The sequence below is a fragment of the Bradyrhizobium sp. CCBAU 21365 genome (genome assembly GCF_015291305.1).
Taxonomy (GTDB): Bacteria; Pseudomonadota; Alphaproteobacteria; order Rhizobiales; family Xanthobacteraceae; genus Bradyrhizobium; species Bradyrhizobium elkanii.
Genome location: NZ_CP030036.1, coordinates 6,740,652 through 6,798,322, shown reverse-complemented (window position 1 = coordinate 6,798,322; position 57,671 = coordinate 6,740,652). Strand labels below are relative to the sequence as shown.

Annotated in this window: 49 protein-coding genes, 1 other RNA gene and 1 pseudogene (2 of these 51 cut by a window edge); 35 read left to right on the top strand and 16 right to left on the bottom strand. The window is 65.5% G+C overall.

What is annotated here, in order from left to right:
• The 4 genes from XI02_RS32065 to XI02_RS32050 form a co-directional block, all read left to right on the top strand.
• On the top strand, positions 1–817 hold the 3' portion of the coding sequence (locus tag XI02_RS32065; protein WP_172647420.1) for an HlyD family secretion protein. Its footprint begins 470 nt before the window's first position; only the last 817 of its 1,287 coding nucleotides appear in the window; its start codon lies off the left edge, out of view; the stop codon is at positions 815–817.
• Between the two features lie 214 nt (positions 818–1,031).
• Complete coding sequence (locus XI02_RS32060; RefSeq protein WP_172647421.1) at positions 1,032–2,621, top strand: DHA2 family efflux MFS transporter permease subunit; 1,590 nt, start codon at positions 1,032–1,034, stop codon at positions 2,619–2,621.
• 239 nt (positions 2,622–2,860) lie between these two features.
• The gene (locus XI02_RS32055) at positions 2,861–3,394 is read left to right on the top strand and encodes a transposase (protein ID WP_172649115.1); all 534 of its coding nucleotides are present in this window, start codon (positions 2,861–2,863) and stop codon (positions 3,392–3,394) included.
• 689 nt (positions 3,395–4,083) lie between these two features.
• Positions 4,084–5,883 carry an ABC transporter ATP-binding protein gene (locus XI02_RS32050; RefSeq protein ID WP_026193142.1) on the top strand — a complete coding sequence of 600 codons (1,800 nt, stop codon included), beginning with the start codon at positions 4,084–4,086 and terminating at the stop codon, positions 5,881–5,883.
• A 51-nt stretch (positions 5,884–5,934) separates the two neighbouring features.
• On the opposite strand, the gene XI02_RS32045 is transcribed toward XI02_RS32050, so the two are convergent.
• Positions 5,935–6,678, bottom strand: a complete 744-nt coding sequence (locus XI02_RS32045) for a sulfite exporter TauE/SafE family protein (RefSeq protein WP_018273026.1) — start codon at positions 6,676–6,678, stop codon at positions 5,935–5,937.
• 105 nt (positions 6,679–6,783) lie between these two features.
• Between XI02_RS32045 and XI02_RS32040 the strand changes: the two genes are divergently transcribed.
• Complete coding sequence (locus tag XI02_RS32040; RefSeq protein WP_069278008.1) at positions 6,784–7,500, top strand: alpha/beta fold hydrolase; 717 nt, start codon at positions 6,784–6,786, stop codon at positions 7,498–7,500.
• Between the two features lie 132 nt (positions 7,501–7,632).
• Here XI02_RS32040 and XI02_RS32035 read toward each other — a convergent pair whose 3' ends face one another.
• The 3 genes from XI02_RS32035 to XI02_RS32025 form a co-directional block, all read right to left on the bottom strand.
• A complete protein-coding gene (locus XI02_RS32035) occupies positions 7,633–10,140 on the bottom strand; it encodes an arylsulfatase (RefSeq protein WP_210339749.1) in 2,508 nt (835 codons plus the stop codon).
• Between the two features lie 257 nt (positions 10,141–10,397).
• Positions 10,398–10,799: a hypothetical protein gene (locus XI02_RS32030; RefSeq protein ID WP_311988649.1), complete on the bottom strand. Its 402-nt coding sequence runs from the start codon at positions 10,797–10,799 to the stop codon at positions 10,398–10,400.
• Positions 10,800–11,095: 296 nt separating this feature from the next.
• Complete coding sequence (locus XI02_RS32025) at positions 11,096–11,275, bottom strand: hypothetical protein (protein ID WP_016840044.1); 180 nt, start codon at positions 11,273–11,275, stop codon at positions 11,096–11,098.
• 228 nt (positions 11,276–11,503) lie between these two features.
• Here XI02_RS32025 and XI02_RS32020 point away from each other — a divergent pair, with 228 nt between their 5' ends.
• Positions 11,504–12,523, top strand: a complete 1,020-nt coding sequence (locus XI02_RS32020) for a patatin-like phospholipase family protein (protein ID WP_026193140.1) — start codon at positions 11,504–11,506, stop codon at positions 12,521–12,523.
• A 4-nt stretch (positions 12,524–12,527) separates the two neighbouring features.
• The gene (locus tag XI02_RS32015; protein ID WP_172647422.1) at positions 12,528–13,979 is read left to right on the top strand and encodes a GntP family permease; all 1,452 of its coding nucleotides are present in this window, start codon (positions 12,528–12,530) and stop codon (positions 13,977–13,979) included.
• A 173-nt stretch (positions 13,980–14,152) separates the two neighbouring features.
• On the opposite strand, the gene rnpB is transcribed toward XI02_RS32015, so the two are convergent.
• Positions 14,153–14,567: RNase P RNA component class A (rnpB, locus tag XI02_RS32010), an RNA gene on the bottom strand.
• Positions 14,568–14,713: 146 nt separating this feature from the next.
• On the opposite strand from rnpB, the gene XI02_RS32005 reads away from it, so the two are divergent.
• Together XI02_RS32005 and XI02_RS32000 are read left to right on the top strand one after the other, a co-directional pair.
• Positions 14,714–15,613, top strand: a complete 900-nt coding sequence (locus tag XI02_RS32005; RefSeq protein WP_172647423.1) for a LysR family transcriptional regulator — start codon at positions 14,714–14,716, stop codon at positions 15,611–15,613.
• A 104-nt stretch (positions 15,614–15,717) separates the two neighbouring features.
• Complete coding sequence (locus tag XI02_RS32000; protein ID WP_069278005.1) at positions 15,718–16,152, top strand: PAS domain S-box protein; 435 nt, start codon at positions 15,718–15,720, stop codon at positions 16,150–16,152.
• 20 nt (positions 16,153–16,172) lie between these two features.
• On the opposite strand, the gene XI02_RS31995 is transcribed toward XI02_RS32000, so the two are convergent.
• The gene (locus tag XI02_RS31995; protein WP_069278004.1) at positions 16,173–16,373 is read right to left on the bottom strand and encodes a hypothetical protein; all 201 of its coding nucleotides are present in this window, start codon (positions 16,371–16,373) and stop codon (positions 16,173–16,175) included.
• A 7-nt stretch (positions 16,374–16,380) separates the two neighbouring features.
• Positions 16,381–16,536, bottom strand: coding sequence for a hypothetical protein (locus tag XI02_RS31990; protein WP_172645837.1), 156 nt, complete (start codon positions 16,534–16,536; stop codon positions 16,381–16,383).
• Between the two features lie 234 nt (positions 16,537–16,770).
• On the opposite strand from XI02_RS31990, the gene XI02_RS31985 reads away from it, so the two are divergent.
• Together XI02_RS31985 and XI02_RS31980 are read left to right on the top strand one after the other, a co-directional pair.
• Positions 16,771–17,130, top strand: coding sequence for a YciI family protein (locus XI02_RS31985; RefSeq protein ID WP_016840051.1), 360 nt, complete (start codon positions 16,771–16,773; stop codon positions 17,128–17,130).
• 69 nt (positions 17,131–17,199) lie between these two features.
• Positions 17,200–18,435: an RNA polymerase sigma factor gene (locus tag XI02_RS31980; RefSeq protein WP_028342193.1), complete on the top strand. Its 1,236-nt coding sequence runs from the start codon at positions 17,200–17,202 to the stop codon at positions 18,433–18,435.
• Positions 18,436–18,515: 80 nt separating this feature from the next.
• Here XI02_RS31980 and XI02_RS31975 read toward each other — a convergent pair whose 3' ends face one another.
• Together XI02_RS31975 and XI02_RS31970 are read right to left on the bottom strand one after the other, a co-directional pair.
• Positions 18,516–18,743, bottom strand: coding sequence for a hypothetical protein (locus tag XI02_RS31975; protein WP_016840052.1), 228 nt, complete (start codon positions 18,741–18,743; stop codon positions 18,516–18,518).
• A gap of 120 nt (positions 18,744–18,863) precedes the next feature.
• Positions 18,864–19,730, bottom strand: coding sequence for an N-acetylmuramoyl-L-alanine amidase (locus tag XI02_RS31970; protein ID WP_026193138.1), 867 nt, complete (start codon positions 19,728–19,730; stop codon positions 18,864–18,866).
• Between the two features lie 580 nt (positions 19,731–20,310).
• Between XI02_RS31970 and rsmH the strand changes: the two genes are divergently transcribed.
• The 10 genes from rsmH (at position 20,311) to murC (ending at position 33,200) form a co-directional block, all read left to right on the top strand.
• Positions 20,311–21,306 (top strand): 16S rRNA (cytosine(1402)-N(4))-methyltransferase RsmH, encoded by a 996-nt coding sequence (gene rsmH / locus XI02_RS31965; protein WP_172647424.1) that lies wholly within the window; start codon positions 20,311–20,313, stop codon positions 21,304–21,306.
• 2 nt (positions 21,307–21,308) lie between these two features.
• Positions 21,309–21,758: a hypothetical protein gene (locus XI02_RS31960; protein ID WP_038379031.1), complete on the top strand. Its 450-nt coding sequence runs from the start codon at positions 21,309–21,311 to the stop codon at positions 21,756–21,758.
• Between the two features lie 11 nt (positions 21,759–21,769).
• Positions 21,770–23,527 (top strand): penicillin-binding protein 2, encoded by a 1,758-nt coding sequence (locus XI02_RS31955; protein WP_016846575.1) that lies wholly within the window; start codon positions 21,770–21,772, stop codon positions 23,525–23,527.
• A gap of 102 nt (positions 23,528–23,629) precedes the next feature.
• A complete protein-coding gene (locus tag XI02_RS31950) occupies positions 23,630–25,087 on the top strand; it encodes a UDP-N-acetylmuramoyl-L-alanyl-D-glutamate--2,6-diaminopimelate ligase (protein ID WP_172647425.1) in 1,458 nt (485 codons plus the stop codon).
• Positions 25,084–26,517: a UDP-N-acetylmuramoylalanyl-D-glutamyl-2,6-diaminopimelate--D-alanyl-D-alanine ligase gene (locus tag XI02_RS31945; RefSeq protein ID WP_172647426.1), complete on the top strand. Its 1,434-nt coding sequence runs from the start codon at positions 25,084–25,086 to the stop codon at positions 26,515–26,517. Before XI02_RS31950 ends, XI02_RS31945 begins: the two co-directional genes overlap by 4 nt.
• A gap of 10 nt (positions 26,518–26,527) precedes the next feature.
• The gene (gene mraY / locus XI02_RS31940; protein WP_172647427.1) at positions 26,528–27,634 is read left to right on the top strand and encodes a phospho-N-acetylmuramoyl-pentapeptide-transferase; all 1,107 of its coding nucleotides are present in this window, start codon (positions 26,528–26,530) and stop codon (positions 27,632–27,634) included.
• 8 nt (positions 27,635–27,642) lie between these two features.
• On the top strand, positions 27,643–29,043 hold the full coding sequence (gene murD / locus XI02_RS31935; RefSeq protein ID WP_172647428.1) for a UDP-N-acetylmuramoyl-L-alanine--D-glutamate ligase: 1,401 nt from the start codon (positions 27,643–27,645) through the stop codon (positions 29,041–29,043).
• A 346-nt stretch (positions 29,044–29,389) separates the two neighbouring features.
• Positions 29,390–30,541, top strand: coding sequence for a putative lipid II flippase FtsW (gene ftsW / locus XI02_RS31930; protein WP_016846580.1), 1,152 nt, complete (start codon positions 29,390–29,392; stop codon positions 30,539–30,541).
• 35 nt (positions 30,542–30,576) lie between these two features.
• Positions 30,577–31,677 (top strand): undecaprenyldiphospho-muramoylpentapeptide beta-N-acetylglucosaminyltransferase, encoded by a 1,101-nt coding sequence (gene murG, locus XI02_RS31925; RefSeq protein WP_194483247.1) that lies wholly within the window; start codon positions 30,577–30,579, stop codon positions 31,675–31,677.
• A 119-nt stretch (positions 31,678–31,796) separates the two neighbouring features.
• Positions 31,797–33,200: a UDP-N-acetylmuramate--L-alanine ligase gene (murC, locus tag XI02_RS31920; RefSeq protein ID WP_172647429.1), complete on the top strand. Its 1,404-nt coding sequence runs from the start codon at positions 31,797–31,799 to the stop codon at positions 33,198–33,200.
• A gap of 56 nt (positions 33,201–33,256) precedes the next feature.
• Here murC and XI02_RS31915 read toward each other — a convergent pair whose 3' ends face one another.
• Positions 33,257–33,592, bottom strand: coding sequence for a GIY-YIG nuclease family protein (locus XI02_RS31915; protein ID WP_018273016.1), 336 nt, complete (start codon positions 33,590–33,592; stop codon positions 33,257–33,259).
• A gap of 20 nt (positions 33,593–33,612) precedes the next feature.
• Here XI02_RS31915 and murB point away from each other — a divergent pair, with 20 nt between their 5' ends.
• From murB to ligA, 10 genes and pseudogenes are all read left to right on the top strand, one after another.
• Positions 33,613–34,530, top strand: coding sequence for a UDP-N-acetylmuramate dehydrogenase (gene murB / locus XI02_RS31910; protein ID WP_172647430.1), 918 nt, complete (start codon positions 33,613–33,615; stop codon positions 34,528–34,530).
• Entirely contained in the window at positions 34,530–35,516 is a 987-nt protein-coding gene (locus tag XI02_RS31905; protein WP_172647431.1) for a D-alanine--D-alanine ligase, read from the top strand. The genes murB and XI02_RS31905 overlap by 1 nt, the downstream gene beginning before the upstream one ends.
• Positions 35,517–35,614: 98 nt before the next feature.
• Positions 35,615–35,909, top strand: a pseudogene (locus tag XI02_RS45560) (D-alanine--D-alanine ligase); the annotation flags it as partial.
• Positions 35,849–36,859 carry a cell division protein FtsQ/DivIB gene (locus XI02_RS31900; RefSeq protein WP_157346167.1) on the top strand — a complete coding sequence of 337 codons (1,011 nt, stop codon included), beginning with the start codon at positions 35,849–35,851 and terminating at the stop codon, positions 36,857–36,859. The pseudogene XI02_RS45560 and the gene XI02_RS31900, both read left to right, overlap by 61 nt.
• Positions 36,856–38,172: a cell division protein FtsA gene (ftsA, locus tag XI02_RS31895; RefSeq protein WP_172647432.1), complete on the top strand. Its 1,317-nt coding sequence runs from the start codon at positions 36,856–36,858 to the stop codon at positions 38,170–38,172. The genes XI02_RS31900 and ftsA overlap by 4 nt, the downstream gene beginning before the upstream one ends.
• 89 nt (positions 38,173–38,261) lie before the next feature.
• On the top strand, positions 38,262–40,052 hold the full coding sequence (ftsZ, locus tag XI02_RS31890; RefSeq protein WP_172647433.1) for a cell division protein FtsZ: 1,791 nt from the start codon (positions 38,262–38,264) through the stop codon (positions 40,050–40,052).
• 350 nt (positions 40,053–40,402) lie between these two features.
• Entirely contained in the window at positions 40,403–41,365 is a 963-nt protein-coding gene (lpxC, locus tag XI02_RS31885) for a UDP-3-O-acyl-N-acetylglucosamine deacetylase (RefSeq protein ID WP_069277992.1), read from the top strand.
• 258 nt (positions 41,366–41,623) lie between these two features.
• Entirely contained in the window at positions 41,624–42,532 is a 909-nt protein-coding gene (locus XI02_RS31880) for an outer membrane protein assembly factor BamD (RefSeq protein WP_026193135.1), read from the top strand.
• A gap of 13 nt (positions 42,533–42,545) precedes the next feature.
• Positions 42,546–44,216: a DNA repair protein RecN gene (gene recN, locus XI02_RS31875; protein WP_069277990.1), complete on the top strand. Its 1,671-nt coding sequence runs from the start codon at positions 42,546–42,548 to the stop codon at positions 44,214–44,216.
• 7 nt (positions 44,217–44,223) lie between these two features.
• Positions 44,224–46,371 carry an NAD-dependent DNA ligase LigA gene (ligA, locus tag XI02_RS31870; protein WP_172647434.1) on the top strand — a complete coding sequence of 716 codons (2,148 nt, stop codon included), beginning with the start codon at positions 44,224–44,226 and terminating at the stop codon, positions 46,369–46,371.
• Between the two features lie 147 nt (positions 46,372–46,518).
• Here ligA and XI02_RS31865 read toward each other — a convergent pair whose 3' ends face one another.
• The gene (locus XI02_RS31865; protein WP_172647435.1) at positions 46,519–47,796 is read right to left on the bottom strand and encodes a multidrug effflux MFS transporter; all 1,278 of its coding nucleotides are present in this window, start codon (positions 47,794–47,796) and stop codon (positions 46,519–46,521) included.
• A 290-nt stretch (positions 47,797–48,086) separates the two neighbouring features.
• Positions 48,087–49,916 carry an aminopeptidase P family protein gene (locus tag XI02_RS31860; RefSeq protein ID WP_172649116.1) on the bottom strand — a complete coding sequence of 610 codons (1,830 nt, stop codon included), beginning with the start codon at positions 49,914–49,916 and terminating at the stop codon, positions 48,087–48,089.
• 192 nt (positions 49,917–50,108) lie between these two features.
• Here XI02_RS31860 and XI02_RS31855 point away from each other — a divergent pair, with 192 nt between their 5' ends.
• Positions 50,109–50,294 (top strand): hypothetical protein, encoded by a 186-nt coding sequence (locus XI02_RS31855; RefSeq protein WP_069277987.1) that lies wholly within the window; start codon positions 50,109–50,111, stop codon positions 50,292–50,294.
• Positions 50,295–50,312: 18 nt separating this feature from the next.
• On the opposite strand, the gene XI02_RS31850 is transcribed toward XI02_RS31855, so the two are convergent.
• On the bottom strand, positions 50,313–50,849 hold the full coding sequence (locus tag XI02_RS31850) for a hypothetical protein (RefSeq protein ID WP_244981066.1): 537 nt from the start codon (positions 50,847–50,849) through the stop codon (positions 50,313–50,315).
• Entirely contained in the window at positions 50,816–51,700 is an 885-nt protein-coding gene (locus XI02_RS31845; RefSeq protein WP_172647436.1) for a 50S ribosomal protein L11 methyltransferase, read from the bottom strand. Before XI02_RS31845 ends, XI02_RS31850 begins: the two co-directional genes overlap by 34 nt.
• Positions 51,701–51,870: 170 nt before the next feature.
• Here XI02_RS31845 and XI02_RS31840 point away from each other — a divergent pair, with 170 nt between their 5' ends.
• Positions 51,871–52,035 carry a Flp family type IVb pilin gene (locus XI02_RS31840; protein WP_016841571.1) on the top strand — a complete coding sequence of 55 codons (165 nt, stop codon included), beginning with the start codon at positions 51,871–51,873 and terminating at the stop codon, positions 52,033–52,035.
• Positions 52,036–52,310: 275 nt separating this feature from the next.
• Here XI02_RS31840 and XI02_RS31835 read toward each other — a convergent pair whose 3' ends face one another.
• On the bottom strand, positions 52,311–53,912 hold the full coding sequence (locus XI02_RS31835) for an NAD(P)/FAD-dependent oxidoreductase (RefSeq protein ID WP_172647437.1): 1,602 nt from the start codon (positions 53,910–53,912) through the stop codon (positions 52,311–52,313).
• A 235-nt stretch (positions 53,913–54,147) separates the two neighbouring features.
• Between XI02_RS31835 and XI02_RS31830 the strand changes: the two genes are divergently transcribed.
• Positions 54,148–56,412: a spermidine synthase gene (locus tag XI02_RS31830; protein WP_194483246.1), complete on the top strand. Its 2,265-nt coding sequence runs from the start codon at positions 54,148–54,150 to the stop codon at positions 56,410–56,412.
• Between the two features lie 46 nt (positions 56,413–56,458).
• Here the strand turns inward: XI02_RS31830 and XI02_RS31825 are convergent, their stop codons facing one another.
• A complete protein-coding gene (locus XI02_RS31825; RefSeq protein ID WP_016841568.1) occupies positions 56,459–57,046 on the bottom strand; it encodes a TetR/AcrR family transcriptional regulator in 588 nt (195 codons plus the stop codon).
• 133 nt (positions 57,047–57,179) lie between these two features.
• Here XI02_RS31825 and XI02_RS31820 point away from each other — a divergent pair, with 133 nt between their 5' ends.
• A protein-coding gene (locus XI02_RS31820; protein ID WP_172647439.1) for a DUF308 domain-containing protein crosses the window boundary here: on the top strand, positions 57,180–57,671 show its 5' portion. Its footprint extends 66 nt past the window's final position; only the first 492 of its 558 coding nucleotides appear in the window; its start codon is at positions 57,180–57,182; its stop codon lies off the right edge, out of view.

Below are 57,671 nucleotides of genomic sequence, written 5' to 3'. Positions count from 1 at the left end.
GATCGCCACCCAGCAGGCGACGATCGAGCGCATCGGCCGCCAGGTTGCGGCGGCGGTGAGTTCGGTCGAGCAGGCCCAGGCCCAGCTCGTGTCGGCGCAGGCCGGCCTGAAGCGCGCCGATCTCGATTTCGACCGCCAGCAGGCGCTCAGCACCAAGGGTTTTGCCTCGCGTGCGACGTTTGAAGTCTCGGAGGCCGGCCGCGATCAGGGCGCGGCCAGCGTGCGATCCGCGCAGGCGGCCTATGATGCCGCCAAGGACAATGTCGAGGTGACCAAGGCGCAGCAGGCCGAGGCCCGTGCCCAGCTCGCCGAACTGCAGACCCAGCTCGCCAAGGCCGAGCGCGATCTCGAATTCACCAACGTCCGTGCGCCGGTCGACGGCACCTTCTCCAACCGCCTGGTCAACACCGGCGACTATATCAATGTCGGCCAGCGGCTCGGCAACGTGGTGCCGCTCGACGGCGTTTACATCGACGCCAACTATAAAGAAACCCAGCTCAAGCGCATCCGCACCGGACAGCGGGTGACGATCAAGGTCGACGCCTACGGCTTCCGCAAGTTCACCGGGCTCGTCGACAGCATTTCGCCGGCGGCGGGCTCGGTGTTCACGCTGCTGCCACCCGACAACGCCACCGGCAACTTCACCAAGATCGTGCAGCGCCTGCCGGTCCGCATCCGCGTGCCGGCCAGCGTCGCCAGGCAGGGCCTCTTGCGCGCCGGCATGTCGGTCTACACCACCGTCGACACCCGCGAGGGCGCGGCGGACGCCGATGCCGAAACCGATCTCGACGCGCCGATGATGATCCATCCGCAGTGATGTCCTGAGAGCAGGCGGCATATGACGTCTGATCGGAGAATTGCCGCATCAACTGTCCACCTCTCCCCTTGTGGGAGAGGTCGGATTGCATCGCCAGATGCAATCCGGGTGAGGGGTTCCGGCCTCTCGTGGGACCTGCGACCCCTCACCCGCGCCTTCGGCGCGACCTCTCCCCAACGGGGAGAGGTGTTAGGAAGCAGCGAGCTCATAGCCCATGGCTGATACGACCACTGCTTCGCCCTCGATGATGACCGGCGCCCCGGAGTCCGAGCGCATCCAGCCGAAGCGGCTGGTTGCCTTCATCATCATGGTGTTCGGCATGTTCATGTCGATCCTGGACATCCAGATCGTCTCGGCCTCGCTGTCCGAGATCCAGGCCGGCCTGTCGGCCTCTTCGACCGAAGTGTCGTGGGTGCAGACCGCCTATCTGATCGCCGAAGTGATCGCGATTCCCTTGTCCGGATTCCTGTCGCGCGCGCTCGGCACGCGGCTGTTGTTTGCGATCTCGGCGTTCGGCTTCACCGCCTCGAGCCTGCTCTGCGGCTTCGCCTCCTCGATCGAGCAGATGATCCTGTGGCGCGCGCTGCAGGGCTTTCTCGGCGCCGGCATGATCCCGACGGTGTTCGCCTCGGCCTACACGATCTTCCCGCGCACCAAATTCCACATCGTGGCGCCGATCATCGGCCTCGTCGCGACGCTGGCGCCGACGGTTGGCCCAACCGTCGGCGGCTACATCACCGACCTGATGTCGTGGCACTGGCTGTTTTTCATCAACATCGTGCCCGGCGTCATCATCACGGCAGGCGTGCTGGCGCTGGTCGATTTCGACCAGCCGAACTTCGCGCTGCTCGAGCGCTTCGACTGGTGGGGCCTGATCTTCATGGGCGGCTTCCTCGGCTCGCTCGAATATGTGCTGGAGGAAGGGCCGCAATATGAGTGGCTGCAGGACACCTCGGTCGCGGTCTGCGCCGCGGTCGGCTTCGTCTCGGCGGTCGCGTTCTTCTGGCGCGTCTTGACCGCGGAGGAGCCGATCGTCGATCTCTACGCCTTCTCCAACCGCAACTTCGCGGTCGGCTGCGTGCTGCAGTTCTGCATCGGCATCGGGCTCTATGGCTTGACTTATGTCTATCCGCGCTATCTCGCCGAGATCCGCGGCTACAGCGCGCTGATGATCGGCGAGACCATGTTCGTCTCCGGCGTCACGATGTTCTTCATGGCGCCGGTGGTCGGGCGGCTGATGCAGAAGGTCGATTTGCGCTACATCATCGCCTTCGGCCTCGTCACCTTCGCGCTCGGCTCCTGGCAGATGACCTGGATCACCCGCGACTATGATTTCTACGAGCTGCTGCTGCCGCAGATCCTGCGCGGCATCGGCATGATGTGCGCGATGGTGCCGACCAACAACATCGCGCTCGCCACATTGCCGCAGGATCGGGTCAAGAACGCCTCCGGCCTGTTCAATTTGATGCGCAATCTCGGAGGGGCGGTCGGGCTCGCCGTCATCAACGAGGTGCTCAACGACCGCACCGACCTGCACATCTCGCGGCTGCATGACCGCGTGACCTGGGGCAACACCACCGCGGTCGAGACCCTCAACATGTTCGCCCAGCGCATGCAGGGCATGGGCGATTCCGCCGTCATGGCGATGAAGCAGCTCTCGCAGATCGTGCACCGCCAGGCCGCGGTGATGGGCTATGGCGACGCCTTCTTCATGCTGTCGCTGTTCTATGTCGCGCTCAGCCTTCTGGTGCTGTTCGTCAACAAGCCGCCGTCGATGACCGCGAGCGGCGGCGACGCGCATTAGGTGGTGTCATCTGTTTTCGTAGCCCGCATGAGCGAAGCGACATGCGGGACCGATCTCAACAGTTCATCGCTGAACGTGACGCGGCCCCGGATATCGCTTCGCTCATCCGGGCTACGAAGCTGGCGAGCCGGGTAGAAACATGCATTGACGCGTGCACCTGATTGTCTGCAATAATTTGACGTCGTCATTCGTAGCCCGCATGAGCGGAGCGATATGCGGGACGTCAAGGTTTGCTGGACGTGGTCAGATACAGGCGCAACTTCATCCCGGGCGGCACATTCTTCTTCACGGTCACGCTCGATGATCGGCGATCCGGCTTACTCGTGGATCATATCACGGCGTTGCGGGATGCGTTCGGCACCGCCCGTCGCGAACGTCCGTTCTCCGTCGACGCAGTGGTGGTGCTCCCCGATCACCTCCACGCGATCCTTACACTGCCGCAAGGCGATTCCGATTTTGCAGGTCGTTGGCGTCGGATCAAGGGACACTTCAGCAGCCGGTTGCTCGCTGCCTCGATAGAGCTGAAGCGTCGATCGAATGGTGATCTGGCGCTCTGGCAGCGGCGGTTTTGGGAGCACACAATCCGCGATGAAGATGACTTCGCGCGGCACGTTGATTACATCCATTTCAACCCAGTCAAGCATGCCTTGGTCCGGCGCGTGTGCGACTGGCCACATTCCTCGTTTCATCGTTATGTGAGGGAGGGCGTGTTGCCAATCGATTGGGCGGGCGATGTGGGAGAAGGCGGAAGTTTTGGCGAGCGTCCTGAGTGAGGAGAGTTGGGGGATCGTTATTCGTAGCCCGCATGAGCGAAGCGATATGCGGGGAACGCGCTGACCAGATCCGATGATCGCAACCAGGGCTCCCGGATATCGCTTCGCTCATCCGTGCTACGAAAGTGTGCTTGTTCGTCAACAAGCCACCGTCGATGACCGCGAGCGGCGGCGACGCGCATTAGGTGGTGTCATCTGTTTTCGTAGCCCGCATGAGCGAAGCGACATGCGGGACCGATCTCAGCAGTTCATCGCCGAACGTGACGCGGCCCCGGATATCGCTTCGCTCATCCGGGCTACGAAAGTGTGCCGATGTCGCCGGGTTGAGTGCATCGCATCGGCCGCGGGCTGCGCCCGGTCGCGTGAATAGCTGATATCGTCGACACATTGACGCACTCACGCCGATGTTATCTTGCCAATCGCGCGTGATGCATTTATAAGCAGCGCTTCCTTACTCGAACCGGGGAGATGCGCATGAAGTCGCCTATTTCGCAGATCGCGCGCCCGCGTTCGACGGTGCTGGACGCTTTTACGCGTTAGCTCCCGGCGCTGATCGGGCCTGATCCCCGATCAGCAAAACTTCCCAACAATCTATCGACAATTTCCAGCGGCGCTCGCGGTCGGATTCCGCCCGCACGTCGCCTCAGATGGAGCCGGCTCGCGCTGCAAAGGCGTGGCCGGAATGTGCCATGACCTCTCTGACGACCAAGCGGCCGGCCGCGATCCGGATCGTGCTTCCCTTTGTCTTCCGCCATTGGCTGGAACAGCCGCTCCGTGCCTCCGCGGTGACGGCGGGATTTCTCGGCGCAACCGCGGCCGACCTGTTCATGCCGGTGTTTTCCGGCCATCTGGTCGACGCGCTGACCGCGGGCGCCACCGATGCGGCCGCGCGCCATGCGGCGATGCTGGCGTTCGGCGCCATCGTCGGCCTCGGCGCGCTGTCGCTGGTGCTGCGGCTGGTCGGCATCCAGACCATCGTGCCATTCACGCTGAAGACGATGTCCGATGTCGGGCAGCAGGCCTTCATGCGGGTGCAGCGCTTCTCGACCGACTGGCACGCCAATTCGTTCGCCGGCTCCACCGTGCGCAAGATCACGCGCGGCATGTGGGCGCTCGATTTGCTGAACGACACCATCCTGATGGCGCTGCTGCCGTCGGTCGTGGTGCTGGTCGGCTCGATGATCCTGCTCGGCGTGCATTGGCCGCAGCTCGGCGCGGTGATCGCGGTCGGCTCGGTGATCTATGTCGCGATGACCATGGTGTTCCAGGTGCGCTACGTCGCGCCGGCCGCGCGGGTCTCCAATGCGTGGGACACCAAGGTCGGCGGCACGCTGGCCGACGCCTTGACCTGCAACGCGGTGGTGAAGTCGTTCGGCGCGGAGACGCGCGAGGACATCAGGCTCGATGGCGTCATCAGCCGCTGGCGCCGGCGGGTGCGGCGGACCTGGTTCCGCTACAACCACACCTCGACGGCGCAGCTCGTGGTGCTGCTGTGCTTCCGCGCCTCGGTGATCGGCGGTGCGATCCTGCTGTGGGCGCAGGGCCGCGCCACGCCGGGCGACGTCACCTATGTGCTGACCAGCTACTACATCATCCACGCGTACTTGCGGGATGTCGGCATGCACATCAACAATCTGCAGCGTTCGGTCAACGACATGGAGGAACTGGTGCAGATCCATGGCGAGCCGCTCGGCATCGTCGATGCGGATGACGCCGGGACGATCGACATCCAGGGCGGCCGCATCGTGTTCGACGACGTCACGTTCCACTACGGCGGCCATCGCCGGCCGCTCTATGACGGGCTTTCGGTCGACATCGACGCCGGCGAGCGGGTCGGCCTGGTCGGGCGCTCCGGCTCCGGCAAGACGACCTTCGTCAAGCTGGTGCAGCGGCTCTACGACGTCTCCGCTGGCCGGATCCTGATCGACGGTCAGGACATCGCCAAGGCGACGCAGCAATCGCTGCGCAGCCAGATCGCGATCGTGCAGCAGGAGCCGATCCTGTTCCACCGCACGCTGGCGGAGAACATCGCCTATGGCCGGCCGGGCGCCGGCATGGAGGCGATCGAGCAGGCGGCGCGGCTTGCCAATGCGCACGACTTCATCATGCGGCTGCCGAAGGGCTACGGCACGCTGGTGGGCGAGCGCGGTGTCAAGTTGTCGGGCGGCGAGCGCCAGCGCGTGGCGCTGGCGCGCGCCTTCCTGGCGGATGCGCCGATCCTGATCCTGGACGAGGCGACCTCGAGCCTCGATTCGGAATCCGAGGCGCTGATCCAGCAGGCGATGGAACGGCTGATGAAGGGCCGCACCTCGATCGTGATCGCGCACCGTCTCTCCACGGTGCGCAGCATGGATCGCATCCTGGTGTTCGACCGCGGCGAGATCGTCGAGCAGGGCACGCATGAGGTGCTGGCCGCGCGTCCCGGCGGCATCTATCGCGGCCTGTTCGAGCGCCAGGCGACCGAGTTCGGCCAGGCCGCGGCTGAGTGAGCGAAAGCGCGTGGCTGATGGACATTTGTCCTTCAGCCACGCGCGAATGCATTATTTCGGCGCCAGTCCGTTCCACACCAGCGCGACGCCGGACAGGAACAGCAGCAGCAGCACGACGTCGGAGAAATTGCGGTCGCTGAGCGCGTGATAGAGCCGCGCGCCGAGCCAGGCGCCGAGCAGCGTCCCCGGAAACGCGCACGCCACCAGCCAGATCAGCTCGGGCTTCACGAGGCCGCTGGCGATCTGCACGCAAAGCGCGGCCGCCAGGATCGTGAAGTTGAAGATCTGGAACACGCCGCGGCGCTGCTGCTTACCCCAGCCGCGCACGCTGGCCCACAGGATCGGCAGCGGGCCGGACAGTCCGGCGAGGCCGCCGAGGATGCCGCCGGCAAATCCGATCGCGCCGTCGGCCCATTTGCCGCCGAAGGCGATCGACATCGGCTTGCGCTGCAGGAACAACGCGGTCGGGAACACCAGCAGAAAGACGCCGATGGTCAGCTTGAAGACTTCAGGATCGGCCCGCGCGATCAGCAGGATGCCGATCGGCACGCCCGCGAGGCCTGCGATGACGAACGGCCAGACCAGACGGAAATCGATGCTCTTCCAGATCGACGGCAGCGTCGAGAGCTGCGCGATGACCGAGCAGACCAGCACCAGCGGCACCGCGAGTGTCGGCGGCAGCACATAGAGCCAGATGCCGAGCGCCATCAGCGCCGTGCCGAAGCCGGCAAGGCCGGAGACGAAACCGCCGGCAAGCGCGCCGAAGAACAGGATCGCATAGCTTGCCGGAGTCATCCTCATCTCGTTCTTATGATCGTTGCCGGGACGTTTACACGACGCAAGCTGTGGGTACACTTCAAAATCGCGGCTCATCAACGACATTCGGAACGGAAGCATCCCATGACTGCGAACTCGCAAAAAACCTTTCTGGTCTGTCACGGCGCCTGGTCGGCAGGCTGGGCATGGAAGAAGATGCATCCCCTGGTGCAGGCCGCCGGGCATCGGCTGGTCACGCCGAGCTACACCGGGCTCGGCGAGCGCGCGCACCTTGCGCATCAAGGACTCGACCTCGAGGCGCATATCCAGGATGTGCTCAGCGTCATCAGTTACGAAGACCTGCACGACATCGTCCTGATCGGGCACTCCTATGGCGGCATGGTCGCGACCGGCGTCGCCGACCGGGTGCGCGAGCGCATCGCGCAGATGATCTATATCGATGCCTTCGTGCCGCGCGACGGCCAGTCGCTGTTCGATCTCAACGAATCGGCCGTCGAGACCATGCGTGAGTTCGCGAGCGACGGCGACGGCTGGCGTATTCCGCCGATGCCGGTGCCGCCGGACACGTCCGCCGCCGACGTCGAATGGCTGACCGCGCGGCGCGTCGACATGCCGATCAAATGCTTCGAGGAGAAATTGAGGTTGAAGCACGGCGAGACGAGCCTGCCACGCAGCTACATCTACGCCACCCGCGCCACGCAGGCCGACACGTTCGGCCAGTTCGCCAGGCGCACCCAAAACGAAGCCGGCTGGCGCTATTTCGAGATCGACGCCAGCCATTCGCCGAACGTCACCGCGCCGGAGGCGCTGATGGCGATGCTCATGGAGATTGCCGCCTAGTCGAGGCGATGCCAAACATCGCACCCGGCATCCCGAGCTTCGCGGCGCATTGCTCTCGAAAACGCCGCCGCGCGATGGACCGCAGGTGCGGGCTCTCCGCCGGGTGGCGCGGCCCGCACGCATGCTGTGAGATCAGTCGGCGCTGGCCTTTTCCTGCATCGCCGCCTGCAGTTTTTTGATGTCCGCGGGCGTGAGTTGCGGCCGGTCGACCTCGATCGTGAGTTTGTTGAGCTTGGCCGTCAACGGGAATGGGGGCTTGTAGTCTGCATCGTTCACGCCCGTGAGCGTGTCGGAGCCGACGTCGAAGCTCTCATCCCACTGCAGGATCATCGGCAGGGTCTTCTGCATTCGCTTCGTGGCGACTTCCTTGCCGTCTACCTTCAGCGTGCCGGTGCCGGGCTGTGCCAGGCCGCTGAAGTTGTTGTACTGCAGCGTGCCAGCACCGATGCCTTCGTATTTGAAATCAAACTCGACCGTATGTCGGCCTGGCGACAGTGCATCCGGACCTTCCCATTTGATGCGTTCGAGGTCGACCATGTTCCATAGGAACACAGGCTTGCCCTGCAGCAGGTAGAAGCCATAGCCGGCGAAGCGGCCTCCGGAGGTCAGGATCATGCCCTCGGCGCCGCCTTGCGGCACGTCGATGTCGGCGGTGATCGTGTAGGAGGCGTTGAGCAGCAGGGGCGAGTCACCCTGCGGCAATCCCGTCATCGGCCGCGTGTACACGAATTCCTTGCGACCGGCGGTGATGTTCGGGCGCGGTGCCACGATGCGGGCCGCGACGGAAGCATCGAGCGGGAAGACCTGGTACTTCTTGGCTTCCGCAACGAACTTCTGCCGCATCTCCTTTACCTTTTGCGGGTTCTGCGCCGCGATGTCGTCGGTCTGGCTGAAGTCCTTGTTCAGGTTGTAGAGCTGGAAGACCTGGTTGTTGAGCGGATCCGGGTTCGCCGGACCGAACGCCTCCCACGGCGCACGGTTGACCTTGGTGGACAGCATCCAACCGTCGTCATAGAGCGCCCACTGGCCCATCATCTCGAAGTACTGGGTCTTGTGGCGGGACGCGATCTTGGCGTTCGCCTTGTCGAAGGTGTAGGCAAAGCTCGTGCCTTCGATTGGCGCCTGCTTGATGCCGTCCACCATTTCCGGCGGTCGGATACTGGCGGCCTCGAGGATCGTCGGCACGACGTCGATCACATGCACGAACTGCTCGCGCAAGGCTCCCTTGTCCTTGATGCGTGCCGGCCATGACACCACCATGTTCTGGTTGATGCCGCCGAGCGTGGAAGCGTTCTGCTTGAACCAGTCGAACGGGGTATCAAATGCCCATGACCAGCCGGCCGACATGTGGTTGTAGGTCTGTTCGGTGCCCCAGACGTCGTAGAACTTCATCTGTACATCGACCGGGAGTTCATTCAGGCCGTTGAAGAACGCAACTTCGTTTGGCGTGCCGAGCGGTCCGCCTTCCGCGCTGGTGCCGTTGTCGCCGTTGATGTAGATGACGAGCGTGTTGTCGAGCCTGCCGAGGTCCTGGAATTGCTGGATCACGCGGCCAATCTCGTGGTCGCTGTAAGCGGCGTAGGCGGCAAAGACCTCGACCTGGCGGATGAAGAGTTTCTTCTCATCGGCGCTAAGCTGGTCCCACGGCTTCAGCATTTCCTTGGGCCATGGTGCCAGCTTGGTGTCCTTCGGAACCACGCCGAGCCGCTTCTGGTTCTCCAGGATGCGCTCGCGCACCTTCTCGTAGCCGTCGTCGAACAGGTGCATCGCGCTGATCTTGTCCACCCAATCCTTGGTCGGGTGATGCGGCGCATGCGTCGCGCCCGGCGCATATTTGATGAAGAGCGGCTTCGACGGATCGGTCTGGTGCATCCGTGTCATCCAATCGATGGCGTCGTCCGCCATCGCGGTGACCAGGTTCCAGGTGCCCGGGGGCTTGCCCTGGAACGGATAGATCTGCGTCGTGTTGCGGAAGAGATTTGGCTCCCACTGGTTGGCGTCGCCTCCGACGAAGCCGTAGAAATACTCGAAGCCCATGCCGATCGGCCATTGGTCGAACGGGCCGACCTGGCTCGCCGTGTAGACCGGCGTGTTGTGGTCCTTGCCGAACCAGGACGTGCCGTAGCCATTGTCGAGCAGGATCCGTCCGATCGTCGCCTTGTCCTTGCCAATGATGCTGTTGTAACCGGGGAAGCCGGTCGACTGCTCCGAGATTACGCCGAAGCCGGCGGAATGGTGATTGCGTCCGGTGATCAGCGCGGCGCGGGTCGGCGAGCAAAGTGCGGTGGAGAAGACGCGGTTGTAGCGCAGGCCCTCATTGGCGATGCGGTCCATCGTCGGCGTCGGGATGACGCCGCCAAAGGTGCTCGGCACGCCGAAACCGGCGTCGTCGGTGATGATCAGGAGCACGTTCGGTGCGTCCTTGGGCGGGGCGACACGCGGCGGCCACCAGGGCTTCGATTGCAGGGCGCCGTCCTTGATAACGCCGCCGAACTTGGGATCGGGTGGCGGAAGCTGCCTTCCGTCGATCGCTGCCGTGGCGCTGGGCGAGCCGGGTGCAGCGGTGTTTTGCTGGGCTAGCGCCGAAGTGGAGATGAGCAATCCAAGGGTAAGAGCCGACACAGCTTTCGGGCAATGCATGGTGACGCTCCCAATTCAAAAAATATGGGCAGCGTCACTTATTATGCCGTTGCAACATTGATCTAAGTCAAGCCCGGGAAAGCGCGGGTGGAGATTGGGCTGATCCCGGCCAGGTCGGCGGGATTGCCAATGCCGGCGAAATGCCGCGCCGCGCGTCCGTTTCAGCATGCGGGAGGCCGCGCGCAACCGCGACAGCTGGCGCATCCCGCCGATGCCGACGCCGCGTCGAAATCAATCAGACGCGGTTGTTGCCCGGGTCATGCACCGCGCGCGTCGCGCACGGCTTGAGCGACCTTTGTCGCCTGCGATACGCGTCCGATCTTCGCGCCTGCAACGATCTTTCGGCGGCGTTCGCTCGGCTTCGACGCCATGCCTTCGCTCGCGGTGGCTCCAGCCGGGGGACGCGTCGTGAAGTTCGCGGCCCGGTGCAGTGCGAGGGCCTTTCGAGCCGCTTCGACATGTGCCGTCCGGGCTGCCAAATTGTGCTGACGCCGGAGCTCCGTGTTGACCCGTTTCAGCGCCGCTGCGAACACCTGCTTACGCTCCGAAGCATGCTTGGCGGTTCCCGGAAAGCTCGTGCCGCGAGCCTCGGCCTTTCCGCGGCTCTCTCGTTGCTTTTGGCGGCCGACCGTTCGCTCCTTGTCGCGCATCTTGCGCAAGCGGGTCGCATGGCCTCGAGCTCAGCCACCTCGACGCTGTAGATGGCGGGATGATGCGTCAGGCGGATCGCCTCATATTCTTCATGGCTGAGGATGCTGCGTTCGAACTTGCAGGCGACCGACATTCCTATTCCTCCTTTTGATCTTCTTGAATCTCGGGGCAGAAGGACACGTCCGGCTCTGGCGGATCATAGCTGCAATGCCGCCGGATGGCTAATCCGCCACTATGCAAACTCGGCCAGCGCTTCGATCGCAGTGATCGATTGCCTTGCCATAGTGTCAAGGCACAGTGGCTGCTACTTTTCTGCTTCGTCGTCCTTGAGACGAATCCCCTCAGTCCGCAGAGCCGCAAAGAGAGCCGCGATATCTTCAGGCTCCATATTGTTGGGACACATCCCGTTCAGTTGCTCGGTTGTGATCGTGCCGCTGCTCCTGGCGATGTCCCTTGCCTTCGCCATGATCTTCTGAAGGTCCATCTGTGTTCCTCCGCGCGGGACACACTCTACGCCCGCCACCCATGCATGTCGCCTTCCAAGAAATGCGAGCCTGCGGCTGCAATGAAGCGATCTGTTGACTTCGCTTCGAGTTGAGACAATTTCGTTCGAAGTTCGCCATCGGAACTGGGCTGCGACCGCAACTTTGTCTCGCATGTTCGGTTAAACTGCGACATAATTCATGTCTCGCGTGCTGGTGAGCATGGATTCATGAACCGCAGCCCCGTGCTCGTAGACCTGGCGCTTCAAGGTGGGGGATCGCACGGTGCGTTCACGTGGGGTGTCCTGGATCGGCTTCTCGAAGAGCCATGGTTTCAGATTGCGGGCATATCCGGGACATCGGCCGGAGCGATGAACGCAGCCGTGCTGGCGGATGGTTGGACCGCGGGCGGCGCTGCCGGCGCACGCGAAGCGCTTGAAAAATATTGGCGAAGCGTCTCGCGCGCCGCCGCATTCAGTCCGTTGCAACGGTCGCCGCTCGACCGCCTGATGGGACGCTGGTCGCTTGACAGCTCCCCGGCCTATCTCTTCACCGATTTGATGTCGCGGATGCTTTCACCCTACGACCTCAATCCCCTTGGCTTCAATCCGCTTCGCGACATATTGAACGACAGCATCGATTTCGAGCGTCTTGCACGCGCGCCGATCAAGCTCTTCATCACCGCCACACGCGTGCGTACCGGCCGCGGACGGATTTTTCGCAACGCCGAGATTACCGCGGATGTCCTGCTTGCGTCGGCTTGCCTGCCAACGATGTTTCGCGCGATCGAGATCGATGGCGAGCCCTATTGGGACGGCGGCTATGCCGGTAATCCGACGATTACGCCGCTCGTTCGCGAGACCGACGCGCGCGACACCGTCGTCGTCCAGATCAACCCGACCGAGCGGCCAGAGCAGCCGCGCACGGCCGCTGACATTCTCAACCGGCTTAACGAGATCTCATTCAACTCGCCGCTGGCAAAGGAACTGCGGATGATCGCGTTGCTTCGCCAGGTCGCCGACCCCGGTACCGGGGAGGGCGCCCGCTGGGCGCAGATGAAGACGCACCGGATCAAGAGCGACATGCTTGCGACGTTCGGTTCGTCATCCAAGCTTAATGCCGAATGGGCGTTCGTGGCCAAGCTGCACGAGGAGGGGCGGCGAGCCGCCGGCGAATTCCTCGACGCGCATGGCGCCGATCTCGGTGAGCGTTCGACGGCAGATCTCGATATTCTGCTGGCGGAGTGCTGAGACGATGGGTCTTCTCGGCATTCTCGTCGGGCTTGGACTGCTGGTCTGTCTTGCTTTCCGCGGTTGGAGCGTGCTGCTGCTCGCGCCGCTCTGTGCGCTGGTGGCCGCAGCCTTCGGCGGCGAGCCGCTGCTTGCCAACTGGACGCAGACCTTCATGGGTAGTGCGTCGGAGTTTCTCGCGCAGTTCTTTCCTATTTTTCTGCTCGGCGCCGTGTTCGGAAAGCTCATGGACGACAGCGGCGCGGTCGCTGCGGTCGCGAGCTTCATCTCCCGGTGCCTGGGCGAACGCCGGGTCATCCTCGCGGTCGTGCTCGCAGGCGCGCTGGTCACCTACGGCGGCGTCAGCCTGTTCGTCGCCTTCTTTGTCATCGTTCCGATGGCGCAGTCGCTGTTTCGCAGCGCGGGGATTCCACGTCGTCTGGTACCGGCGGCGGTCATTCTCGGGACTTCGACCTTCACCATGTCGGCGCTGCCGGGCACGCCGTCGATACAGAATGCGATACCGATGCCTTTCTTCGGCACGACCCCCTTTGCCGCACCGGGCCTCGGCGTTGTCGCATCGATCATCATGCTGGGCGTCGGGCTGTGGTGGCTTCTTCGCGCGGAGAAGGCAGCGCATCGGGCAAAAGAGGGTTATGGCGACGAGCCGCCGGTTCCGGCGGATGCCGCCGACGATGAGCTGTTGCGCGAGCGGGCTACGACGGCGCGGGAATTCGACCCGGCGGAGCTCCGCCACGGACATCACAGCAGCGCCGCTGTCCCGATTTTCAACGCCATCCTTCCCCTGATCGTCGTCGTCGCCGTCAATCTGGTGATGTCGCTCGTTGTGCTGCCTCGGCTTGATTTCTCGTTCCTGGCCGAACAGCGGTGGGGCAATACATCGCTGGCTGCCGTGGCCGGTGTCTGGTCGGTTGTCGTGGCGTTGGCGGGAGCGATCGTGACGGTCATCCTCTGCAACTGGACGCGGCTGCCCGCACTCCGACGAACCATGGATGCGGGTGCCAACGCGTCGGTCCTGCCGGCGCTGAGCGTCGCAAGCCTTGTCGGATTCGGCGCCGTTATCGCCTCGCTTCCCGCTTTCGGCGTGGTGCGGGACTGGGTATTACAAATTGAGGGCGGCCCATTGGTGTCGCTCGCGGTCGCGACGAACATCCTTGCCGCGCTGACGGGGTCGGCTTCCGGCGGCTTGACGATCGCGCTCGATGCGTTGGGCCAGACTTATATGCACCTTGCCGCGGAGGCGGGTATCGACCCCGGCCTCTTGCATCGCGTCGCGGTGATCGGCTCGGGAACACTGGACATTTTGCCTCACAACGGCGCGGTCGTCAGCCTGCTTGCGATCTGTGGGCTCAAGCATCGCGAAAGCTATCTCGACATTGTCATGGTCGGCATTGTGAGTTCAGTTATCGCGCTCGTAGCGGTGATTGCGATCGGCACCGCTTTCGGGTCGTTCTGACGCAAGGGTGATGGGTCTACTCTGCTGGCCGCAAGGCGAGCCTGGCTGGAATGACGGTCACCTGAAAATGGCGAGGGGCCCGGCGTGTTGCGCCGAGCCCCTCATGGTCCATCTAAGCAAGACGCGTTTTCTTGATGTGAACCGGAACTCCACTTCGCTCGAAAACGCTTTAGAATATCAGCCGGCCTGTAAGCCGGGTTCTGTAGGGCACCATTCTTGCGAATGATGCGCGACGGCCATTCCTCTGGGACAAGGTTTGCACCTTGCCTCGGGCAACCTACCCGGACAGCGGGCCTGACATCGCCCTGCGGTGTTATCGCGCAAGCGCGAACTAACCGCGTTGCCGTCCCTATTCGGTTTTGCTCCCGGTGTGGTTTGCCATGCCGTCTCCGTTGCCGGAAACGCGGTGCGCTCTTACCGCACCTTTTCACCCTTACTTCCTCCGAGGAGGGAGCGGTTCGTTCTCTGTGGCACTTTCCCTGGGGTCGCCCCCGCCGGATGTTATCCGGCACCGCATGTCGATGGAGCCCGGACTTTCCTCCCCCGCGGCCTTTCGGCGCTTGCGGGAGCGGCCGTCCGGCCGACTGACGGCGTACGCATGCGGGCTTTGGCCGCCCGCGTCAAGCGATTGCGATGGTTAACCCTTGGCGTGGCGCCTGGCCGGTCCTCGATTTTGACATTCGCAGAGCAGGGGCCTTTGATATCGATTTGATCGATTCAAAGGTCGAGGCGCCATGGATACCGAACTGGCCCGGACGTTCCTGACGGTGGTGAGCGCCGGCAACTTCATCACCGCGGCGGAGCGGCTGCATGTCAGCCAGTCGACCGTCAGCACCCGCATCCACACGCTCGAGCAGCAGCTCGGCTGCGTGCTGTTCGTGCGCAACAAGGCCGGCACCACGCTGACGCCGGCGGGCCGGCAGTTTCAGCGCCACGCCTCGGTGCTGGTCCGCACCGTCGAGCAGGCGCGCCATGACGTCGGAATCCCCAAGGGATTTTCCGCGACGCTGGTGGTCGGCGGCCGCATCGGCCTTTGGGAGGAGTATCTGCTGCGCTGGCTGCCGCTGATGACGCGCGCGCATCCCGACATCTCGATCCGCGCCGAGAGCGCGCTCGAGCCCGAGCTGATGCAGGGGCTGGTCGAGGGACGCATCGATATCGGCGTGATGTACACGCCGCAGAGCCGCCCCGGCCTCAAGGTCGAGCAGCTGTTCGAGGAGCAGCTCATCCTGGTGTCGACCGATTCGAAGAGCGCGCCGGAGCCGGGGCCGGGCTATGTCTATGTCGATTGGGGACCCGAATTCTACGCGCGTCACGCCACGCTGTTTCCGAATTTCGCCGGCCCCGCGCTGACGGTGAACATCGGCTGGCTCGGATTGCAGCATCTCTTGGAGAATGGCGGCTCCGGATTCTTTGCGCGCCGTATCGTGGAGCCGCTCCTGAAGGCGCGGCGGCTGCACGCCGTCGCCGGCGCACCTGGCTTTGCGATGCCGGCCTATGTCGCCTATCCGGCTGACAGCCAGGACGATCATCTGGCGCGCGCGGTCGAGACCATGCATCGGCTCGCCGCGTCACATGTGAATACGAGCGCGGACCTCCCGCGGCCGAGGCCCGCCACGCGGCGGCGACGCTGACCGCGATTGCTATCGGCATCACCGATCAGTTCCATCGGTTTTCTTCGCTTGTCAGCGCAAACGTCCGCGTTCACAGCAGGATGGCGTCAGCGGGAGGTCAAACGATGGATATTGCGGCAGAAGTGGGAGACGCGTTGCTCAAGGGCGCCTCCGACGCGATCGTTGCGACCGATGCCGAAGGCCGCATCACCTTGTGGAATCCCGGCGCGGTCAGGCTGTTCGGCTTCAGCGCCGAGGAGGCGATCGGACAATCGCTCGATTTGATCATTCCGGAGAATCTGCGCGCGCGTCACTGGGCCGGCTTCCGGCGCACGATGGCGACCGGGACGAGCCGCTACGGTCAGGGCGATCTGCTGTCGGTGCCGGCGCTGACCAGGCACGGCACGCGCATCTCCGTCGAATTCACCATCGAGATGCTGCACGATGCGGCGCACAAGGTCGCCGGCACCGTCGCCGTGATGCGCGACGTGACCAGGCGTTTCGAGGAGCTCAAGGAGTTGCGGCGCCGCGCCGCGCAGCAGGCCGGGACATCGTCATGACGCCGGCGGTGGGATGACCGCTACTTTCCCGATCGCATGCGGGTTTCCGCCAGCGCGGTCACGAGGCCGATGATCAGCATCGAGGCGACGATGTCGGCTTCCGCACCGAAACCAAATGCGACCACCGTCGCTGCGGCGACCGCCGCAAGGATCGCGATGGTCAGGCCTTCGTCGGCGATCAGCTGACGCAGCGCCTTCAGGCGCGTGGTGCCCCGTTGCATTGCCCGCTCACACGCCGAGCGGATTGCCGTCCGCGGCGACGGTCGAGGCGACCTGACTGGCGTGGTGGCGCGGTTTCGCCACGATCCGGCTGCGCAGGATCCGGTACAGCATCGACAGCAGCAACCGGGAAAGGCGCGGTCCTGTTTGCGGCAGTGGTGTCATTGCGAAGCCCTCCAGGTTATCGCCACCCAAGGCTACGCGCTGCCATGAATTTAACAAACGAATAATACTGGCGGTTACTATCGGACTATCCGATATAAGCCGGCGCCGCGGCCCGCCGGGCAGGCGAGGCATTCACGCCGGGCGGCCAAAATAATTTATCCTGACGATGTCGTCCTGCGTGTCGCCCGTTCGACTGGGTGTCGGCGATCCAGCCGATCAAGAGGAGTTCATAAGATGCAATATCTGTTGCTGATCTACCGGAGCGACGCGGAGTATGGCCGTATGAATGCCGACGACCGCAAGGCCCTGTCGGCGGAATATGCGGTCTACACCCAGTCCATCATCCAGAGCGGACACTTCAAGGCGGGAGACGGGCTGCAGCCGGTATCGACCGCGACCACCGTGCGGGTGCGCGACGGCAAGACGCTGACGACCGACGGGCCGTTTGCGGAAACCCGCGAACAGCTCGGCGGCTACTATCTCGTCGATGCCAAGGATCTCGACACGGCGCTCGGCCTCGCGGCGCGGATTCCCGGCGCCAAGACCGGCTCGATCGAAGTCAGGCCGGTGATGATCTACGACAACCCGCGATAGCGGCATCATCGCCAGATGGATGTAGCGGCCGCGTCGCCTGGCGCGGCCGCTGAGCAACGATCGATCGCCATGACCCCCAGCCAGATCGAAAAAGTGTTTCGCGACGAGGCGGGCCGGGCGCTCGCAACGCTGATCCGGCTCGTCGGCGATTTCGACCTGGCCGAGGATTCGCTTCAGGATGCCTTTGCGGTCGCGCTGCAGCGCTGGCCGATCGGCGAATTCCCCTCCAATCCGCGCGCCTGGCTGGTCAATGTCGGCCGCAACAAGGCGATCGACCGCGTCCGCCGCGCGGCGACGTTTCGCGGCAAGCAGCAGGAGCTGACGCATCAAATCCTGCTCGATGCGGAGTCCTCGCCCGAGCCGGCCGATGCAACGCTCGACGACGACATGCTGCGGCTGATCTTCACCTGCTGCCATCCGTCGTTTGCCGCCGAGGTCCAGGTCGCGCTGACCTTGCGCACGGTGTGCGGGCTGACGACTGTCGAGGTCGCGCGCGCCTTCCTGGTGAGCGAGGACGCCATGGCGCAGCGCCTCTTGCGCGCCAAGCAAAAGATAAAACTCGCCGGCATTCCCTATGAGGTGCCGGAGCGTGAGGCGCTGGAGCCGCGCCTCACCGGCGTGCTCGCGGTGATCTACCTCGTCTTCACCGAAGGTTATGCGGCGACCGCCGGCGAGGATCTGATGCGGCCCGATCTTGCGCGCGAGGCGATCCGGCTGGCGCGGCTGATCGATGCGCTGATCCCGGCGCGCGGCGAGATCAAGGGGCTGCTGGCGCTGATGCTGCTGCATGATGCGCGCCGCGCCGGCCGCCAGACCGCCGGCGGCGATATCGTGCTGCTCGAGGAGCAGGACCGTTCGCTGTGGGATTTCCGGCAGATCGCCGAAGGCCTCGAACTGGTCGAGGAGGCTCTGCGGATGCCGGGCCGGCCGCAGTCCTACGCCGTGCAGGCCGCGATCGCCGCGCTGCACGCGCGGGCGCCGAGTTACAAGGACACCGACTGGCCGCAGATCGCCGGTCTCTATGAGGTGCTGCTGCGCATCAGCCCGTCGCCGGTGATCGAGCTCAATCATGCCGCCGCGGTGTCGATGGTCGACGGCCCGGCGCGCGCGCTCGACCTGATCGACGCGCTGGACGCGCGCGGCACATTGAAGGGATATGACCAGTTGCCCGCGGTGCGCGCCGATTTGCTGCGCCGCCTCGGCCGCAAGGACGAAGCGCGGCAGGCCTATCTCGCCGCAACGGCAGCCACGCAACTCGAACCGCTGCGGCGGCTCTATGCGCGGCGGATCGCCGAGATGGGGTGACGCACCCCGTCTCGTGCGTGGCCAGTGGCGGCGCGCGATTCATCCACGATGGTCAGCGCGCCGTGCGGCGTTGAGCGTGCTCAGTACCCTGTCTTTGCCTTGGCGCCGGTGCTCGATTGCCCGGTCGTCGTCCCCTTCGACATGCCGGTCGTCGTGCCGGGTGCCATCTTCTTCTGCGCGTGATGGACCTTCTGGGTCTTGTGATGGGTCGACGACATCGTCTTGCTTTGGGTCGACATAGCGCCAGCGGCTGCCGGAGCGACAATGAGGCCGACGGCGGCAGCTCCTGCGATCAGTGCTTTGAACATGGACGAATCTCCACTCGGACCGCCCCAGCTACAAAGACCGCATATGCCGAAAAGTTCCAACGTGCATGCACACTTGGCCGGAAAATGCACGGCTCCTCGCAGTGACGGACGGAGGCGAGCCTAGCTCGACGCGACCGCCGTCGCCGCATCCGGCGGCAGGCTCTCGAGCAGCGCATGCAGCGTCGCCATGGTGGAGCGGTCGGCGATCCCGTCGATGCGCTCCGGGCGGAAGTGGCGCTGGAAGGCGGTGACGACCTCCATGGTCGGGCCGTCGAACTTGCCGTTGGTCGGGATGTTGTAGCCGTAGCGCCGGAACGCGGCCTGCATGTTGGAGACGCTGTCGCTGATCGCACCGAGCTGCAGCGCGTCGCCGCGCACGATCGGCGCCGGCTGCACCCAGTGCCCGACGCCGGAATTGGCCAGCGAGTGCCATGGGAATTTCTCGCCGGGATCCTTCTTGCGCGCCGGCGCCACGTCGGAATGGCCGAGCACGCGATGCGAGACGATCTTGCGGCGAAGCATGATGCCGCGGCACAGCGCGATGACGGCCGCGATCTGGCGCAGTGGAAAGTCCGGATAGCCCCAATCGTGACCGCGATTGACGATCTCGACGCCGATCGAGCAGGAGTTGATGTCGTCATCGCCGGCCCACGCCGATACGCCGGCGTGCCAGGCGCGCTTGCTCTCCGGCACGCACTGCACGATGCGGCCGTCCTCGAGCACGATGTAGTGCGCCGAGACCTCGGTGCCGGCCGTGCAGAGCTGGGTGATCGCACCTTCGACGTCGGGCATGCCGGTGTAGTGCAGCACGATCATGTCGGGTTGCCGGCCATTGGCGCGATCGCCGAAGTTCGCCGACGGGATCACGTCGGAGGCGATCGAGGAATCCGGCGTGAACGTCTTCGCGTCCGCCACCCCCTTTGGAACAGGGAGGGCGCGCTGACGCTTCGGATCAGCGTTGCCGGACGAAGACGAACTTGAAGCCATACGAATCACTCAAACCCGAACCAGGAGAAAGCATTTTGACATATGGATAAACAAATAGGCGTTTACTATTCCTTTACCGTGCGGGCCGCGCAATCGGCCCTTGCCGGTTCCACGATCCGCATGATGCGCCGCGCCATTGTGCCCGGAGTGGGTCGCGAGGGTATCACTCGAATGCGGATCAAAGGCGCGCGATTCCGCTAACCGATCATCAACGTTTTCTTAACGTTAAGTGCCGTTACTGAGAGGTGAAGTGCCGAACCGGTTTCGGGGGACGGCCAAAGGACGCTCAGCCCCGCTGTTTGCGCGAAATCCCATGGAAACCCTCCCAATTCCGGTCGGATATCAGGATTTGCGGCCGAGGACGGGAGTTGGCGCTGGCGTCACGCAGCGGCTTTTTCACGCGTTTTCGAGCGAAGTGGATACCGGTTCGCGTGAAGAAGACGCGTCAAGACAGGAATCCAGAGCTCCGTTCCGGTCCAATCGGAACGAAGAAGGCTCTGGGCGCGAGGATTCGAGGCGCAATGAGTCGGCGCGCACCCAGCTTGTATGCCAGTTACGCGGCCCCGCCGGGGAGCGGCGCATGAGCGAGCGTGCGCCGCGTCACATTTCGGTGCTGGGACGCGAGGCGGTCGCGTATCTCGATCCGCGCGCCGGCGGCATCTATGTCGACGCGACCTTCGGTGCCGGCGGCTACAGCCGGGCGATCCTCGATGTCGCCGAGACCCGCGTGATCGGCATCGACCGCGACCGCACCGCGATAACCGGCGGCTTCGATCTGGTCGACGGCGCGGGCGGTCGGCTGACGCTGGTCGAGGATCGCTTCTCCAATCTCGCCGAGGTCTGCGCGTCGCAGGGGGTGGGTGCGGTCGACGGCGTCGTGATGGATGTCGGCGTCTCCTCGATGCAGCTCGACCAGGCCGAGCGCGGCTTCTCGTTCCGCCTCGGCGGTCCGCTCGACATGCGGATGGCCCAGAGTGGCCCGACCGCGGCCGATGTGGTCGCGGCGGCTTCCGAGAAACAACTCGCCGACATCATCTATATCTTCGGCGAGGAGCGCCATTCGCGCGGCGTTGCCCGCGCCATCGTCGCCGCGCGCAAGGACGCGCCGATCACCACGACCGACGCGCTTGCCGATATCGTCGCGAAAGTCGTGCGCGCCAAGCCGAACGAGATCCATCCGGCGACGCGGACCTTTCAGGCGCTGCGCATCTTCGTCAATGAAGAGCTCGATGAGCTCTATCTGGCGCTCGCAGCCGCCGAGCGCGTGCTGAAGCCGGGCGGCCGGCTCGTCGTGGTTTCGTTCCATTCGCTGGAAGACCGCATCGTCAAGAATTTCCTCAGCCTGCGCGGCAAGGTCTCCGCCGGCTCGCGGCATTTGCCCGAGGTAGCGCACTCGGCGCCGAGCTTTCAGATCCTGACCAAGCGTCCGGTGACGCCTGATGAGGCCGAGCTTGCCGCCAATCCGCGCGCGCGATCGGCCAAGCTGCGTGCCGCCGAACGCACCGCGGCGCCGGTGCACGCCGACGACGACCTGCCGTCATGGCCGCGCCTGTCCGACCTGAAGCGGGGAGGGTGACGATGCGCCTTCTCCATCTCCTCGTCATCGGCATGCTGATCTTCGCGGCGTCCTATGTCTACCGCATCAAGATGGAATCGACCGCGCGCGTCGAACGCGTGCTGCAGCTCAATGCCGAGATCCGCGAGCAGCGCAACGCGATCGCCGGGCTGCGCGCCGAATGGGCCAAGCTCGACGCGCCGCTCCGGTTGCAGGGGCTTGCCGAGCGCCATCTGCCGCTGAAGCCGATCAACGCCAACCAGTACGATTCCCTGAAGAACCTGCCGGAGCGGCCGCCGAGCTTCACGCGGCCCGGTTCGCGCGATCCGATCGGCGCGATGATCGACACCATCGAGGCCGCGGCGGCGCCCGACAGCACGACCGGATCGATCGACAAGGCGGCGACCGACCAGCCGGCCGCCGACCAGCCTGCGCTCGATGACTCCGGGCAGGGCGGGGGAGACCAGCAATGACGGGACCAGCCATGACCGATCCGGCACCCGCCAACACGCCGGCCGCAAAACCCGCCGAGCCCTGGAACCAGCGGCTGATCCGCACGCTGCTGTATGGCAGCAATGTCGACCGCGCCGCCAAGGCGCGCGCGCGCGTTGGCCTCGCCATCCTCGCTTTCGCCGCGGTCTATTGCGTGCTGGCGGGGAGGCTGGTGCTGTTCGCCGTCGGCGCCGACAGCCATGGCGCGCGCCGCACCGCCTCGCAGGACGCCATCGCGACCGCCAGGCCCGACATCACCGACCGCAACGGCGAAATCCTCGCGACCGACGTCAAGGCGCCGAGCCTGTTCGCCGAGCCGCGCCGCCTGATCGACAAGGACGAGGCGATCGAGTTGTTGACCGGCGCCTTGCCCGATCTCGACACCAGCGAGGTGCGCGACCGCCTGTCGTCGCGCAAGGGCTTCGTCTGGCTGAAGCGCGAGATCACGCCGAAGCAGCAGAGCGACATCCATCGCCTCGGCCTTCCCGGCGTCGGCTTCCTGCGCGAGAACAAGCGTGTCTATCCGACCGGCAACGAGGTCGCCCACCTGATCGGCCTCGTCAACATCGACAACCAGGGCATCGCCGGCATGGAGAAGTGGCTCGACAGCAACGGTCTGGCCGATCTGCATCGCGCGGGCTTCGCCACCGACCGGCTGCAGAAGCCGGTGGAGCTGTCGGTCGACCTGCGCGTCGAGCACGCGCTGCGCGACGAATTGCTCAAGGCGAAAGAGAAGTTCAAGGCCAAGGCCGCCTCCGGCCTCGTCTCCAACGTGCGCACCGGCGAGATCGTGGCGATGGTGTCGCTGCCGGATTTCGATCCGAACAATCCGAAGGAGGCGCACGATCCCGATCGCATCAACCGCCTGACCACCGGCGTCTACGAGATGGGCTCGACCTTCAAGGCGTTCACGCTGGCGATGGCGCTGGATAGCGGCCGGTTCGACCTCAACTCGATGTGGGATGCGCGCGGCCCGCTGCATTACGGCAAGTTCGCGATCCATGACGATCACAACATGGGCCGCATGATCAACATGAAGGAGGTGTTCTACTATTCCTCCAACATCGGCGCCGGGCGCATTGCGCTGGCGATGGGCGTCGACGCGCACAAGGCCTTCCTGCGCAAGATGGGGCAGCTCGAGCGGCTGCGCACCGAACTGCCGGAGAGCGCGTCGCCGATCGTGCCGAAGAAGTGGGGAGAGTTGAACACCGTCACCATCTCGTTCGGTCACGGCATCGCGGTGGCGCCGCTGCAGGCGGTGATGGGCATCGACGCGCTGGTCAATGGCGGCTACCTGATTCCGCCGACCTTCCTGAAGCGCACCGAGCAGGAGGCGATGGCGCTCGCCAGGCGCGTCATCAAGCCGGAGACCTCGGACAAGATGCGCTATCTGATGCGGCTCAATGCCGAGATCGGCACCGCGAAGAAGGCCGACGTCAAGGGCTACTATATCGGCGGCAAGACCGGCACCGCGGAGAAGGTGATCAACGGCCGCTACGCCAAGAAGCGCGTGCTCAACGCCTTCACCGCGATCCTGCCCGCCGACAATCCGAAATACCAGCTCCTGATCATGCTCGACGAGCCGCAGCCCCTGAAGGAGACCTACGGGTTCATCACCTCGGGCTGGAATGCGGTGCCGACCGGCGGCAATGTGATCGCCCGAATTGCGCCGCTTTTGGGCGTTGAACCGCGATTCGACCTGCCGCCGTCCGACCGCCTTATTCTTGCGGCATCCAGAACAACCCAGTAAGGCGTATATTCACAGCATGATCCGGAAAGGTGTGAAGCGGCTTTCCGGATAGATCATGCTCAAGCGACGGTGCCAGAACAGCGCCGGCCAGACTGGAAGATCATGAGACTTCGCGACCTCTTCGACGCCGATGCCACGATCGATCCAAGTGCCGACACCATCGTCGTCGGAGGGCTTGCGGTCGACAGCCGGGCGGTGAAGCCGGGCGACCTGTTCTTCGCACTTGCCGGCAGCAGGACCGACGGCGCACGCTTCGTCGATGCGGCGATCGCCGCCGGCGCGGTCGCGGTCGCCAGCGACCATCTGCCGCAAGGTCACGCTCGCGCCCCCTTCGTTATCACGCCGAATCCGCGCCGCGCGCTGGCGCTCGCCGCGGCCAAATTCTTTCCCCGCCAGCCGGCGACGATCGCGGCGGTGACCGGCACCAGCGGCAAGACCTCGGTCGCAGCGTTCACACGCCAGATCTGGCAGCGGCGCGGTCATTCCTCCGCCAGCATCGGCACCATCGGCCTCGTCTCGGACAAGCGCACGGTCTACGGCTCGCTGACCACGCCGGATCCGATCGCGCTGCATCGCCAGCTCGACGAGATCGCGAGCGACGGCGTCACGCACCTGGCGTTCGAGGCGTCCTCGCACGGCCTCGACCAGTATCGTCTCGACGGCGTGCGCATCGCCGCCGGCGGCTTCACCAATCTGTCGCGCGACCACATGGATTATCATCCCGATGTCGCGCACTATCTCAACGCAAAACTCCGGCTGTTCCGCGATCTCGTCGCTCCAGGCGGTGCCGCGGTGATCTCGGCCGACCATGACTGTTCGGGCGAGGTGATCGATACGGCGCGCACGCGCGGCCTGCGTATCATCGCGGTCGGGCGCAACGCCGATGCAAGCGATGGCATCAAGCTCCTCGATGCCGCCATCGAAGGCTTTGCCCAAAGGCTCCTGATCGAGCACCGCGGGCGCAAGCACGCGATCCGGCTGCCGCTGGTCGGCGAATTCCAGATCGAGAACGCGCTGGTCGCGGCGGGCCTTGCGATCGGCACCGGCAGCGCCGCCGCCGACGTGTTCGGCTGCCTCGAACATCTCGAAGGCGCCAAGGGCCGGCTGGAATTCGTCGGCGAGCACAATGGCGCACCGATCTTCGTCGACTACGCCCACAAGCCCGACGCGCTCGCCAAGGCGCTGCAGGCGCTGCGGCCCTATGCCAGGCGCAAGCTCGTCGTGATCTTCGGCGCCGGCGGCGACCGCGACGCCGGCAAGCGTCCGATCATGGGCGCGATCGCGGCCGAGAATGCCGATCAGGTCATCGTCACCGACGACAATCCGCGCAGCGAGAAGCCGGAGGCGATCCGCGCCGCGATCATGGCGACGGCGAAGGGCGCGCGCGAGATCGGCGACCGTGCCGCGGCGATCCGCGCCGGAATTGCCGGCCTCGCGCCGGGCGATGCGCTGGTCGTTGCCGGCAAGGGCCACGAGGTCGGGCAGATCGTCGGCAACACGACGCTGCCGTTCAGCGACCATGAAGCGGTCGCCAGTGCACTGGCTGCGGAGGGCGCATGAGCACAATGTTGTGGACCTCGGATGCGATGGCGACGGCGATGCGCGCCGCCACGCAAGGCACGCTGCCGGACGGCGTCACCGGTCTCTCGATCGACAGCCGCACCATCGCGCCTGGCGAGGCGTATTTCGCAATCAAGGGCGACGTCCACGACGGCCATGCCTTTGTCGAGGCGGCGCTGAAGGCCGGCGCCGGGCTCGCGGTGGTCGAGACCGCGCAGCGGGCAAAGTTTCCCACTGATGCGCCGCTGCTGGTGGTCGACGACGTGCTCGCCGGCCTCGTCGAGCTCGCCCATGCCTCGCGCGCGCGGCTCAACGCGCAGATCATCGCGGTGACCGGCTCGGTCGGCAAGACCTCGACGAAAGAGGCCCTGCGCCGCGTGCTGTCGGCGCAGGGCGAGACCCATGCCTCGGTGGCGTCGTTCAACAATCACTGGGGCGTGCCGCTGTCGCTGGCGCGCTGCCCGGCCAGCACGCGCTTTGCGGTGTTCGAGATCGGCATGAACCATGCAGGCGAGATCACGCCGCTGGTGAAGATGGTGCGCCCGCACGTCGCAATCATCACCACGATCGAGCCGGTGCATTTGGAATTTTTCGCCGGCATCGAGGCGATCGCCGACGCCAAGGCGGAGATCTTCGCAGGGCTCGAGCCCGATGGCGCCGTCGTGCTCAACCGCGACAACAGGCAATTCGCGCGGCTGCAAAAGCAGGCCAGGCAGGCCGGCATCTCGCGCATCGTCTCGTTCGGCACCGACAAGCGCGCCGAGGCGCGGCTGCTCGACCTGTCGCTGCACGCGACCTGCTCGGCGGTGCATGCCGATATTCTGGATCATGACATCACCTACAAGATCGGCATGCCCGGCCGGCACATGGCGATGAACTCGCTGGCGGTGCTTGCCGGCGCTTCGCTGCTCGGGGCCGATATCGCGCGCGCGGCGCTGTCGCTGTCGCAGCTCGAGGCGCCGACCGGCCGCGGCCTCCGCCGCACCCTCGAGGTCGGCCATGGCGAGGCGATGCTGATCGACGAGAGCTACAACGCCAATCCGGCCTCGATGGGCGCCGCGCTCAACGTGCTCGGCCAGGCTCGGACCGGGCCGCATGGCCGGCGCATCGCCGTGCTCGGCGACATGCTCGAGCTCGGGCCGACCGGGCCCGAATTGCACCGCGGCCTCAACGAGGCCGTGACCGCCAACCGCATCGACCTCGTATATTGTTGTGGTCCGCTGATGCGGAATCTGTGGGATGCCCTTTCCACCGGCAAGCGGGGAGGCTATGCCGAGAGCTCGGCGGCGCTCGAAGCGCAGGCGGTCGCCGCGGTCCGTGCCGGTGACGTGATCATGGTGAAGGGCTCGCTGGGATCGAAGATGAAGCTCATCGTCAGCGCGCTGGAAAAACGCTTCCCCGACAAGGCCGCGCACGAAGAAGCGGTATAGGACTCCTTGAATGTTCTACTGGTTGATCGAACTGTCCAACACCGTTCCGGGGTTTGGGGCGTTCCGCAGCGCTTTGAACGTGTTCCGCTACATCACCTTCCGCACCGGCGGCGCGATGGTGACCGGCGCGCTGTTCGTGTTCCTGTTCGGGCCCTGGATCATCGATCATCTGCGGCTGCGGCAGGGCAAGGGCCAGCCGATCCGCACCGATGGCCCGCAGTCGCATCTGATCTCCAAGAAGGGCACGCCCACCATGGGCGGGCTGATGATCCTGTCCGGGCTCGTGGTGTCGACGCTGCTCTGGGCCAATCCGCTCAATCCCTATGTCTGGATCGTGCTGGCGGTGACGCTCGGCTTCGGCTTCGTCGGCTTCTATGACGATTATTTGAAGGTCACCAAGCAATCGCACAGCGGCTTCGCCGGCAAGCTCCGCCTGCTGATCGAGACGGCGATCGGGCTCGCCGCCACCTACGCGCTGGTCCGGCTCGGGCGCGACGTGTCCTCGACCTCGCTCGTGATTCCCTTCTTCAAGGACCTCGTGATCAATTTCGGCTGGTTCTTCGTGATCTTTGGCGCCTTCGTGATGGTCGGCGCCGGCAATGCGGTGAACCTGACCGACGGCCTCGACGGCCTCGCCATCGTGCCCGTGATGATTGCCGCGGCAAGCTTCGGCATGATCTCGTACCTGACCGGCAACGCGGTGTTCTCGGATTATCTGCAGATCAATTACGTCGCCGGCACCGGCGAACTGGCGGTGCTGTGCGGCGCGGTGCTTGGCGCAGGCCTCGGCTTCCTCTGGTTCAACGCGCCGCCGGCCTCGATCTTCATGGGCGACACCGGCTCGCTGGCGCTCGGCGGCATGCTCGGCGCGACGGCGGTTGCGGTGAAGCACGAGATCGTGCTCGCCGTGATCGGCGGCCTGTTCGTGCTGGAGGCGGTCTCGGTCATCGTCCAGGTCACCTCGTTCAAGCTCACCGGCAAGCGCGTGTTCCGGATGGCGCCGCTGCACCATCATTTCGAGCAGAAGGGTTGGACCGAGCCGCAGATCGTGATCCGGTTCTGGATCATCTCGGTGATGCTGGCGCTCGCCGGCCTCTCCACCCTCAAGCTGCGCTGAGCGCCATCATGATCCCGGTCACCTCCTTCTCCGGCAAGACGGTCGCGGTGTTCGGGCTCGGCGGCTCCGGGCTCGCGAGCTGCCAGGCGCTGAAGGCCGGTGGCGCGGAGGTGATCGCGGCCGACGACAATGCCGACAACGTCGCCAAGGCGGCGCAGGCCGGCTTCACCACCGCTGATCTGCGCACCGTGTCGTGGGCGAATTTCGCCGCGCTGATCCTGACCCCCGGCGCGCCGCTGACCCATCCTGCGCCGCACTGGAGCGTGCTGAAGGCGCGCGAGGCGGGTGTCGAGGTGATCGGCGACGTCGAACTGTTCTGCCGCGAGCGGCGCCGTCACGCGCCGAACGCGCCGTTCGTCGCCATCACCGGCACCAACGGCAAATCGACCACCACCGCGCTGATCGCGCATCTGATGAAGGTCGCCGGCTACAACACCCAGATGGGCGGCAATATCGGCACCGCGATCCTGTCGCTGGAGCCGCCGCGCATGGGGCGTGTCCATGTGATCGAGATGTCGTCCTACCAGATCGACCTCGCACCGTCGCTCGATCCGTCGGTCGGCATCCTGATCAACATCAGCGAGGATCACATCGATCGCCACGGCACGCTCGAGCATTACGCCGCGGTCAAGGAGCGGCTGGTCGCCGGCGTGCAGCAGGGCGGCGCGTCGATCGTCGGCGTTGACGATGGCTGGTGCCGCAACATCGCCGACCGGCTCGATCGCGCCGGCAAGCGCGTGGTCCGCATCTCGGTGAGGAACCCGCTGCCCGACGGTCTCTATGTCGAGCACGAGACCATCCTGCGCGCATCTGGCGCGGCGCGCAGCGAGATCGCGCGGTTAGGGGGCATCGGCTCGCTGCGCGGCCTGCACAATGCGCAGAACGCCGCCTGCGCCTCGGCCTGTGCGCTGGCGATGGGAATCGCGACCGACGTGCTGCAGAACGGCCTGCGCAGCTTCCCGGGTCTCGCGCATCGCATGGAGCAGGTCGGTCGCCGCGGCAACGTGCTGTTCGTCAACGACTCCAAGGGCACCAACGCGGATGCGGCCGCGCATGCGCTGTCGTCGTTCGCCGACATCTACTGGATCGCCGGCGGCAAGCCGAAGGCCGGCGGCATCACCAGCCTGACCGAATATTTCCCGCGCATCCGCAAGGCCTATCTGATCGGCGAGGCGGCGGCCGAATTCTCCGGCACGCTCGGCGAGCGCGTCGCGCATGAGATGTCCGGCACGCTCGACGTCGCGATCGCCAGCGCCGCGCGCGATGCCGAGGCGTCGGGGCTCGCGGAGGCCGTCGTGCTGCTGTCGCCGGCCTGCGCCTCGTTCGACCAGTACCGCAATTTCGAAATCCGCGGCACGGCGTTTCGCGACATCGTCCAGGCGCTGCCCGGCGTCAGGCCGGTGGTGTGACGAGGCAGTGTAGGGCGGATTAGCGTCAGCGTAATCCGCCGTTCGGTGCCGGGCGATGACACCGAGATGAAGTACGCAGTGACGGTGCGTCGTATCGCGCGAGAACCATCCTCATCGTCGTCCTGGCGAAAGCCAGGACCCATTACCCCAAATCTCAATCGTTGCGCGACGCTGGGGCCGCGGTAGCGTCCATTATCAAGTGCGGTGGTTATGGGTCCTGGCTTTCGCCAGGACGACGTCGGGATGGGGGCTCATCCACCTCCCTCAAAAGTTACCCGTCCCGTTAACCCCTTGGAAACCATCCTGCGCCACGAATGGACGTTATCTCTGCCATCTGGGGACGCCCATGCTCGCCCGTGACCAACGCACCCCGTTCTCGGACTGGTGGTGGACCGTCGACAAGCTGCTGCTTGTCGCGATCGCGGCGTTGATGCTGGCCGGCGTCATCCTGTCGCTGGCGGCGAGCCCGCCGGTAGCGACCCGGATCGGGCTCGATCCGTTCCACTTCTTCAACCGCCACGTCATGTTCCTGGTGCCGTCGCTGATGGTGCTGATCGGCGTCTCGTTCATGACGCCGCGGCAGATCCGGCGCACCGCGCTGATCGTGTTCGCGGTCTCGATCGCGCTGATCGTGCTGACGCTGCTGGTCGGGCCCGAGGTCAAGGGCTCGCGGCGCTGGATCACGCTGCTCGGCGTCAACATCCAGGCCTCGGAAGCCGCAAAACCCTCCTTCGTCATCGTCGCGGCCTGGCTGTTCGCGGAATCGACCAAGCGGCCGGAGATGCCGGCGACCTCGATGGCGCTGGTGCTGTTGCTGACGCTGGTGACGCTGCTGGTGATGGAGCCCGACTTCGGTCAGACCATGCTGATCCTCACCGTCTGGGGCGCGCTGTTCTTCATCGCGGGCATGCGGATGATCTGGGTGTTCGGGCTCGCCGGCGCGGCGGGCGCGGGCCTGTTCGGCGCCTATCTCCTGGTGCCGCACGTCGCCGGCCGCATCAAGCGCTTCATGAACCCCGCCTCCGGCGACACCTTCCAGGTCGACACCGCGATGGAGGCGTTCTGGAACGGCGGCTGGTTCGGGCTGGGGCCGGGCGAGGGCATCGCCAAGCGCAGCCTGCCGGACAGCCACACCGACTTCGTGTTCGCGGTCGCGGCGGAGGAGTTCGGCATCATCCTCTGCTTGATGCTGGTCGCGCTGTTCGGTTTCATCGTGATCCGCACGCTGACCCGCGCCTATGCCACCGAGGACATGTTCTCGCGCTTTGCGGCATCGGGCCTTGCGATCCTGTTCGGCGTGCAGGCGACGATCAACATGGCGGTCAATCTGCAACTGATTCCGGCCAAGGGCATGACGCTGCCGTTCATCTCCTATGGCGGCTCCTCGTTCGTGTCGCTTGCCTATGGCGTCGGCATGATGCTGGCGCTGACGCGGCAGCGGCCGCGCACCGAGATCGAATCGATGGAAGGCGCCAGCGCTCAGCGCGCCTACGCGTAGGTGACTGTGACGGTCGTGTCGGTTATCTGGAAACCATGGACAACGCGCCCCTGATTCTGCTGGCGGCCGGTGGCACCGGCGGCCATCTGTTCCCGGCCGAAGCGCTCGCCGTGGAACTGATCAGGCGTGGCCTGCGGGTCCGGCTCGCCACCGACGGCCGCGCGCTGCGCTATTCCGGCCTGTTCGGCCGGGAGAGCATCGACCTCGTGCCGAGCGCGACCGTGCGCAGCCGCAACCCGATCTCGCTGGCGCGGACCGCGCTGATGCTCGGCTACGGCACGCTGGTCGCCGCCAATCTGGTGCGGCGGCTGAAGCCCGCGGCCGTGGTCGGCTTCGGCGGCTACCCGACCTTGCCGCCACTGATGGCGGCGCGGCTGCTCGGCGTGCCCGGCATCATCCACGACGCCAATGCGGTGCTGGGCCGCGCCAATCGTTTCCTCTCCGGCCGCGTCAACGCGATCGCGACCTCGCTGCCCGGCGTGCTCGATCGCGATCCCGCGCTCGCGGGCAAGGCGACCACCGTCGGCACGCCGATGCGTCCGGCGATCCTCGCCGCGGCCGCGGTGAAATACACGGCACCTGAGGCGAACGGGCCGCTGCGCCTGCTTGTCGTCGGCGGCAGCCAGGGCGCGCGGGTGATGAGCGATATCGTGCCGCCGGCGATCGAGCAGCTCGCGCCCGCGCTGTGGAGCCGCCTGGTTATCACCCAGCAGGTGCGCGAAGAGGACATGAATCGGGTGCGCGCGGTCTACGACCGGCTCGAGATCAACGCCGAGCTCGCGCCGTTCTTCACCGACCTGCCGGCGCGCCTCGCCTCGAGCCAGCTGGTGATCTCGCGCTCCGGCGCGGGCACGGTCGCCGAACTCGCCGCGATCGGCCGGCCCTCGATCCTGGTGCCGCTGCCGGGCGCGATCGATCAGGACCAGTTCGCCAATGCCGGCGTGCTGTCGCAGGCGAGCGGCGCGCTGCGCATCGCGCAGAGCGACTTCACGCCCGAGCGGCTGGCCGCTGAAATTTCGGCCTTCGCCGCCGAGCCCGCGAAATTGACCGCGATGGCGGCGTCGGCCCGCGGCGTCGGCCGGCTCGATGCCGCCGAGCGGCTGGCCGATCTGGTTGCGAAAGTGGCTGGAATTTAGGCCGTTGCGAGGAATTTTAGGCCGTGAGACGTCATAGCCGGGCTTGTCCCGGCCATATCAGTCTTTCATAAGTCGGTGAATCCCCGGATGAGGCCGGACACGATGAAGGTGCTATCGTCATGAGACTGCCGCGCGAGATCGGACCCATTCACTTCGTCGGGATCGGCGGCATCGGCATGAGCGGCATCGCCGAGGTGCTGATCAATCTCGGCTACACCGTGCAGGGTTCCGATGCTTCGGACAACTACAACCTCGACCGCTTGCGCAAGAAGGGCGCCAAGGTCTCGGTCGGCCACGCCGCCGAGAATGTCGACGGCGCCGATGTCGTCGTGGTCTCGACTGCGATCAAGCGCGACAATCCCGAACTGATGGCGGCGCGCGCACGGCGCATTCCGGTGGTGCGGCGCGCCGAGATGCTGGCGGAACTGATGCGGCTGAAGAGCTGCGTCGCGATCGCCGGCACCCATGGCAAGACCACCACGACGACGATGGTGGCGACGCTGCTCGATGCCGGCGGGCTCGATCCGACCGTGATCAATGGCGGCATCATCAACGCCTATGGCTCCAACGCGCGGCTCGGGGCCGGCGACTGGATGGTGGTCGAAGCCGACGAGAGCGACGGCACCTTCCTGAAGCTGCCGTCCGATGTCGTCATCGTCACCAATATCGACCCCGAGCATCTCGATCACTTCAAGACCTTCGAGGCGATTCAGGACGCGTTCCGCAATTTCGTCGAGAACGTCCCGTTCTACGGCTTTGCCGTGATGTGCACCGATCACCCCGTGGTGCAAGCTCTCGTCGGCAAGATCGAAGATCGCCGCATCATCACCTACGGCCAGAATCCGCAGGCCGACGCGCAGCTCAAGGATCTGACGCCGACGGGCGGCGGCTCGAAATTCTCGGTCGCGATCCGCGATCGCAAGTCCGGCGCGGTCCACGAGATCGCCGATATCATGCTGCCGATGCCGGGGCGCCACAACGCATCGAATGCGACGGCGGCGATCGCGGTCGCGCACCAGCTCGGCGTGTCCGACGACGTCATCCGCCAGGCGATGTCCGGCTTCGGCGGCGTCAAGCGGCGCTTCACCAAGACCGGCGAGACCAACGGCATCACCGTGATCGACGATTACGGTCATCATCCGGTCGAGATCGCAGCGGTGCTGAAGGCGGGGCGGGAATCCGTCAACGGCAAGATCGTCGCCGTGGTGCAGCCGCATCGCTACACCCGCCTGCAATCCTTGTTCGAGGAATTCTGCACCTGCTTCAACGATGCCGATGCGGTCGTGGTTGCGGAGGTCTATCCGGCCGGCGAGGCGCCGATCGCCGGCATCGATCGCGACCATTTCGCCGCCGGCCTGCGCGCCCACGGCCATCGCAACGTTGTCCCGCTGCCGAACGCGGGCGAGCTCGCGAAGATCGTGCACGGCCTTGCCAAGCCCGGCGACCTCGTCGTCTGCCTCGGCGCCGGCAACATCACGCAATGGGCCTACGCGCTGCCCGGCGAATTGAAGGCGCTGGGGTGATGATGGCCTCGTATCCATCCACGTCATGGCCGGGCTTGTCCCGGCCATCCACGTCTTCACTGCACTATCGTGTCGTACAGGTCGTCCCAGTTCGGGTTCGCTGCGATGATCTTGCGGATCTTCCAAGCGCGCGGCCAATGCTTGATGGTGTGTTCGCGCTGGATGGCTGTACGGATGTCGTCAAAGTGCTCAAAGTAGACGAGTCGCTTCAGTCCGTATCGCTTGGTGAAGCCATCGACGAAGCCGGAACGGTGCTCGAATATCCGGCGGACGAGATCGCTCGTTACCCCGACGTAGAGCACGCCGTTCGGACGGTTGGTCAGAAAATAGACGTATCCCCCTGCCATGTGGGGATACTGCAAGACGTGGATGGCCGGGACAAGCCCGGCCATGACGGATGGAGAGGTCGCCCATGACCTTCCCCGACATCACGTCCGACCTGAAAGCCGCGATGCCGGAGCTGCGCGGGCGGCTGCTGGCGAACCAACGGCTGGCGGAGCTGACATGGTTTCGCGTCGGCGGCCCGGCGCAGGTGTTGTTCACGCCGGCCGATGAAGATGACCTCGCCTATTTCCTGAAGCGCCTGCCGCCGGAGCTGCCGGTCTACGTCGTCGGTGTCGGCTCCAATCTGATCGTGCGCGATGGCGGCATGCCCGGCGTCGTGATCCGGCTCGCGCCGCGCGCCTTCGGAGAGACCAGCGCGGCCGGCGATGTCGTCACCGCTGGTGCTGCGGCGCTCGACAAGCGCGTCGCCGAGACGGCGGCGGCCGCTGCCATCGGCGGCATGGAATTCTTATTCGGCATTCCCGGCACGGTCGGCGGCGCGCTGCGCATGAACGCCGGCGCCAATGGCGGCGAGACCAAGGACGTGTTGATCGAAGCCACCGGCATCGGCCGCGACGGCACGAAGCACACGTTCGGCAATGCCGACATGAAGTTCGTCTACCGCAACAGCGGCGTCGATCCGTCCATCGTGTTCACCTCGGCGCGCTTCCGCGGCGCGATCACCGATACTGAGGTGATCCGCGCCCGCATGAACGAGGTGCAAAGCCATCGCGAGACCGCGCAGCCGATCCGCGAGAAGACCGGCGGCTCGACCTTCAAGAATCCGCCTGGCAACAGCGCCTGGAAGCTGATCGATGCGGCCGGCTGCCGCGGCCTCAAAATCGGCGGCGCACAGGTGTCGGAGATGCACTGCAATTTCCTGATCAACACCGGCAACGCCACCGGGCACGACATCGAGACGCTCGGCGAGACGGTGCGCGAACGGGTCAGGCAAAGCAGCGGAATCGAGCTACACTGGGAAATCAAGCGGATCGGGAAAAGCTGATGCAGGTGACCATTCTGTTCGGCGGCACCAACAAGGAGCGGCTGGTCTCGGTGGCGAGCACGCAGGCGCTGCACCGCGCGCTGCCCGACGCGGACCTCTGGTTCTGGGATGTCGACGACACCGTGCACGCGGTGACGTCGGAAAAACTGCTTGGCCACACGCGGCCGTTCGAGGTCGATTTCAAACCCGACGGTCGCGGCATGGCACTCGACCAGGCGCTCGACAAGGCGAGCGCCGAGCAGCGTGTGCTGGTGTTCGGCCTGCATGGCGGCCGCGCCGAGAATGGCGAATTGCAGGCGATGTGCGAGCTGCGCGGCGTCGCGTTCACCGGCTCCGGCTCGGCGTCATCGCATCTGGCGTTCGACAAGCCGTCGGCGAAGCGTTTCGCCGCGATCGCAGGCCTCAACGCGCCGCAGGGCATCACTGTCGAGCAGATCGACGACACCTTCGCGAAACACGGCAGACTGATTGCAAAACCCGCTAAGGACGGATCGAGCTACGGACTGATCTTCGTCAACGCGAAGCAGGACCTCGTCGCGGTCCGCAATGCCGCGAAGCATGAAGAATATCTGATTGAGCCGTTCGTGTCGGGCGTGGAGGCGACCTGCGGCGTGCTCGAGCAGTCCAACGGCTCCGTGTTCGCGCTGCCGCCGATCGAGATCGTGCCGGGGGAGGGAACCTTCGACTACACAGCCAAATACCTTTTGAAGTCGACCCAGGAGATCTGTCCCGGCCGCTTCGCGCCCGAGGTCAGCGCCGCGATCATGGACCATGCGCTGCGGGCGCACCGCGCGCTGTCCTGCGCCGGCTACTCGCGCAGCGATTTCATCGTCTCGGCCAATGGCCCGGTCTACCTCGAGACCAACACCCTGCCGGGGCTCACCGCGGCATCACTGTACCCTAAGGCCTTGAAAGCACAGGGCATCGCCTTTGCCGACTTCCTTAACGACCAGATCGAGCTCGCCCGCCGCCGCGTCCGACGTTAATGCCCGGCCGGGCGGGAACCCGCCTGGTCGGCCGGATGGAACCCGGGCGCTGTTGCTAAAATGCTAACGAGTTCGCGGCAAAGTACTCAGAGCGTTGATCAAAACACGCTCCAGGCCGAAGTCGTTTACCGTTTGTTTACCAGGAAGCCCGAAGGTTAACGCTGGCGGCGCATGTAGCGCTTGGCTGCCGGGGCGTGAGCTGTCGCGGATTACCGCTTCGAGGATCGCAACCAGGGAACAGGGGGTCACTCTAATCCCACCGGTCTAGCCGAGACGTGATTTGTGCCGGGACCCGCGCGGTTTGCGGGCACAACATGTGACGAGCTCGTGCAATGGATGGTGCAGGACGCCTCACCCGATCGCTGCGATCGCTGGGGCCTCAAGCTGACCTGAGAGCAGCCGCTATTGGAGCGGCGGTGCTGCTGCGCGAGTATGTCGGCGCCCATCTCGCGCGCCGCAGGCGGCGTCCCGCCAAGCGACCGCAAGTCATCATCGATCGCGAGCCGCCGAACCGCTACATCCTGATGGTCGAACGCTATCTGCCGCGCCGCATCGGGCTGGTTGCGACGCTCGCGATCCTGTTCGGCAGCCTGGGCCTCGGCATCGTCAAAGGCGGCCATGTCGAGGAATTCACCACCGCGCTCAGCGACACCCGCAACGCGCTGGCCAACACCGCCGGCTTCCGCATCACCACCGTCGGCATCAACGGCCGCAAGCAGCTCAGCCAGGACGAGGTGCTCGCGATCGGCGGCGTCAATGGCCGCTCCTCGCTGCTGTTCCTCGACGCCGACACCGTGCGCGCCAAGCTGAAGGCCAATCCCTGGATCGCGGATGCCACGATCCTGAAGCTCTATCCGGGCCGACTGCAGATCGACATCGTCGAGCGCACGGCGTTCGCGCTGTGGCAGCAGAACGGCCGCCTGTCGGTGATCGCCTCCGACGGCGCAGTGCTCGAGCCCTACGTCTCGCGCCGCTTCCTCAATCTGCCGCTGGTGGTCGGCAAGGGCGCCGACGTCAGAGCCCACGACTTCCTGGCGCTGCTGGACCGTTACCCGCAGGTCCGTTCGGTGACCAAGGCCGCGATCTTCGTCGGTGAGCGGCGCTGGAACCTGCGCCTCAAGGACGGTCTCGACGTCCGCCTGCCGGAGAACGACGTCGGCAACGCGCTCGCTGCGCTCTCCAGGCTCGACAAGGACGAGAAGCTGTTCTCGCGCGACATTGTCGCCGTCGACATGCGCCTGCCCGATCGGCTGATCGTGCAATTGTCCGAGGATGCCGGCAAGGCGCGCGACGAACTGTTCAAGGACAAGAAGTCCAAGAAGAAGGCCGGTGACTCCGCATGACCGGCCTCGATCGCAATTTGACCCCGAAGACCCGCCCGATGCAGAAGCGCACCGCGATGGTGGCTTCGCTCGATGTCGGCTCCAGCAAGATCGCCTGCATGATCGCGCGGCTGAGGCCGTCGCCGCCGAACGAGGCGCTGCGCGGGCGCACCCATGCGGTTGAATTGATCGGCTACAGCCAGATCCAGTCGCGCGGCGTCAAGGCCGGCTCCGTCGTCGATCTCGCCGAATGCGAGAAGGCGGTGCGCCACGCGGTGGCGCTGGCCGAACGCATGGCCAAGGTCCGTGTCGAATCCGTTCTGCTCTCGGTCTCCGGCGGCCGGCAGCATGGCCAGCTGGTCGAAGCCGCGGCCGATATCCGCGGCGGCTCGGTCACCTCGGACGATATCAGCCGCGTCACCTCCGCCGGCATGCGCCACGCCGCAGGCGCAGGCCGCACCGTGCTGCACGCGCTGCCGGTCGGCTACGCGCTCGACGGCGTCAAGGGCATCCGCGATCCCAGAGGCATGGTGGCGCGACAGTTCGGCGTCGACATGAACGTGGTGACGTCGGACGCGACGGTCGCCAAGAACCTGATGCTGGTGGTCGAGCGCTGCCATCTCAACGTCGAAGCCATGGCATCGAGCCCCTATGTCGCGGGCCTCTCGGTGATGACCGACGACGAAGCCGATCTCGGCGCTGCCGTCGTCGAGATGGGCGCGGGATCGACCACGATCGCGACATACTCCGGCGGACGTCTCGTGCACGCATCCGGATTCGCGCTCGGCGGGCAACACATCACGATGGATCTTGCGCGCGGCATCGGCGCGTGCATTGCGGATGCCGAGCGAATCAAGACCTTATACGGCACGGTGCTGACCGGCGGTTCGGACTCGCGCGAGCTGATGTCCGTTCCCACTGCAGGCGATGATCGGGACACACCGCAAATCGTGTCCCGCGCCACGATTGCGAACATTGTCCGGCATCGCGCCGAGGAGATTTTCGAAATGGTCCGTGACCGGCTCGCGGATTCCCCCTTTGCGGCAGAGCCGAGGGCGCGCGTCGTGTTGAGCGGCGGCGCCTCGCAGCTCACCGGCACCGTCGAGCTTGCCACCCGCATCCTGAACCGTCAGGTCCGCATCGGCCGTCCGCTCGGCTTCGGCCGGCTGCCGAACGAGGCGAAGGGCGCCTCGTTCTCGGTGCCGACGGGCCTCCTGGTCTATCCGCAATACGCACATCTTGAACATGTCGAACCGCGGCGCACGCGGCAGCTCAGGACAGGGACAGACGGTTACTTCGGAAAGGTCGGACGATGGCTTCGCGAGGGCTTCTGATGACCGCATCCCGGCTCACAGCATTTTCACCAGCTCCGGCGGCCAGCGGCCGGGACGAACCAACGCGCGCATAATCGAGAGAGGCAACCATGGCACTCAATCTGACACCCCCTGACATCAGCGAGCTGAAACCGCGGATCACCGTCTTCGGCGTCGGCGGCGCGGGTGGTAATGCCGTCAACAACATGATCACCGCCGGGTTGCAGGGCGTCGACTTCGTCGTCGCCAACACCGACGCGCAGGCGCTGACCATGTCGAAGGCGCAGCGCATCGTGCAGATGGGCACCCAGGTCACCCAGGGCCTCGGCGCCGGTTCGCAGCCCGACGTCGGCGCTGCGGCCGCGCAGGAGGTGATGGACGAGCTGCGCGATCACCTCACCGGCGCCAACATGGTGTTCGTCACCGCCGGCATGGGCGGCGGCACCGGCACCGGTGCTGCACCCGTGATCGCGAAGGCCGCTCGCGAGATGGGAATCCTCACCGTCGGCGTGGTGACCAAGCCGTTCCACTTCGAAGGTCAGCGCCGCATGCGCACCGCCGAGCACGGCATCGCCGAGCTGCACAAGGTGGTCGACACGCTGCTGATCATCCCGAACCAGAACCTGTTCCGGGTCGCCAACGAGAAGACCACCTTCGCCGACGCCTTCGCGATGGCCGACCAGGTGCTGTACTCGGGCGTCGCCTGCATCACCGACCTGATGGTCAAGGAAGGCCTGATCAACCTCGACTTCGCCGACGTCCGCGCCGTGATGCGTGAAATGGGCAAGGCGATGATGGGCACCGGCGAAGCCACCGGCGAGAAGCGCGCGCTGACCGCCGCGGAAGCCGCGATCGCCAACCCGCTGATCGACGACAGCTCGATGAAGGGCGCCCGCGGCCTCCTGATCTCGATCACGGGCGGCAAGGACCTGACCCTGTTCGAGGTCGACGAAGCCGCCACCCGCATCCGCGAAGAGGTCGACGCCGACGCCAACATCATCGTCGGCGCCACCTTCGACGAATCGCTCGACGGCGTCATTCGCGTCTCCGTGGTCGCAACCGGTATCGAGCAGGCCGCCATCGCCTCCCGCGCCCAGGCTCCGGCCGCGCAGCAGTCGGGCGGTTCGCCGGAGAGCCGGCTGGCCGATCTGACCGCCCGCCTGCGTGCCGACAATCAGCGCATGGCCGAGCGTGCCCAGAAGCTGGAACCGGCGACCGGCGTGACGGTCGCCCCGATTGCAGCTCCCGCCGCTCCGCAGCAGCGTCCGGCCGTCGAGCGCGCCGCGCTCGCGGCGATCGCCGCCGCAGTTGCTCCCGACGGCTCGCCTTCTGCCCAGGCGCCGATGCAGCCGGCCTCCTACGGTGACGTCACCGTACGGCCGATTGCCCAGAAGCCCTCGCTGTTCCCGGACCACGAGGCCGCCCGGGCCGAGCAGCATGAGCCGATGCCGCCCGAGACCTTCATCCCGCAGGCGGCGGAACGGTCGCCGGTCCGTGCTCCGCGGATGCCGAAGTTCGAGGATCTGCCGATGCCGGCGCAGGCCGAAATCCGCCAGGCCAGCGGTGAGGGCGAACCGGAGCACCCGCAGAAGACCCGCCTGTCGCTGCTGCAGCGGCTGGCCAATGTCGGCCTCGGCCGCCGCGACGAAGAGACCGAGCCGCCGATCGCGGCCCGTGCCTCCGGTCCGGCCATGCCGACGATGCCGCCGCTGCCCGAGCGCAAGCCGGCCCGCAGCGTCGCGCAGCAGATCTCGGCGAACGAATCGCCGGTATCCGAATATGCAAAGCGCCCTGCGCCGCAGGGGTTGGACGCTCATGGCCGCCAGGCACCTGTTGCCCCAACGCCACAGGGCGACGACCATCTTGATATCCCGGCCTTCCTGCGCCGGCAGGCAAACTGAAGTTTGTTACAACATTGGCGACGAAGAAGGCCTCGGCGGGGAACCGCCGGGGCCTTTCCCTTGGCGCGCGCGGGCGATTGCGCCGGACAAACAAGCAACTGATTTTAAATGATTAATTATTCTTTCGGTGATCAGATGGCGGCTTGCCGAGGGCCGTTTTCGCTGCCGCAATTTGGTTAACCTTGGGCGCGAATGCGGCAGAGGTGGGGTAACAATCGGTAAACAAGCGTGAGTTGGCGCAGTTTAGGGCAATCACTATGGTCTGCCGTGACTTGGGGAGCTCAAGCGAGTCGGCCTTGGGGAAATTTGGCCACTTGAATTGAGTGAAGTCGGGTAGTGGGCATTATCGAATGAAGTTCAGCCGTCAAACAACGCTTCGGTCGCAAGCCACCGTGACTGGCGTAGGCGTTCATTCCGGTCTTCCTGTCAGTCTCACCATGGGACCTGCACCTGTTGATGCGGGTTTTATTTTTGTCCGCACCGGTCTCGACGGTTCCGACCGCGAAGTCGTGGCCACCGCCGATGCGGTGATCGCGACCGAGTTCGCGACGGTGCTGGGTGACCGCGAAGGGCCGCTGGTTTCGACCGCCGAGCACGTGCTCGCGGCGCTGCGCGGCATGGGCGTCGACAACGCCACCATCGAAGTCGATGGCGCCGAAGTTCCGATCATGGACGGCAGCGCTGCAGCGTTCGTCGCGGCCATCGATCAGGCCGGCATTGTGACCCAGCCCGGCGTCCGCCGCTTCATCCAGGTTTTGAAGCCGGTGCAGGTCAAGATCGGCGAATCGGTTGGCGAGCTGCGTCCGTTCGCCGGCGGGTTCCGCACCGAAGTCGAGATCGATTTCACCAACCAGGTGATTGGCCGCCAGACCTTCTCCTTCGATCTGTCGCCGGAAGGTTTCCGCCGCGAGGTCGCGCGGGCCCGCACGTTCGGCTGCATGAGCGACGTGGCGCGGCTGTGGGGTGCAGGCTTCGCGCTCGGCGCGTCCTTCGACAACACCGTGGTGTTCGACGAGGCCCGTCTGCTCAACGCCGAGGGCCTGCGCTACGCCGACGAATGCGCCCGCCACAAGGTGCTCGACGTGATCGGCGATCTGGCGCTGGCCGGCCTGCCGCTGCTCGGCAGCTACCGTTCGGTACGGGGCGGCCACAAGCTCAACAACGCGGTGCTGAAGGCGCTGCTCGCCGACCGCAGCGCCTGGCGGGTGGTCGAATCGGACACCGCTCGGCGGCCGCTCCGTGGCCATCTCGAAGCCGGTGCAGGCACCGTGGGCGGCCTCGTCGCCCCGGCCTATGGCCCGGACGTGTCCTGATCGCCCAAGTCCTGATCGCCTGGCCGGTCGGGCCCAATTTCCGTAATAACCACAGCAGGCTGTGAGCTTCGTCGGGTCGCCTTATTCCCGGCGGAATGGCTCCGTATTCGGTTGGTCCACGGTCATTTTTCGGCTAAGCAGGCCTGCGGTTGCGAGTAACGGCAGTCAAGGCACTGGAAATATTGCATCCATGACCGCGGTTCATGGGTGGAGTGGGGTCGCCGTTAACCGCATCAAAGGCGTCAGGTTCTAAAATTCATGTCGGCAATGCGTATGGCGCTCGAATCACGCAATTCTTCTGACGTCTCCGGCCTGACCAAGGCCGCGCGCACGCTGCGTTTTGCGGCGGGCCTGATTGTGCTGGCCATGCCGCTCAGCGGCTGCGGCACCGGCGCGCTGTGGGACAAGTTCATGGCCAAGGACGACACGTTCGTCGATGAGCCCGCGGACAAGCTCTACAATGAGGGCTTGTACATGATGAACGAGAAGAAGGACCTGAAGGCCGCCTCGAAGAAGTTCGAGGAAGTCGACCGTCAGCATCCCTATTCCGACTGGGCGCGCAAGTCGCTCTTGATGTCGGCCTATTCGTTCTACCAGGCGGGCGACTACGACAGCTGCATCGGCTCCGCCACCCGCTACGTCACGCTGCATCCCGGCAGCCCGGACGCGTCCTACGCCCAGTACCTGATCGCGGCATCGCATTTCGACCAGATCCCGGACATCTCGCGCGACCAGAGCCGCACCGAGAAGGCGATCGCGGCGCTCGAAGAGGTGGTCCGCAAATATCCGACCTCGGAATACGCCACCCAGGCCAAGTCCAAGATCCAGGCTGCGCGCGACCAGCTCGCCGGCAAGGAAATGGCGGTCGGGCGCTACTACATGGGTAAGCGCGACTTCACCGCCGCGATCAACCGCTTCAAGACCGTGGTCACGCAGTACCAGACTACGCGTCACGTCGAGGAGGCGCTCTTCCGCCTCACCGAGGCCTACATGGCGATCGGCATCGCCGGCGAGGCGCAGACCGCAGCCGCGGTGCTCGGCCACAATTTTCCAGACAGCCGCTGGTACAAGGACGCATATAATCTAGTAAAGTCCGGCGGTCTCGAGCCGAGCGAGAATCAGGGTTCCTGGATCAGCAGGACCTTCAAGAAGATAGGTCTCGGCTAGGAATTGTCCTCGCATGCTGGCGCGTCTGTCGATCCGTGACATCGTCCTGATCGAACGGCTCGATATCGAATTTTCCCGTGGCCTCGCGGTGCTGACCGGCGAAACCGGCGCAGGCAAATCCATCCTGCTCGATGCCTTTGCGCTGGCGCTCGGCGGCCGCGGCGATGCCGGACTGGTGCGCCACGGCGCCGAACAGGGGCAGGTCACCGCCATGTTCGATGTCCCGAAGGGGCATCCGGCGGCCGGGATCCTGGCCGAGAACGGCCTCGACGACACCGGTGAGATGATCCTGCGCCGCGTGCAGCTCGCCGACGGCCGCACCCGCGCCTTCATCAACGATCAGGCGATCAGCGTGCAGACCCTGAAGGCGGTCGGTGCCGCGCTGGTCGAGATCCACGGCCAGCATGACGAGCGCGCGCTGGTCGACGCCTCCACCCATCGCCAGCTGCTCGACGCCTTCGCCGGACACGAGAAGGACGTCGCGGCGCTGGAAGCGCTGTGGGATGTCAGGCGGACCGCCAATGCTGATCTCGACGAGCATCGCGCCGGCATGGAGCGCGCCGCGCGCGAGGCGGACTATCTGCGCCATGCCTCGCAGGAATTGAAGACGCTGGCGCCGAAGGAAGGCGAGGAGACCGAGCTCGCGGGTCGCCGCACCACCATGATGCAGGGCGAGAAGATCGCAACCGATCTGCGCGAGGCGCAGGAGGCGATCGGCGGCTCGCATTCGCCGGTGGCGTCGCTGTCGGCCGCGGTCCGGCGGCTGGAGCGGCGCGCGGCCAATGCGCCTGCGCTGATCGAGCCAGCGGTCAAGGCGATCGATATTGCGATCAACGCGCTGGAAGAGGCCGACCAGCATCTCAACGCCGCGCTGGCGGCGACCGATTTCGATCCGGCCGAGCTGGAGCGCATCGAGGAGCGGCTGTTCGCGCTGCGCGCCGCCTCGCGTAAATATTCGACGCCGGTCGATCTGCTGGCCGCGCTGGCGGCGCAATACGCCGGCGACGTCGCGCTGATCGATGCCGGCGCCGACCAGTTGAAGAAGCTGGAAGCGACCGCTGCTGAAGCCGACAAGCGCTATGCGGCGGCTGCCGCCAAACTGTCGGCGGCGCGCACCAAGGCCGCCGAGAAGCTCAACAAGGCCGTCAACGCCGAGCTTGCGCCGCTCAAGCTCGAGCGCGCGAAGTTCATGACCCAGGTCGAGAGCAACGCGGCCGCGCCGGGACCGCAGGGCATCGACCGTGTCGAGTTCTGGGTGCAGACCAATCCGGGCACCAAGCCGGGGCCGATGATGAAGGTCGCCTCCGGCGGCGAGCTGTCGCGCTTCCTGCTGGCGCTGAAGGTCGTGCTGGCCGATCGCGGCTCGGCGCCGACTTTGGTGTTCGACGAAATCGACACCGGCGTCGGCGGCGCGGTGGCCGATGCGATCGGCTCGCGGCTGGCGCGCCTTGCCGGCAAGGTGCAGGTGATGGCGGTGACGCACGCGCCGCAGGTCGCGGCCCGCGCCAGCCAGCATCTCCTGATCTCCAAGGACGCGCTCGACAAGGGCAAGCGGGTCGCCACCCGCGTCAACGCGCTCGCCGCCGACCACCGCCGCGAAGAGATCGCGCGCATGCTGGCCGGCGCCGAGATCACCGCGGAGGCGAGGGCGGCGGCGGAACGCCTGCTCCGGGCGGCGAGTTAGTTCGCCGATGGCCACCAAAGCCAAGAAAGCGCTGGTCGACGTCGACAAGCTCACCAAGGCCCAGGCGAGGGTCGAGCTGACCCGGCTTGCGCTCGAGCTCGAGGGCCACGACAAGCGCTACTATCAGGACGACGCGCCCAGCGTCACCGATGCCGAATACGACGCGCTGCGGCAGCGTTACAATGCGATCGAGAAGCGCTTCCCTGAATTCGTCACCGCGGAATCGCCGTCGCAGAAGGTCGGCGCCGCGCCGTCGGGGCGCTTCAGGAAGGTCCGGCATTCGCTGCCGATGCTGTCGCTCGACAACGCGTTTGCGGAAGCCGACGTGGTCGATTTCGTTGGACGCATCACGCGCTTCCTCAAGCTGCCGGATGACAAGATCGATTTCTCGGCCGAGCCGAAGATCGATGGGCTCTCGATGTCGCTGCGCTACGAGGGCGGCGAGCTCGTCACTGCGGCAACCCGCGGCGACGGCGCCGAGGGCGAGGACGTCACCGCCAACATCCGCACGCTCGAGGACGTGCCGCAGAAGCTGAAGGGCCGCAACGTGCCCGACATCTGCGAGGTGCGCGGCGAGGTCTACATGACCAAGAAGGCGTTCCTCGCGCTCAACGAGCGGCAGAAGGCGGCCGGCGACACCATCTTCGCCAATCCGCGCAATTCGGCGGCCGGCTCGCTGCGGCAGAAGGATCCCACCATCACCGCTTCGCGGCCGCTCGGCTTCTTCGCCTATGCCTGGGGCGAGATGAGCGCCATGCCCGCGGATACCCAGACCGGCATGATCCACTGGTTCGAGCGGTGTGGTTTCAAGACCAATCCATTGACCAAGCTGTGCCACTCGGTCGAGGAGCTGATCGCGTTCCATCGCAAGATCGAGGAGCAGCGCGCCGAGCTCGACTACGACATCGACGGCGTCGTCTACAAGGTCGATCGCATCGACTGGCAGGAGCGGCTCGGCTTCGTGTCGCGCACGCCGCGCTGGGCGATCGCGCACAAATTCCCGGCCGAGCGCGCCATGACGGTGCTGCGCGACATCGAGATCCAGGTCGGGCGCACCGGCTCATTCACGCCGGTCGGCAAGCTCGAGCCGGTCGGTGTCGGCGGCGTGATCGTGCAGAACGTCACGCTGCACAACGAGGACTACATCAAGGGCATCGGCAACAAGGGCGAGGTGCTGCGCGAGGGGCGCGACATCAGGATCGGCGACACCGTGGTGATCCAGCGCGCCGGCGACGTGATCCCGCAGGTCGTCGACGTCGTGATCGACAAGCGGCCGAAGAGCGCGAAGGAATTCCACTTCCCGAAGAAATGCCCGTGCCCGCTGCACACCGACGTGGTGCGCGAGGAGACCGCGGCCGGCGAGGAGGGCTCGCGCGCCCGCTGCACCGGCGAGTTCGCCTGTCCGTTCCAGAAGGTCGAGCACCTCATTCTGTTCGTATCGCGCCGCGCCTTCGACATCGACGGTCTCGGCGTGAAGCAGTTGCAATATTTCTTCGACGAGGGATGGGTCAAGGAGCCGGCCGATATCTTCACGCTGCAAAAGCGCAACGCGAAGCTGAAGCTGGAGGACATCGAAGGCTACGGCGAGACCTCGGTGCGCAATCTGTTCGCCGCGATCGACAGCCGGCGCAGGATTGGCCTGGAGCGCTTCATCTACGCGCTCGGCATGCGCCATGTCGGCGAGACCACCGCGCTGGCGCTGGCGCGCGGCTATGGCTCGTGGGACGCGTTCCACGATGCCTGCCTCAAGGTCGCCAAGGGCGACGAGGAAGCGATGGCGGAGATGGATGCGCTCGACCAGATCGGCGACACCGTGATCAAGAGCATCGCGGACTATTTCGGCGAGAGCCACAATCGCGGCATCGTCGAGCGGCTGACCGGAGAGCTCGACGAGATCATCGACGCCGAGAAGCCGAAGAGCAATTCGGCGGTGGCCGGCAAGATCGTGGTGTTCACCGGATCGCTGGAAAAGATGACGCGCGACGAGGCCAAGGCGACGGCCGAGCGGCTGGGCGCCAAGGCGGCCGGCTCGGTGTCGAAGAAGACCGACTATGTCGTCGCGGGGCCGGGCGCCGGCTCGAAGCTTGCCGAAGCGCAGAAGCACGGCGTCCAGGTGCTGACCGAGGACGAGTGGCTGAAGCTGATCGGGGAGTAGGCGCGCCGCGTTCTCCACTGTCGTCCTCCGCGAAAGCGGGGGACCCAGTATTCCAGAGACAGTCATTGTTGAGCGGATGGGCCGCGGCGTGCTGGATCCCCGCATGCTCGGGGATGATGAGTTGAGGTGTGGCGCCAGCGCCGCGCCTCACATCATCCCGCGCTCATCCTCCTCGGCCTGCGCGATCAGCTCCTCGCTCACCACCACCTGCCGCCGCGGCACGACGAAGATCATGGTGCAGGCGCAGGCGATCGAGATCGCGAAGATCGCCGCGGTCAGCGGCAGCGTCGTGGTGGAGTGGCCGCCGAGATAGGCGCCGAACTGCGAGATCAGTGAGCCGATGCCCTGCTGCAGGAAGCCCATGGCACCCGAGGCGGTGCCGGCGGCTTCGGGACGAATGCTGATGGCGCCGGCGGCGGAATTGGCCATCACGAAGGCGTTGGCGATCATCACGATCATCTGGGTGCCGAACAGCCAGAGCGGCGCCTGGTTTACTCCGGCAAAACTCCAGACCAGGTTCAACAGGCTGCCGCCGACCTGCAGCGCGAGGCCGAACCAGATCAGTTTCTCCAGCGAGTGCCGCGGCGCGAAGCGCACGCACAAGAGATTGCCGACGAAGTAGCCGAACCCCGTCATCGCGAACCACGCGCCATATTCGGCACTGGTCCGGCCCATCTGGGTCACCACGATGTAGGGGCCGCCGCCGGCGAAGGCGAAGATGATCTGCGACGCCAGCACCTGACACAACAGGTAGCCGACGAAGGCGCGGCTCGTCATCAGCTTGCCGAGGTCGCCGCGGAAGCTGGAGCTGTCGGCGCGGTCACGGCGGGTTTCCGGCAGCGCCAGCGCGATGAAGATCGTGGTGCTCAGCGACGCCGCGGTGATGAGATAGAGGATCGCGCGCCAGCCGAATGTGGTCTCCAGCAGGCCGCCGGTCAGCGGGCTCACCATCTGCGCGATCATCAGAGCGGCGACGACGAGGCTGATCATGGCGCCGACCCGCTCGCGCGGATAGAGGTCGCGGATGATGGCACGGCTGATCACCATGCCGCTGGCGCCGCCGAGCGCCTGGAAGAAGCGCGCCGCGATCAGTTGCGGCAGGGTCTCGGCGAACACCGAGCCGACGCCGGCCACGACCATCAGGCCGAGCCCTGCGAGCAGCACCGGCCGGCGGCCGAACCTGTCGGACAGCGGCCCCATGATCAGCTGTGAAAGCGCGATGCCGACCATGTAGAGCGACACCGTCATCTGCGCGATGGAGATGTCGCGGCCGAAGGTGGTCGCCAGCACCGGTAGCGCCGGCACCAGCATGTAGAGCGAGATCGGCGCCACGCCCGTCATCACGACGAGCATCAGCAGCATGACCTTCGATGTCGCGATGTTGTCCTTGGCCGCGCCGGGCGGCTTGCCCATCACGCCGTGCATTCAGGTCCGATCCAGCATTGTGGAAAGACTGTAGCGTGCCCGTCCGCGCGGAATACGGGCGTTTCGGCATACGCCCATGCGATTTCAGGAGACGCAGCGACGATGTTTCGTCTCGCGCAATAAACACACTGTCGTCAGCCGAATTCCGCTGTCGTCCTCCGCGAAAGCGGGGGACCCAGTATTCCAGAGGCAGGCGTATTTGAATTGATAGGCTGCGGCGTACTGGATCCCCCGCTTTCGCGGGGGATGACAGCGAGTGCGAGGAGAGGATGACGGTAAACTCGGCGCCGCTACTTCAGCGCCGCCGTCGCCTCATCCAGCCACAGCTTGGTGGCGTTGTCGTCGAGGTGCGGGCGCACCACCTGCGCGACGCGGGCGTGGTAGTCGTTGAGCCAGGCCAGTTCGTCCGGGCTCAGCATGCTGACCTCGATCAGGCGGCGATCGATCGGCGCCAGTGTCAGCGTCTCGAAGGCGTTGACCGGCTTCTCGGCGCCGGCAATGTCGGTGCCGATCACGAGCTCGAGGTTCTCGATCCTTATGCCGAAGGCGTCGGTCTTGTAGTAGCCGGGCTCGTTGGACAGGATCATGCCGCGCTTCAGCGGCGTGGTGCCGAGCTTGGAAATCCGGGCCGGCCCTTCATGGACGCTGAGATAGCTGCCGACGCCATGGCCGGTGCCGTGCTCGAAATCGATCCCGGCCTGCCAGAGATATTGCCGCGCCAGCGTGTCGAGCTGCGCACCGGTGGTGCCGTCGGGGAAGATCGCGCGGGCGATCGCGATATGGCCGCGCAGCACGCGGGTGAAGCGGTCGCGCATCTCGTCGGTCGGCTTGCCGATCGCGATGGTGCGGGTGACGTCGGTGGTGCCGTCCTCGTATTGCGCGCCGGAATCGACCAGCAGGAGGTCGCCGGGCTCGATGCGGCGGTTGCTCTTGCGCGTCACGCGGTAGTGCACGATGGCGCCGTTCGGCCCGGTGCCGGCGATGGTCGGGAACGAGACGTCCTTCAGCGCCCCGGTCTGGCGGCGGAACGTCTCCAGCGCCTCGACGGTGTCGATCTCGGTGAGGCCGCCGGAGGGCGCCTCGCGGTCGATCCAGGCGAGGAAACGCACCAGCGCCACCGCGTCGCGCTGATGCGCCGTGCGCGTGCCCTCGATCTCGGTGATGTTCTTGACCGCCTTCAGGAGGCTGACCGGATCGCTGCCGCGCACGGGCTTGCCGCCGGCACCGGCGATCAGGCGGCTCAAGGCGTCGGCTGCGGTCGCGCTGTCGAGCGCGATCGAGGCGCCGCGCCTGGCGAGCTCGGTGAGTTTTGCCGCCAGCGCCGCCGGCTGCTCGACATCGGCGGATTGCTCGAGATGGTCGCGCGTCGAGTTGGACAGCTTGCGCTGATCGATGAACACCAGCGGCCGGCCTTCCTTCGGCACCAGCGCATAGGACAGCGGCAGCGGCGTATGCGAGACGTCGGCGCCGCGGATGTTGAAGGTCCAGGCCACCGCGTGGCTGTCGGACAGCACCAGCGCGTCGACGCCGAGCCTGTTGATCTCGAGCCGGATGCGCTTGAGCTTCTCGGCTTCGACCTCCCCGGAAAACTGCGCGCCGTGGATCGTGACCGGGCCGAGCGGCGGTGCCGGCCGCTCGTGCCAGATCGCATCGACCGGATTGCCGTCGACGGCGACCAGTTCCGCGCCGGCCTTGGCGCAGGCCGCTGCCAGCCGTTCGGCTGCCGCAGAAGTGTGCAGCCAGGGGTCAAATCCCAGGCGGTCGCCGGCCGCCAGATGCCGGGTCAGCCAGTGCTCCGGCGGCGGCTCGACCAGCGGCTCGACCTGCCAGGCCTTGCGGTCGACCTGCTTGCCGGCCTGCAGCGTGTAGCGGCCGTCGACGAACAGGGCCGCTTCCTTGCTCAGCACGATCGCGAGCCCGGCCGATCCGGTGAAGCCGGTCAGCCAAGCGAGTCGCTCCTCGGAGGCTGCGACATATTCATTCTGCTGCTGGTCGGCGCGCGGAACCACGAATCCCGTCAGCTTGCGCCGCGCCAGCTCCTCGCGCAACGCGCTCAAGCGCGCGGTCAGCGCCACGCCGCCTTCGGGCTCTTCGAACGTCTGGAAATGGGCTTCGAACATCGCCGTCGCACTCTCTTCGGATGGAAGCATGACCGTCGCGCGAGCGCGGTCAAGCATGACCATATTTTTGGCATAACTTATGCTTGAATATGGCATAGTGGAATTGACCGGACGATGTCCACTGCACGTCAACGGTCAAGCGTATGGGGGAGTGTCCAGGAGTGTCTCAACTCAACGGTGAGGAGATGCACGATGCCTGCATTCACGTTTGAGAAGATCTCGCCGCCGGTCCGCCGCGGCCCGATTGCGCCGGTCGAACAGAAGCAGCGCGGCGTCATCGTCCAGATGCTGGACCGTCTGGTCGAGGCGCGCGCCAGGCGTGCAGCCGGCCAGGACAAGGTCGAGACCATCCGCAGCGATTCTCCGGCACCCGAATAGCTAATCCACGGATCGCGGCTACCGTTCCAGATCCGACGCCTTCGCCACAGTCACATTGACGACCTTGCCGTCCTCGAGCTCGCGCACGATCCGCTCATCGGGGCCGACGATGCCGAGATCGAATTCGCGATCGGGCGTCAGCAGCGTCATGCGCTGGCCGGCGATCACGACGACGGTCATGTCGAGCGTCTCGCCGGAGATCGCCCATTCCCTGAGCTCGTTGCGAAACGGCTCTTTGCGCCAGGCGTCGGGGAAGCCCGGATCGCATCTGACCTCAAGACCATCTTCCGACGTGGTCAGGACGAGCTTCGACCTGGATGGCTTCCAGTGCTCCTCCAGCAGCTCGTTCGCCAGCCAGACGCAGCTGAACGAGCGGCATTCCGCCGGCCGGCTCCGATAGGTCCGGCAGCCGCGCCCCGGCTCGCAGTGCGGGCACCACGTGTTGGCGGGCTTTGCCAGTTCCTCGATCGCCATCACCTTGCAGCAGAGCGTGCAGTCGCCGCACTGTCTGCCGGTCGTCGTCACTTCACGGAGCGCAGCAGCAGGCTGCTCCATCCCTCGATCTTCAGATGCCGCAGCGGCACCAGCCCGCGGGCACGGTAGGCGGCGATGACCGCCGGCGCCTGGTGCGTCAGCAGGCCCGAGAGAATGACCTGCGCCGACGAGGCAAGGTGGCGCGCCATCGGGCCGGCCAGCTGCCGCAGCGGATTGGCGAGGATGTTGGCGAGCACCAGGTCGAACGGACCGTCCTCGGCAAAGCGCGGTGCGGCAAAGCCGGTGGCGCGGATCACGTCCACCAGATCGCCTGTGCCGTTCAGCCGGGCGTTCTCCTCGGCGACCCTGACCGATGGCGGGTCGATATCGCTCGCCAGCACCTTGCCGTGCAGCGCCTTGGCGGCGGCGATCGCCAGCACGCCGGTCCCGGTGCCGAGATCCAGCACGCGGCGGGGCTGATACGCCTTCAGCACGTGGTCGAGCAGCAGCAGGCAGCCGCGCGTGGTGCCGTGATGGCCGGTGCCGAAGGCCAGCGCCGCCTCGATCTCGATCCCGAGCTTGTTGGGGGGTATCCGGTGCCGGTCATGCTGGCCGTGGACGATAAAGCGGCCGGCCGCGACCGGGACAAGATCCTCCAGGCTGGCCTTGACCCAGTCCTTCGCCTCCACGGTATCAAAAACTAAAGTAGATGCGACATCCTGCCGCACCACTTGGCCGACCAGCTCGCGGAGTAAATTTTGGTCCGGCGGCTCGGCAAAATGGACGGTGACGTCCCAGCGGCCATCCGGCCGCTCGAAGGCCGCAAACGCCGCCTGATCCTCGAAAAACAGCTCCGAAAGCGCGTCTACCACGCGCTTTGCGGTCGATTCATCTGGAAGGGTGACGCTGGCGCGGTGTGTGGACGGGGTCATCGGAGGCCGGTAGCGCGATTTTTGTTAAAATTTCAAGCCGGATTCAATCGAATATCGCGAGAATTGAGAGGTTCCCGGTTCAGACAACCTTAGATGTTGCCGTACTAGTACGGTGGCGGAACTGGGAACACCCTTCGTTCCAAGGCATCACAACCAAGGGCAGGGCTGCAATGAAGGCTTTTATCGTTAAGTTTTTGCGGAATGAATCCGGCGCGACCGCCATCGAATACGGACTGATCGCGACTGGTATCGCCATCGCCATCATCGCTGCGGTGAATGGCGTCGGCACGGCACTGAGCGGGACCTTCAACTCGATCAGCGGCTCGCTGAAGTAATCTCTCGAACGGCGTTCTCAGGGAAGCACCGGGCGGAGACGCCCGGTGTTTTCTTTTTGACCGGTTGTCCACAGAGCCACACGCAGCTTGTCGACAAGACGTCAACTGCGTTTTCCCGGGATTGTCAGCGTCTGTCGCACAGCCGGTCCACAGCACCGTCCACCGGTTATCCCGTCCCTGGACAAGGCCGCTGTCCACCGCGGACCCACAGCTTCTCAACACGCCTGTCCACAGCTTGCCGTGCGATGAGCGCGGCGCGTGGTGTCTCGTCCGCGCTACGAGAACAGCGCCCGATGGTCGGCCAAAATCGCCCGCGCGGCATTGTGGCCGGGGGCGCCGGTGACGCCGCCGCCGGGATGGGCGCCGGAACCGCAATGGTAGAGACCCTTCAGAGGTCCGCGGTAGTCGGCATGGCCGAGCATCGGCCGCGCCGAGAACAATTGGTTCAGTGTCAGCGCGCCGTGAAAGATGTCGCCGCCGAGCAGGCCGAACTCCCGCTCGAGATCGAGCGGCGACAGGACCTGGCGGCCGATCACGGTGCCCGCGAAGCCGGGGGCGTAGTGGTCGACTGTTGCGATCATCAGATCGGCGACCTCTTCGCGATGATCGTCCCACGATCTGCCGTCGGGCAGCTGCGGCGCGACGTGCTGGCAGAACAGGCTCGCGACATGCTGGCCCGGCGGGCTCAGGCTGTCGTCGAGCGTCGAGGGGATCAGCACCTCGACGACCGGCGCGCGGCTCCAGCCGAATTCGCGCGCATCGTGCCAGGCACGATCCATGTAGCCGAGGCTCGGGGCGATGATGATGCCCGCCGTGAGGTGATCCCCCAGGCCGGGCAGCGCGCTGAACGAGGGCAGGGCGCTGAGCGCCACATTCATCCTGAACGTGCCGGACCCGTTCTGCCATCGTGAGATGCGCGCGCGAAACGCGGGCGCCAATGCGCCTTCCGGCACCAGGCGCGTGTACAGCAGCTTCGGATTGACGTTCGAGACGATGTATTTGGCGCGCACGGTCTTGCCATTGTCGAGGATGACGCCGACGGCGCGCTCCTTCTCGACGATCACCTCGCGGACGGCAGCATCGGTTTCGATCTCGACGCCATGGCTGCACGCGGCACGCGCCATCGCCTGGGTGATCGCACCCATGCCGCCGATCGCGTGGCCCCAGACGCCCTTCTTGCCGTTCACCTCGCCGAACGCATGATGCAGCATCACATAGGCCGAGCCCGCCGCGTAGGGGCTGGCATAGTTGCCGACGATGGCATCGAACCCGAACAGCGCCTTGACGAGATCGTTCTCGAAGCGCTCGTCGAGCATCTCGCCGGCCGATCGCGTGAACAGGTCGAGCAGATTGCGCTGCTGTTCCAGCGACAGCCGGCGCAGGATGTTGGCGGTGCCGAGCGCGTTGAAGGCCTCGCTGATCGCGCCGATGCCAAAACCCTCGACGAGGTTCGGCGGCGCGCGTAGCACCAATTGCCGCAGCACGTCGGCGATGGCTTCGAGTTCCCCTGAGAACGCGTCGATTGCGGCCGCATCCTGGCGGCTGAGTTTTTCGACCGACTCCCGGGTTCGGCCTTCGCCCGTCAGCAGATAGCTGCCATCGGGCGAGGGGAGGAAATTCTGCGCGCGCCGCTCGACGATCCTGAGGCCGTGGTCGGCAAGTTTCAGGTCAAACATGATCTGCGGATTGAGCAGGCTCACCGTGTAGGCGGCGACGGAGTTGCGGAAGCCCGGGCAAAATTCTTCGGTGACCGCGGCGCCGCCGACCACCTTGCGGCGTTCCACGACCTTCACCCGCAGCCCGGCTATCGCAAGATAGGCCGCGCAGGTGAGGCCGTTGTGCCCCGCACCGATGATGACGACGTCTGTTTCGTTCATGTTCGCTTCAAGAAGCAGTGATTAGAGCATGATCCGGAAAGGTGGAAACCGGTTTTCCGAAGGGATCATGCTCAAACAGGATTAACGTGCTGTGGCGCCGCAGCGCCGCGTCGTCAAGTCCGCGTGACCGCCGTTTCTTGTCCGTGATAGTGCCGTATGCTCAACTGAAATCCTCCGGTGGGGTGCCACCGGACCGTCCGCCTCCGGCGCCCGCCGGGTCCATGCCGGAGCTTTCATGACGTCTGAGCCGACCGCCTCGCGCAACCGGCTGGTGCTGGTTGTCTACACCGCCGCGATCTTCGTCAGTGCCCTGTTGCTGTTCTCGGTGCAGCCGCTGTTCACCAAGATGGTGCTGCCGCGGCTCGGCGGCTCGCCGGCGGTGTGGTCGGTGGCGATGGTGTTCTTCCAGTCGCTGCTGCTCGGCGGCTACGCCTATGCGCATCTCCTGATGAAGCTGAACGGCCGTTTTGCGCCGGTCGTGGTGCATCTGGTGCTGCTCGTCGTCGCGCTCGTGACCTTGCCGCTGGCGATCAGGAGCGGCTGGGGCGAGCCGCCGACGTCCGGTTATGCGGTCTGGCTGCTCGGCCTGTTCGCGGTTTCGATCGGCCTGCCGTTCTTCGCGCTCGCCGCCAACAATCCGCTGCTGCAGGCCTGGTTCGTGCGCACCGGCCACCCGAACGGCCCCGATCCGTATTTCCTCTACGCATCCTCGAACATCGGCAGCTTCCTCGCGCTCTTGTCCTATCCGGTGCTGCTCGAGCCGATGTTCACGTTGCGCACCCAGAACCTGATCTGGACCGGTGGCTATGGTCTGCTGATCGTGCTGATCGCGGGGTGCGGCGTGCTGCTGTTGCGGTCGCCGGCCAATGCCGCCGCACTCAACATGCAGGTCGATGACGCCAATGCGCCGGCGCCGTCCTGGCCGCTGCGGGCGCGCTGGATCTTCCTCGCCGCGGTGCCGTCCGGCCTTTTGATCGCAGTGACGGCGCATATCTCGACCGACGTCGCCGCCGCGCCCTTGCTGTGGGTGCTGCCGCTGTCGCTGTATCTCTTGACCTGGGTGCTGGTGTTCCAGTCGCGGCCGCTCTTGCCGCACAAATGGATGCTGCTGGCGCAGCCGCTGGCGATTGCCGGCGTCGTGATCCTGCTTGCGGTCGGCGGCGAGCAGAACCTGCTGCTCACGCTCGGCGGCCATCAGCTCTGCTTCTTCATCATCGCGATGGCCTGTCATGGCGAGCTCGCGCGCACCCGCCCGGCGGCGAAATATCTCACCGGCTTCTACGTCGCGCTGTCGTTCGGCGGCATGGTCGGCGGCCTGTTCGCGGGGCTTATTGCGCCTTTTACTTTCTCATGGGTCGCCGAATATCCGATCCTGCTGGCGCTCGCGGCGCTATGCCGCCCGCCCGGCGGCGCGGAGCGGCTGCCGCGCGCGAGCGCCTGGTACTGGCCGTTCCTCGCGGTGCTGGCGGTGGCGCTGATCGCGCCGAGCTATTCGGCCGGCGACATCTTCAACTGGTTCGACGTGCACCGGGTCTGGGTGATCGGCGCGGTCGGCGTGCTCTCGGCGCTGCTGGCGCTCGCGCTCAACGCCAATCGCTGGAAGATCTTCGCCACCGTCGTGGTCGCGCTGGTGGTGCTGCGCGCCTATCCATCCGACGATGGCCGCGTCGAAACCGTGCGCAGCTTCTTCGGCGTGCACAAGATCGTGGTGACGCCGAACGGGCAGTATCACGTGCTGATGCACGGCACCACGATCCATGGCGCCGAGAAGTTCAAGAACGATGACGGCACGCCGGTCGCCGGAACGCCCGAGCCGATCAGCTATTATCACAAGGACGGCGGCATCGGGCGGGCGATATCAGCGATCCGCGAGCGCAAGGGCGCGCCGCTGAAGGTGGCGGTGATCGGGCTAGGTTCGGGGACGCTGACCTGCGCGTCGGCCCCCGGCGAGGACTGGCGCTTCTTCGAGATCGACCAGTCGATGGTCGATACCGCGCGCGATCCGAAATACTTCACCTACATCCAGAACTGCGAGCCGAACCTCAAGCCCGTGATCGGCGACGCGCGGCTGACCTTCGCCAAGGAGCCGGACGGCGCCTACGATCTCATCATCGTCGACGCCTATTCGTCGGACGCGATCCCGATCCATCTCGCGACCGAGGAGGCGATGGCGATCTACAAGGAGAAGCTGGCGCCGCAGGGCGCGGTCGTGATGCACGTCTCCAACCGGCATCTCGAACTCGCCAGCGTCGTGGTCGGCATTGCGGATGCCAACGACATGAAGAGCTGGGTCTACAGCGAGGATTCCGGCCGCGACAACGAGTACATCTTCTCGACCTCGGTCGTCGTCTCCGCGCGCGAGGAGGAGGACGTCGGCAAGCTCGCATCGTCTGATGTCTGGACCGAGACCGAAGCCGATGAGAAGCAGCGGGTCTGGACCGACGACTATTCGAACGTGCTGGGCGCGGTGTACCGCCGCCTGCGCGACGGCGAGCAGTAGGACCTGCAAGCCGAGCCAATCGCGGCGGCTTCCGCGCGATAATTCTCTAGCGATCGGCCACCAGCAGTCTGGCGAACTGGGGCTTGACGATCGCGGCAAACACTCCGGGATCGTCGAAAGCCCTCGCCGAGAGCATTGCCCCGTGAACCGATGCCATCAGCATCTGGGCCTCCTCGTGCGGCCGCTGGTCCAGCCGGAACAGATGCTGTTCCGCGCCGGCCTGCAGCACCGAGGCGAGCCATTCCGCAAGGTGGTGGAAGTGGGCGCGGACGCGCGATGCGACCTCGTCCGGCAACATCGGCATCTCGCCGGCAAGCATCGCGCAGACGCAGAACGGCAGCGAGGCATCGCCGATGCACGCCTGCCAGAAGTTCACGTAAGCCTGCAGTTGGTCGGCCGGGCTTGCGAACTGCTCCTGAAGCGACTTCAGGCCCAGCTCAGTCTGCTGCCGGTAGCGATCCACCAGCGTCGAAACCAGCTCGGCCTTGGTCGGGAAGTGATGGTGGATGCTGGCCTTCCGGATGCCGATGGCATCCGAGATGTCGGCATAGCTAAACCCATTGTAGCCGCCGGCGACGATGAGGGGCTGAGCGACGGCGAGAATTTTTTCAGAAGTCGAGATCATCACGTTCACGTCATGCCTACCTTCCAGTAGGTAAATTCCAGAGGCAAATCAAGACCTTCCTCTCCTCACAGCACGTCGGACGGCCAGGTTGACTCGGATTTGTCATCTACCTACTAGTAGGAAGACCAACAGGAGCCTGTCAATGCAAAGCCACCTTTCGACCCAATCCGCCTGGCTGCGATCCTATTATCTCGGGCGCGCCATCTTCTCGGTCGCCTGGGTCGCCGCCGCCGTTCTGTTCAGCGGCCAAGCCGGCCCTGCCGCGCTTCTCCTCGTGATCTACCCGGCGTGGGACGGCATCGCCAATCTGGCCGACGCCCGGGTCAATGGCGGCCTGAAGGCCAATCCGTCCCAGGCTCTGAATGTCGCGGTCAGCGCGATCACGACGCTCGCAGTGATCGCGGCGCTCAACCACAGCAGCTATGCCGTCCTGGCCGTGTTCGGGGCTTGGGCGATTCTCGCGGGCGTGCTGCAATTGTCCACCGGCGTCAGGCGCTGGCGTCATTATGGCGCGCAATGGGCGATGATCCTGAGTGGCGCACAGTCGGCACTCGCCGGCGGCTACATGATCAGCCAGTCCATCGGCACCGTTGTGCCGACCATTCTCGACGTCGCTCCCTATGCGGGCTTCGGC

Coding starts and splice junctions, on each gene's coding strand:
- XI02_RS31990 (WP_172645837.1), bottom strand. CDS start 16,536: ATGACACCACTGCCGCAAACAGGACCGCGCCTTTCCCGGTTGCTGCTG.
- XI02_RS31840 (WP_016841571.1), top strand. CDS start 51,871: ATGAAGGCTTTTATCGTTAAGTTTTTGCGGAATGAATCCGGCGCGACC.
- murD (WP_172647428.1), top strand. CDS start 27,643: ATGATCCCGGTCACCTCCTTCTCCGGCAAGACGGTCGCGGTGTTCGGG.
- XI02_RS32020 (WP_026193140.1), top strand. CDS start 11,504: ATGAACCGCAGCCCCGTGCTCGTAGACCTGGCGCTTCAAGGTGGGGGA.
- XI02_RS31945 (WP_172647426.1), top strand. CDS start 25,084: ATGAGCACAATGTTGTGGACCTCGGATGCGATGGCGACGGCGATGCGC.
- XI02_RS31880 (WP_026193135.1), top strand. CDS start 41,624: ATGTCGGCAATGCGTATGGCGCTCGAATCACGCAATTCTTCTGACGTC.
- XI02_RS32025 (WP_016840044.1), bottom strand. CDS start 11,275: ATGGACCTTCAGAAGATCATGGCGAAGGCAAGGGACATCGCCAGGAGC.
- XI02_RS32035 (WP_210339749.1), bottom strand. CDS start 10,140: ATGCATTGCCCGAAAGCTGTGTCGGCTCTTACCCTTGGATTGCTCATC.
- ligA (WP_172647434.1), top strand. CDS start 44,224: ATGGCCACCAAAGCCAAGAAAGCGCTGGTCGACGTCGACAAGCTCACC.
- XI02_RS31845 (WP_172647436.1), bottom strand. CDS start 51,700: ATGACCCCGTCCACACACCGCGCCAGCGTCACCCTTCCAGATGAATCG.
- XI02_RS31860 (WP_172649116.1), bottom strand. CDS start 49,916: ATGTTCGAAGCCCATTTCCAGACGTTCGAAGAGCCCGAAGGCGGCGTG.
- murB (WP_172647430.1), top strand. CDS start 33,613: ATGACCTTCCCCGACATCACGTCCGACCTGAAAGCCGCGATGCCGGAG.
- XI02_RS31985 (WP_016840051.1), top strand. CDS start 16,771: ATGCAATATCTGTTGCTGATCTACCGGAGCGACGCGGAGTATGGCCGT.
- ftsW (WP_016846580.1), top strand. CDS start 29,390: ATGCTCGCCCGTGACCAACGCACCCCGTTCTCGGACTGGTGGTGGACC.
- XI02_RS31830 (WP_194483246.1), top strand. CDS start 54,148: ATGACGTCTGAGCCGACCGCCTCGCGCAACCGGCTGGTGCTGGTTGTC.
- XI02_RS31850 (WP_244981066.1), bottom strand. CDS start 50,849: ATGGAGCAGCCTGCTGCTGCGCTCCGTGAAGTGACGACGACCGGCAGA.
- XI02_RS32000 (WP_069278005.1), top strand. CDS start 15,718: ATGGATATTGCGGCAGAAGTGGGAGACGCGTTGCTCAAGGGCGCCTCC.
- mraY (WP_172647427.1), top strand. CDS start 26,528: ATGTTCTACTGGTTGATCGAACTGTCCAACACCGTTCCGGGGTTTGGG.
- lpxC (WP_069277992.1), top strand. CDS start 40,403: ATGAAGTTCAGCCGTCAAACAACGCTTCGGTCGCAAGCCACCGTGACT.
- rsmH (WP_172647424.1), top strand. CDS start 20,311: ATGAGCGAGCGTGCGCCGCGTCACATTTCGGTGCTGGGACGCGAGGCG.
- XI02_RS31995 (WP_069278004.1), bottom strand. CDS start 16,373: ATGCAACGGGGCACCACGCGCCTGAAGGCGCTGCGTCAGCTGATCGCC.
- ftsA (WP_172647432.1), top strand. CDS start 36,856: ATGACCGGCCTCGATCGCAATTTGACCCCGAAGACCCGCCCGATGCAG.
- XI02_RS31855 (WP_069277987.1), top strand. CDS start 50,109: ATGCCTGCATTCACGTTTGAGAAGATCTCGCCGCCGGTCCGCCGCGGC.
- XI02_RS32050 (WP_026193142.1), top strand. CDS start 4,084: ATGACCTCTCTGACGACCAAGCGGCCGGCCGCGATCCGGATCGTGCTT.
- XI02_RS31975 (WP_016840052.1), bottom strand. CDS start 18,743: ATGTTCAAAGCACTGATCGCAGGAGCTGCCGCCGTCGGCCTCATTGTC.
- XI02_RS32045 (WP_018273026.1), bottom strand. CDS start 6,678: ATGACTCCGGCAAGCTATGCGATCCTGTTCTTCGGCGCGCTTGCCGGC.
- XI02_RS31835 (WP_172647437.1), bottom strand. CDS start 53,912: ATGAACGAAACAGACGTCGTCATCATCGGTGCGGGGCACAACGGCCTC.
- XI02_RS31915 (WP_018273016.1), bottom strand. CDS start 33,592: ATGGCCGGGCTTGTCCCGGCCATCCACGTCTTGCAGTATCCCCACATG.
- XI02_RS31955 (WP_016846575.1), top strand. CDS start 21,770: ATGACCGATCCGGCACCCGCCAACACGCCGGCCGCAAAACCCGCCGAG.
- XI02_RS31960 (WP_038379031.1), top strand. CDS start 21,309: ATGCGCCTTCTCCATCTCCTCGTCATCGGCATGCTGATCTTCGCGGCG.
- ftsZ (WP_172647433.1), top strand. CDS start 38,262: ATGGCACTCAATCTGACACCCCCTGACATCAGCGAGCTGAAACCGCGG.
- XI02_RS31950 (WP_172647425.1), top strand. CDS start 23,630: ATGAGACTTCGCGACCTCTTCGACGCCGATGCCACGATCGATCCAAGT.
- XI02_RS32005 (WP_172647423.1), top strand. CDS start 14,714: ATGGATACCGAACTGGCCCGGACGTTCCTGACGGTGGTGAGCGCCGGC.
- XI02_RS31865 (WP_172647435.1), bottom strand. CDS start 47,796: ATGCACGGCGTGATGGGCAAGCCGCCCGGCGCGGCCAAGGACAACATC.
- XI02_RS32060 (WP_172647421.1), top strand. CDS start 1,032: ATGGCTGATACGACCACTGCTTCGCCCTCGATGATGACCGGCGCCCCG.
- XI02_RS32015 (WP_172647422.1), top strand. CDS start 12,528: ATGGGTCTTCTCGGCATTCTCGTCGGGCTTGGACTGCTGGTCTGTCTT.
- XI02_RS31980 (WP_028342193.1), top strand. CDS start 17,200: ATGACCCCCAGCCAGATCGAAAAAGTGTTTCGCGACGAGGCGGGCCGG.
- XI02_RS31970 (WP_026193138.1), bottom strand. CDS start 19,730: ATGGCTTCAAGTTCGTCTTCGTCCGGCAACGCTGATCCGAAGCGTCAG.
- murC (WP_172647429.1), top strand. CDS start 31,797: ATGAGACTGCCGCGCGAGATCGGACCCATTCACTTCGTCGGGATCGGC.
- XI02_RS32040 (WP_069278008.1), top strand. CDS start 6,784: ATGACTGCGAACTCGCAAAAAACCTTTCTGGTCTGTCACGGCGCCTGG.
- XI02_RS31900 (WP_157346167.1), top strand. CDS start 35,849: ATGGATGGTGCAGGACGCCTCACCCGATCGCTGCGATCGCTGGGGCCT.
- XI02_RS31905 (WP_172647431.1), top strand. CDS start 34,530: ATGCAGGTGACCATTCTGTTCGGCGGCACCAACAAGGAGCGGCTGGTC.
- murG (WP_194483247.1), top strand. CDS start 30,577: ATGGACAACGCGCCCCTGATTCTGCTGGCGGCCGGTGGCACCGGCGGC.
- recN (WP_069277990.1), top strand. CDS start 42,546: ATGCTGGCGCGTCTGTCGATCCGTGACATCGTCCTGATCGAACGGCTC.